Here is a 55,055-nt window from a genome sequence, read left to right as displayed (position 1 = left end):
CATCAAATCGCCGGTGTTGTGACGGCGGTAAAAAGCAAGCGACAGGAGCTGGTAGTGATTATAAATTTCGTTCTTCAGATCATACTCAATATGGCGCGACATGAGGATAATGGTTTGTCGCATAAAAAAAAGAAACAGCCCCCGCAGCAGCGCCAGCACTAATACCAGCGCGCCAAAAAGCATCAGGCTACTGCCAAAAATATCATAGATCATGCTTTGACGGTTAAAGCCGGCAAAAAGCTGGTAAGCGCCAATATTTTCGGTAACCAAATCAAAAGCTACGCGAATAACCTGCGCGGGCAACACACCAAAAATATTGGATATAATTACAAACATTACACCCGGGATTAATCGCCAGCGGTATTTGTAAAAAAACTTATTGAGGTACGCGAGGTCTTTCATGTTTTAGTCCGAAAGTCGAAAATCCGGCAAGTCCGAAAATCCGTCAGATCAAAAGTATTAAAATTTGGGAGGATTGTTTCAGGCGAAAGGTCTGACGGATGTAAATAATTTAACGCTCATTTTTTGCATGAGTGTTATACCTCGCTGTCGGCTACGGCAAAAGCAGCATGTTAAAGTTTAACAGGCCGCGCCATCCCCATCAATGCCCAACACTTACTACGCGTGTCACTTTCCATTGGCCATCCTTATATTGCCAGATGTGTACAAATTTCATGACTCCTATCACCGGCTGGCCGTTTTCGGTATGGGTAAAACGATGGGTTCCCATTTCAATAGCGCCAAAACCGGGCATAGGGTAAACTTCCAGGCTTTCGGGCAATAGGTCACGCCGCAGATCGGCGGCTTGTTTATTTTCAAAAATCCCTTTAAAACCGGCCATGGTAGCATCGTAACCGGTAACGCCTTTGCCATCATTATAAAACTCCACATCTGCTGTAAATAAGATTTTAAGCACATCCATATTACGGTTGTTAAAAGCATTAAACATTACGCTATCCATATGGGCAATGGTTTTAAACAGTGCGGGGTCCTTCGGTTTAAAAGCTGTGGTTTGGGCCTTAACGGTAAAACCAACAGCAATAAACATTACAAAAAAACAGATGCGGAAAAACAAATGAGGTGCTTTCATGATCAAACTATTAAATATACCGCAAAGACGCCCGCGGGCCCCTGGTAGTTACAGTTAAGCTACAATATTTGCCTCTACCGTTTTTTTCGCCAAAAAGCGTTTCGCAAGCCATTTTCTAACGGGTTCATCATATAATTTTAGCGAGGCATAAGCAATGACAATGCTAACCACAAACAAAAGCAGGCCAAACCAAATACCATACTCCATGGGTACCTTATTTTTTGAAACCCAGCCTGTATACAGGTATATCAGCGGGTAATGCGTAATATAAATAGGGTATGATATATCGCCAAAAAACCGGCACACTTTGGCCGAAAACTTACCGTTTATGTGGCCTCCGGCACCAATGGCAACAATCAGCGGAAACATCAGAATAATAGCAAACGACTCATATAACCCGTTCATCCACAAATGTTCGGGGCCGCCAATCCTGGGTATAAATAAAACAAGGGCTATCAACAGGCTACATACGGTAAAAGCGCCTTTGATACGAATCAGCTTGCCCATACGCGAAAGCAGGATCCCCGCAAAAAACGGGTAAAGCATACGTAAAAAACCAATATTAAGCTGGGTTTTATCAATACTCCAGCCGCCGATAACATCCCCCTGCGGGCCCATTACCAAATAGCGCACAAGTAAACCGGCAAATATAACCACCAATACCGCAAGCACCTTTTGCGAAACTTTGCGAAAAAACAGCGCGTACATGATATTAGCAATGTATTCAAAAAACAACGACCAGGCGGGACCATCCAGCGGGTGCATTTCCTGCCAGCCCCGTATATCCATCGATATAGGCAAGGGAATCGTTGTAAAACCAACCACCATCACCAACAACAACTTCCAAACTGGCGTACCGGCTATCAGCGGAAACACCGGGCTTGCCTGGAAATAAAAAAGCAAGGCGCCAATAATAGTCCCCACAATAACCATGGGTTGCAGCCTGATCAGCCGTCGTTTGTAAAAATCCCACTGGCTCATTTTTCCCCAGCGATCATCATAAGCATAAGCCACCACAAAACCCGACAGCAGGAAAAAGAAATCGACCGCCAGGTAGCCATGATTAATGATCTGGTTAAAGCGGTTACCCGAATAGGTTTCTAAAACGTGGAAAGCCACCACCAGCAGCGCGGCAACCCCACGCAAGCCATCTAAAATTGGATAATGTTTTTTTGAATCAGGATAAGCAGGCGAAGCATTCATTTAATTTGTGATAATTATAAATGGTAAAATTGGGTTTAATCAGGTTAATGATGCCGTTTTGGTTAAGCGGCAGTATTTAACGCTAAATGTGCTTAAATAAAATGGAAATACATAAATGAATTTTACGCATTGGCAATTTCATACAAAAAAAGCGCTTTAACCCCATTTACAATGCTGCGCTATATGCGTATTAATTCGCTACAGATAACCTAATTCTTTTCTACCCAAAATACTCCTCTGTTGATGCCACCAACGTTAACAACTCCAATACCGGTTCCACTTCGAGCTGGCTTGCCCAAAGTTCCTCGTCAAATTTTTTGAATGATTGCAGGGAAGTAAGTACCTGGTGGGCTTCTTCGTTTTCCAGCTGATCAAAGTGCATAAAGGTTTTCCCATCGGGCAGTAACCAGGCACCATATTTTATACCGGGATGGTTAAGCTGTTTTAACTCTGCAACAATGCCGGCAATGTTTTGCTGGTTTGTTGCGGCAAATTGCGCTGTGGTGGTGTATTGTACTCTTACTATTTTCATGGCGAATAAATTTTAATAGTTATCCATTATTATGTTGAATATTTGATTGCGGTGCGCAGACGACTCACCCCGACATCGCTGCGCTTGTCACCCCTCTCTCCCCTTCGCGCATAGAGGGGATTTAAAAATTCTGATCAAAAAACTGTTTTGCCCTCTTTCCAACGAAGTTGAAGAGAGGGCCGACCGGCGAAGCCTGGTCGGGGTGAGTCGTCCGATATGCTTGGCCGTTGATTATTTGTCAACCACCACCCGCTCCACCCTATAATTTAAGCCCGCAGTTGTGCCGCTGGTTACATCAATAGTAACTCCTGTTATTTTGCCGGCCATAGTTGATGCCAGGAATACGGCGGTGTTGGCTATATCTTCCATCAATGGCAGTTCTTTCAGCATGGTGTCGGCTTTCATCTGGCGAAGAACCTGCGCCATTACTTCAGGTTGGGCGGCAATCGCATCCGCAAATACTTTCGAATCGGGCGAACCTCCAGACCGGATATTTACCACCCTCACCCCGTAAACGCCCAACTCTGCGGCCAGGTTCCGCGAAAAACTTTCTACAGCGCAACATGCCGCCGCAAACCCGCCTGTATATGGGTAACCTATTCCTCCGGGCGTTGCGGTAAGCGACAGAATAACGCCCGAGTGTTGGGGCATCATTACCCGGCCAGCCGCCGTAGCGGTCAAAAACCGGGTTTGCAGCATATTGGTTACCGGGCTCATGAAGTCATCTGCCGGCATATCAACCAGGGGGATGCCCTGCACAACATCAACCCCAACAGCATTAAAAGAGATATCTACCGTACCAACTTGCTGCACAACGCTATTTATATGATCGTTGATCGCTTTTTCATCCAGGGCATCCACTTCATCTACTTCGGCAAGCCCGCCATGGGCAATAATCTCATCTGCTACTTTTTGTACCGGGCCAGCATTGCGACCGGTTAAAAATACCCTGGCACCTGCGGCGGCCAATGCTTTGGCAACTGCACTGCCCAAAGAGCCGCCTGCGCCATATATAATTGCATTTTTGTTTTGGAGTAACATACAGCTTGGTTTATGTGGTGAAGGATTTTGCTATACAAACCTAAAATTAAATATTTTTATTGCAGGGGGCCATTACAGACAATTTAAGGGTGATATTGCGACGATTACTACCCTCCCCCCTTGCAAAAAACAAGGGCTGTATGGTTTTGCGCCGCGCACCGCGTTTGGTATATCGGCCAATCTGATACAGCCTTCTAAACCGGGCTGTTACCCCGGTCTGCAAAAGGATCGTGCAGACAAAGCCTTTTGCCCGGATGCCTCCGGCAGATTCAATATGACGGGCCTTTTTAAAGGTCGATTTTTACCATTAAATAGCTGCCTTACTAACGTTCCTTATCTAAGTTATGACTTTGAACTAACTACTTTCAGTCTTATTAACTTTGTCAGTCAAAAAAAAACAGCTACTTTTGTACCGCCTTAAAAACATTTACTGCCATATCCAATGTCCGTCCAACTACCATCACAATCCATATTCGGCCAGCTCGAAACATTCGGTCATACAAAGGTTGTTTTTTGCAGCGATCAGGATACAGGCTTAAAAGCCATCATAGCCATTCATGATACTACACTCGGTCCTGCTTTTGGCAGTACACGCATGTGGAATTATAAATCAGAGGCTGATGCCTTGAATGATGTGTTGCGCCTGTCAAAAAGCATGACCTATAAATGTGCTATTGCCGGGCTTAACATGGGCGGTGGCTATTCGGTTATCCTCGGCGATTCGCGCAAGGATAAAACGGAGGCGTTGATGCGCAAGTTTGGCCGCTTTATTAAAAACCTTAACGGCGAGTTCATCACATCAGAAGATGTAGGCACCAGTCCGCGCGATATGGAATACATCCGTATGGAAACGGAGTTTGTTACCGGCATCCCCGAAAGTATTGGCGGTAGCGGCGATCCATCCCCTGTTGCGGCACAAGGGGTTTTGATGGGTATTAAAGCCTGTGTTAAAGAGCAATTTGGTACCGATACCCTTACCGGAAAATCGGTAATTGTACAGGGTGTAGGCCATGTGGGCGAGCACCTGGTGCGTCTGCTCAGAGATGAAAATGTTAAAGTTTACATCAGCGACATTCAGGAAGAACGCATTGGACAAATTGCAAAAAAATATGGAGCCGAAGCTATATCAAATAATAGTATATTTGATATAGATGCCGATATATACGCGCCCTGCGCGTTAGGTGGCACCGTAAATAGCGAAACTATTAACAAATTAAAATGCAGCATTATTGCAGGGTCGGCCAATAACCAGCTCCTGGATGAAAGCGTGCATGGCGAAATGCTGCTGGATAAAGGCATTATGTTTGCGCCGGACTATGTGATCAACGCAGGTGGTATCATCAACTGCTATTCGGAATTAAAGGGTTTTAGTAAAAAACGGACCATGCAGCTTACCGAAAACATTTACGAGGTCACGCGTAACATTTTAAAGCTTTCGAAACTCGAAAATATTTCAACTATTGATGCGGCAAATAAAATAGCCGAAAGACGGATAGCTGATATTAAAAAAGTAAAATCATCATATTAATTATAATTTAAACTGTGAGCCAGCTGGCTCACCAAATCGTTCTTACACATGTTAAACAGAAGGCACCTAAGGGTAAAAGTATTACAGGCACTGTACGCGTTCCACTCGTCAGATACAAGGGAGATCAATCACCATGAAAAAAACATGTTGCACAGTATCGACCAGGTTTTTGAAATGTATATCTGGATGTTATCATTAATATCCGAAGTGGTTAATTATGCGGCAAACGACAAGGAAGAAAGAGCCAACAAATATTTACCCTCCGCCGAAGACTTGAATGCTGACGTTAAAATACTTGGCAACAGGTTTATCCTCTCCTTAAATGACAACCGGGACTACCTCATCGCTTTAAAAAAATATAAAGTAGAGTGGCAGTTTGAGCCAGAACTGGCTAAATCGTTGTTCACCATTCTTAAAAATTCGCCCGAGTATACTGCTTACCTGGCAAAAACCGACGATACCATCCAAACGGATAAGGACATCATCAAATTCATTTTCAAAAAAGTAATTTTAAAATCATCACTGGCCGAGCAGGTTTTTGAAGATAAATTTATTTTTTGGCCGGTTGATCGTGATGTATTACAAGCTTTGATAGCCAAAACATTCAAAAACTTTTCAAGCGACGATTACAAACAAAACCACCTGGCCGAAATTACAGGTAACTGGGTAGAAGACCGCGAATTTGTGGTTGATCTGTTTGAAAAAAGCATCCGTTTTGATAGCCCTTACCAGGAACTGATAGCTGCCAAAACTACTAACTGGGAGCCAGATCGTATTGCGATGATGGATACCCTGCTGATGAAGATGGCCATTACCGAGTTTATTAACTTTACTTCTATCCCGGTAAAAGTAACTATTAACGAGTACCTTGAAATTTCAAAGGAGTTTAGTACACCTAAGAGTAATTCATTTATAAACGGTATCTTAGACAAGATTTTGATAGACCTTAAGGCCGAAAATAAAGTACGTAAAATAGGCCGGGGATTAATAGAATAACCACATTGCAGAGCATCCAAATGAAGAAATTATTTTTAAGCTTAATAGCCGCAGGTTTGTTATTATCGGCCTGTAATCAATCAAAAAGCAGTGGCTTAACCGCAGCTGCAGACAGCGCGGCAACTACTACTGCCAATGCAGCCAACGCGCCAATCATGAAGTTTGAAAAAGACAGCCATGATTTTGGTAAAATTAAACAGGGTGATAAGGTTAATTACGATTTTAAATTCACCAACACCGGTAAATCGCCATTGATTATTTCAGAAGCGCATGCTACATGTGGATGTACTATACCTCAGTGGCCTAAAACACCCGTTAAACCAGGCGAAAGTGCTTTAATACAAGTAACTTTTAACAGCGCCGGTAAAAGCGGTTTACAAGACAAGCAAATTACAGTTACAGCCAATACAGTGCCGGCCCAAACTATGGTGCACCTTATAGGCGAAGTTTTAACTAAATAATTCAATTAATTTAAACAATGATAGCAACTATTTTATTACAGGCACCGGCAGGTGGTTCAAGTGGTTACGGTATGTTAATACCAATGGTATTAATTATAGTGGTATTTTACTTTTTCATGATCCGCCCACAGGTTAAAAAGCAAAAAGATCAAAAGAAATATGTGGATGAACTAAAAAAAGGCGACAAAGTAGTTACTACAGCCGGCATCCATGGTCGTATCATCGATCTTAATGATACCACATTTTTGGTTGAAGTTGAAAATGGTAAGATCCGTTTTGATAAATCAGCAATATCTTTAGATGCTTCAAAAGCATTAAATACACCTGCAGTAGTAAAAGCTTAAGCTTTTATGAGGAAGGATGTAAGGAGCAAGGAATAAGGACTGAAAGACAAAAGACTAAAACCTTAAAAGGCGAAAGATGAGCGGTAATTTTACCTTAAACTTTCGCCTTTATGCTTTTAAAAAGTCTTTGACTATTAATCCGTTATCCAAAATCCTTGATCCAAAAATCTTTGATCTTTGATCCAGAAATCCTTGATCCTTGATCCAAAAATCCTTGATCCAAAAACATGGCTATAGTAAAATTATCCACAACAGAACGGCGACGGCTTTCGGCATTTTTTACCTGCCTGGGGCTGGCTGTTATTGCATGGATATTTACTACGCTCTCCAGTCCTTTGCCCTATACTGTTGATGAAACTATAGCTTATAAAAACGCGCCTCAAAAACGCGCTTTTCATTCCTTACAGGCCGATACTATTAAAGCTACTATACAGGGTACAGGCTGGCAGATGCTATTTTCGAGAATGAAACCCGAAAGCAAGCCGATTACGGTGGATCTGGCTTCGTTAGAGACGCGAAATTATGTGGTGTTAAGCACACAGCTTAAACAGATCAACAACAAGCGGGAGGCTAACCAGCAGATCACTATTATTGATCCCGATACCCTATATTTTGATTTCAGCAACCGCTTAACCAGGAAAGTACCTGTACAGGCCATGATGAACATCAAGTACCAAAAACAGTTTGCAGTATCGGGCAATGTAACTATAAAACCGGCTTATATAACCGTAAGCGGCCCGGCAGACCGCCTGCAAAAAATCAGCGCATGGAAAACCGATTCTATACAGGCAGCTGATGTTAATGAAACCATAGCTACCCGTGTAAATTTACAGGCGGTTAATGAAGGCAATTTAAATATCTATCCCAAAACGGTACAGGTAATTATCCCGGTTGATGAGTTCACCGAAAAAACTCTGGATATTCCTGTTAAGCTGATCAATAACCATCATTTTGATAACGTTAAGGTTTTTCCGCAAAAGGTTAAGGTTACTTTTACAACCTCACTGAACCGATATAAGGATATGACCGAAGACCTGTTTGAAGCCACTGCCGATCTGGACCTTTGGCGCGATCATGGCTATTCAACCCTGCCTGTACAGCTAACCCGTTTCCCCCCGTTTTGTAAAATAGTGAAGGTGAACCCGGCTAATATTGATTTTATCATTAAAAAATAATGCTTAAAATAGGTTTAACAGGTAATATAGGCAGCGGCAAAACCACCGTAGCCAAAGTTTTTGAACTTTTAGGGATCCCGGTTTTTTATGCTGACGACGAAGCCAAAAACGTGATGGTTACCGATACCATCCTGGTTGATGCTATCAAACAATCCTTTGGCCCCGAATCTTATTTTGAGGATGGCTCGCTCAACCGCAAACATATTGCGGGCATTGTTTTTAATAACAACATCCAATTGCAAAAATTGAACGCGCTGGTACACCCCGCAGTTTTCAGGGCTTTTGATAACCTGGAAGCAAAGGCCAAAGGCGCACCGTATATCATTAGAGAAGCCGCCATACTATTTGAAAGCGGCTCCTATAAAACTTGCCAACGCACCATAGTAGTTACCGCCCCGCTTGATATACGTATTGCACGTGTAATGCAGCGCGATGGCATTTTATGTACCGAAGTTGAAAGCCGTGAGGCCCGCCAGATCTCCGAAGAAGAAAAGAAAAATATGGCCGATGATATCATTATAAATGATGATCATCAGCTGGTAATTCCGCAGGTGCTTGCTTTGCACAACAAATATTTAGCACTTGCTAAAAGTTTAAACCTGGTACATTAATAATTAAACCAACCGAAAGCTATCCCAATAAACAAATCTTAGCTTTTTGCTTTACGCATTCGGCTTTTAGCCTAAAATATATGATACTTGATGATTTTGTACTGATAGATGAAAAGGGCCTGTACTGCAAATACGGTGATTTTTATCTCGACCCCAAATTACCCGCAAAAACCGCGGTAATAACCCATGCACATGCAGACCATGCCATAAGCGGCAATAACGAAGTTTTTTGCACAAGGGCTACGGCATCTGTTATGCAGTTACGGTACGACCGCACAGCGGCCAAAGTTTTCAATATTATCCCTTTTAATGAACCGTTTAATGTTGGCAATGTAAAAATAACCCTGATACCGGCCGGCCACATGCTGGGTTCGGCCCAGGTGTTAATGGAATATGATGGTACCCGCTACCTGTACACCGGCGACTATAAACTGCAACCCGATGCCACCTGTGAACCTATAGAATGGGTAACTACAGATGTACTGATCACCGAAAGCACCTTTGCCGATCCGGCTGTAATTCATCCCGATCCGGTTGAAGAGATCAAAAAAATAAACGCTATTAAAAGCAATATCCTGCTGGGTGCCTATGGCCTGGGTAAAAGCCAAAGGCTCATCAATTTAATAACCGAGCACGCGCCGCAGAAAAAGATCCTGGTGCATCATAAAATCATGCCCATTAATGCCATTTACGAAAAGATGGGATTCCATCCGGGTAAATATCAGATGTATGGCCGTAAGCTGATGAAGGTACAGGACGAGTTTGTGTACATTGTACCGCCATTTACGTTTGATAGCTACATCAGGGCTACCGGTGTAAAACGCCTGTTTGCCTCGGGCTGGAAAAATCTGCAGGTAAACAACCAGGATACCCTGTTCATATCCGACCATGTGGATTGGAACGACATCCTGGAAACCATAGCCCGCACTCAACCCAAACAGGTATGGACCCTGCATGGCGATGGCAAGCATTTAAAAAATCATTTCAATAACCAGATATTTGTAAAAATTCTCAACTAATGTTGCAGGAAGAGGTTGATTACTATATAAACGAGGACGGCAACTTTGTTTTCACAAAGCAATACCACCTCACCCGGGGCTATTGCTGCAAAAACAAATGCCTGCACTGTCCCTGGGATTACGGCAAGCCTAAAACACCTGACAACAAGGCGGATACAAAGAATATAAACTAAGCGAATATCGATAGCTCATTTGAGGTAACAACAATTTAAAAATAAATAAAGATATTTGCACTTTAGTCATTAAAACTATTATGCGGATAGACGACGAAATACAAAGTACAAAGTTTGAGGATAACTATCATAAGGTAGCTATTAATATTGCCTATACTTCGGGTTGGCTAAACAACTTTTTCCGCTGTCATTTTGATAAGCATAACCTTACGCAGCAGCAATTTAACATCCTGCGGATATTAAGGGGTCAATACCCTAAGCCGGCAACAATCAATTTACTGAAGGAGAGGATGATTGATAAAATGTCTGACGCCAGCCGTATTGTTGATCGGTTGATGCAAAAAGAACTGGTTTCGCGCTGCACCAACAATAAAGACCGCCGCGCGGTGGATATCCGTATCAGCGAACTTGGTTTGGAAACTCTGGCCAAAATGGATGAAGAATTTAAGACCCGTGAAGTACTTAAAGATAATTTGAGCCCCGAAGAGGCTGGCCAACTCAGCGATCTGCTGGATAAGCTGAGGGGATAAGTTAAATTTTTTAACATCCTGCCTTTTAAAATCCTGGCGCGGGGACACTGAAAGGAAAATGACATTTAAAAAGGGCTGTCCTGCTGAGCCTGTCGAAGCATGTGGGCAAAGGCCTCTGCGCGCGCCCCTTCGACAAGCTCAGGGTGACAGGCTTTTTTTGAATGCAGTACGTTAACAAAAACATCATCCTTGAGCGTAGCGAAAGATCTGTTATTCGCCATGCATCTTCGCTCTGCAAAGTTTGTTAATAGATCCTTCGCTACGCTCAAGGATGACAAAAGTTTTTTTTAACTTATTTCGGGAAGACACAATGCCCTCCTAAAAATGTCCTCTTATTTTATCAAAGATCTCTGCTTCATACAATTCTCTTAACTGCTGATGTACTTCGGCAGTCAAAGGCGGCAAAGCAGATGATTCTACGTTACTATTAACCTGCGATACTTTTGACGCACCAGGTATCACCGTGGTCACTTCCGGATGATCCAAGATCCAGCGGATTGCCCATTGCGGCATACAATTATCAGGCAGCAAGCTTTTAATTTTTTGCGATAACTTCACCCCTTCTTGAAATTCAATTCCCGAGAATGTTTCGCCGGTGTTGAAGGCATCGCCATTGGCATTATAATTACGATGATCATTTGCTGCAAACTGTGTTTGCTCGTTAAACCTGCCCGATAATAAACCGCTGGCTAATGGCACCCGAACAATAATAGCAACACCTTTTTCTTTTGCCCTGGCAAATACCTCATCGGCTACGTGTTGCCTAAACAAGTTAAATATGATCTGTAAGGATGCTAATCCCTCCTGCTCCAGGCAAATTAAAGCCTCCTCTGATGTTTCTACACTGGCGCCAAAATGGGTTATCAGTCCCTCCTGCTGTAAGCTGCGCAAATGATCAAACACTTTACCAGCCTTCATTTCATCCGTTGGGATGCAATGCAGTTGTTCTAAAAACAATTGCGGCACATCTAAATGCTTTAGGGAATCTTCTACGTTCCGCTTCATCACATCATAGGTGAAATTTTGCGGCCAGCCATTTGGGGCATCACCCCTACGGCCAAGTTTTGTGGCAACAAAAACTTCTTTATCAATAGTTTTTAAAAACTTACCGATAACCGATTCGCTCACACCCATACCGTATACGTCGGCAGTATCAATAAAATTACCGCCGGCATCGGTGTAAGCTTTTAATATGTTAAAAGCGTCTTCTTCGTTAACATTCCCCCAATCAGCACTACCTAATTGCCAGGTGCCCAGGCCTACTTCGGCTATTGGAGTGTTTTTAAAATTTCTGTAGTTCATTTGAATTTAATTATTCCCATTATCGCGAAGTAACTTACTGCTACTGTATATTCATCATCTGCACATTTGCAATCTGAAATCTGCACATCTACCCCTTCGTTTCCTCGTGCAGGATATCTAAAATAGACGGTGTTACCCTGCCGAAAAATGAGATCCCGGCAGCACCGTTTTTCAACGCGTATTGTATGCCGGCCCGCACCTCTTCATCATTTTTAAAATCAGAAATATACAACCCTGCATATAGCGGAAACTTTCCATCCAGGAAATGAACACCCTCGGCTACGGCATCACTTATCCAGCTTACGCCTTCTTTATAAAAACCGTGGTATATCATTGGGCATACACCATCCAGGTGAAAGTTTGTCCAATCTTGCCGCACGTTGCGGCGGGCAACCTCGGGAGTTGGGAAAACCGCCGCCGTGATTGCTTTTTTATGTTGTTTGGCTATTGCCGAAATACTGTTAACCACCCTGATGATATTACCATACCTGAACAACCGCCAGGAAAGACTGGCATCAGGGTATTGGATGGCTTTTACATCCTGACCGTACTGCTCTTTAAATTTAGCCTGGCACACCTCGCAATAGCAATAATCATATTCGGGCAGCTCTTTGGTCTGCTCAATTTTATATTTATCCCAAAGGTTTACCGGTAGCACTACATCGCAATAACGCACATAATCCAGGTGAATACCATCTACATAATCCAGCGCCAATATCTTGTCAACCGTACTGGTTAGGTAATCCTGCACCTCGGGGCGCGATGGGCATAGCCAGCGGTAGTATGTTACGTAGGGTGGTTTATCGGCACATGAATCGCCGTTACGGTTCTTGCTATACCATTCCGGATGCGTGGTAAGCAACTCGGCGCGGTTAAAGGTCCATATCCAACGGTGAGCTTCTATTCCGGCCGCCTTAGCCGCCCGAAAGTGCCTTTCACTATCGTTTTCAAAAAATATCCCGGTTATCCCTTTTGCCTTATAAGCCGCATAGTTGACCTTCAAATCCTCGTCTGTATCTTTCAGGTTCGGGTTTATCCAGATCCAGTTTTTCTTTACTTTTTTCTTTGCAACCGGAGTACTTACCGTAGCTGCATTGCTTAATAAAGGTAATTGGGAAGCAACGCCGGCCAACAAACCGGCTTTTAAAAATTGGCGCTTATTCATGGGTGTATCGGTTTTAATTGTTCTATGAAACCTTCCTGGTTTATGGTATAGGTTATGTTAGTTTTTTTATCCGTTACAGAAGCATCAAACTGGCTTTTGGTAGCTTCTAAACTCAGATTATTACTAATCCCCGCAATGTCATATTTGCCCTTTATACCCAATTTACCAAGCGAGGATGCATACTCATGATGTTGCTTGTACCATAGTTTTTCGCGATAATATACCAACCACAGGTATTTCTTCTGTTCCTCGGCATAAGGCATGGTAAACACAACATCATCAGCCTCATGTTTGCTAAACAGCAGGTATCCCCAATGCTCGGGACTGTGCATATTGATCTCGCCCTGTGATGACCATACCCAATTATGCTCAGGAAGATCATGACCGGTAGAATCTTTAAGTTTTACGTTGCGGCCATCTACAATTTTGGTATCATACTCCACCCTCGAAAAATTAACGCGCCATATAGTTCCATGCTGGGGTGGGGCAGACTTAAACCCCATGGTGACAGCACGAAACGGAATAGCCATTTCAACCGTCCAGCCCTTATCGGTATCGCTTGTATTATTTAATGTACCCTGCACTTTTACTGCCGATAGCAGACCATTTGCATCCCATCCTATAAGTCCGCCGCCGTTGTTACGATAAGGTTTATTTAAAAACAGATCGAAAATAGTGTTCAGTGCATTCACTTCAATTTCATAATAATTATGAGTGGTAGCGGCGGGATCAATAAACAACTCAAAATCGTTATCGTGATATACGATATCATCATGATTTTTTAATGTGGCCCAAACCTGCGGATCATTAATACGGGCGGCTATATAAAGATATTGATCGTCCCAAAGCATTTTTACATTGGTTTGCAACGGGGGCCCGGCTTTCAAATCACCTTCAATATCCACAAAGTCGCTGGTCCATTTTGCCTGTTGCCATATTGCATCGTCAATATCCCCATCAATAACCGGCGGCTTAGCAATATGCTTTACCACATAATTTTGCGGAACGGCAAACAAGTTTTCGAGTCCCGCAAAAGGTGATTGAGCCATTGCCAGCTGCGGTGCAAGCAATACGGCAGTTATTAAAACTGCTTTTATATAACTCTTTATTTTAAATATGGTGGTCATTAACTGCCCAATTCCAATATACGGTCAAACTCCTCGCGTTTAAGCGCCATCACAGATAGGCGGCCCTGACGTACCAGGCCAACATCTTTTAGCTGCTCATCAGCTTTTATTACCTCAAGAGTTACCGGTTTTTTAAGCGTTTCAACCGGCGAAAGATCAACTACCACCCAGTTTGGGTCTTCGGTAGTAGGATCCTGGTAAAACTCTTTTACTACTTTGGCTATCCCTACCACTTCTTTACCATCATTACTATGGTAAAACAGTACCAGATCACCTTCCTGCATCAGTTTTAAGTTATTGCGGGCCTGGTAGTTACGTACACCATCCCAAAAGGTACGTCCATCTTTATTAAATTTTTCCCAGCTATATTTTACGGGCTCACTTTTTACTAACCAAAATAGTGTGTTTTTCATATCGCTAAGGCACTTTTTAAGGTTGTAGGGAACAAAACAGGGAACGAAATATTATTAATTATCATAAATTTACAAAAAATGAAAGAGAAAAAAAGCCAGACTATATTAGTCTCAACGTGGGAAGAAATTGAGTTCAATTTATACATACCATTCATCCGGGATAAAGATAATAAGCCCTTTGTATTTTTCAATTATTTAAATCCAGATACCAACAAAAAGAAAAAAATTGTAAAATCTGCCAAACTTGATAGAAATGGAGATGTGAAGATTTTAAAAAAACAAGCTAAATTTTTAGCTGATGCTTTGATAGACTTATTGAAGGGCGGTTGGAATCCAATAACCAATTCATATAATGATTTACCAATAACACCATTATCAAATATTTCTGAATGTATGGAATATTGGTTGAAAACCCGTATTGAGGCTGCTAAACTTGAAGCTATTGGTGCTAAGGCTTTAAAGAGTAATGAATACTTAATGGAGTTTTTCAATACGTGGCTGAAATCAAAAAGCTTTGCTTTCAGAAAACCCAACACCTTCACATATTTGGACATTGATAACTTTTTACAAACTACTGCAAAAGATCGTAAATGGGGTAAAGTATCATACAATTGTTACCGTGGAGATTTAAGCCTATTTTTTAAATTATTGGTTACACAAAAAATAATTACTGATAATCCAGTTACATTATCCGAAAAGAAAAATATCAAAAATGATTCATCAAGATTTGTAATTTTTGAAGAAGATGAACTTAAAAACGTTGTTGGCTTATTAGCTAATGATGAAGCTTTCAAAGAATTATATATTGCTGCAAAGCTTTTATTTTTCCTCAATGTAAGACCAATTGAAATTACCCGGATACAGGTTTACAATTTAGATTTTGAAAAAAAGATTCTGTGGTTAGAGCCAGTAAAAACTAAAAACCATAATGAAGCCAAATGGGAATTAACTGATGAATTATTTACCCTTTTAGAAGATTACGTTGGGAATAATCCAAAAAATTATTTTGTATTTGCAAATCACAATACACCCAAAGCTGTACAGGCACATAAGGATTTTTTAGGTCAACGTTGGAGAGCATTTAGGATAAAATATAATATATCATCACATCTTAAATTCTACGCCCTAAAACATTCTTCGGATTGGCACGATCTTGAATCAGGTGTAGGTATACAGGCTATAAGCGAACGTAACAGACACGCCAACCCAAATGTTACAGTTGCATACATTGAACAGCGATTAAATAAAAAGATAATCAAACCATCACAAAGCAAAATGTTTTAAAATATAAACTAAAAGGGGTTCTTTTGAATCCCTTTTTTTATTGAAAATTAGCCAATTCAGGATAATCACATACATCAATAGCCCACGTTTGATTTGATGGTTCTGTTTTGCTGAGTATATTTTTTGATACGGTATGTGCAGCCAACATATCATCCTCTAAAGCTACAATGAGATTATTTATTTCGTCTTTAAGCATTATTGGTTGTAACCATTGCCTTTCCATTTCGGGGCGAAGTATTACGGGCATACGCTCTTTAACATTGTGAATTTTCTTCATCAAAGAATTAGTAGTAGCAGGAGTAGTTAAAATAGTGTAGGTTCTCAAAACTTCATTAGTCGTTGGATTCTTCCAATGTGAGTATATCCCGGCAAATGCAAATGGTTCTTTATCCTTCATATAAATGTAATGTGGGTACTTTTCTTTGCCTACGTGCATCCATTCAAAAAAGCCATCAGCTAAAACCAAACATCTTTTTTTTGTAATGTACATTCTGAATGATGGTAAATCAAATACAGTTTCACCTTTACTGTTAAGGGTGTTTATCCTCAATTTATTTGCTTCTGCTTCGGTTTTCATAAAATGCGGTATTAGCCCCCAATTGTACATATTTATTGCATCAGGTTCATCTGCTGTAATTATAGGCATCTGAGGATGTGCAAACCCGTTGCTATGATAAATGGGTTGATGTGAAGTTTCAGGTTTAAACTTTACGTGAAAACGGTCTTCTAACTTTTTTTGGTTTGAGGTAACAGCATAATGATAACACATCGTTTTTCAATTTAAGTTTATTCGAAATATGATTCAATTCTTATACCAATTTCATCAATTATGGATTGTGGGATTATTGCACCAGAACATAACATCCATCTGAAATAAATATTGAGTGTTATTGATGCTACTGGTTTACTATCAAAGAATAATTCATAGCTATCTTCTGTAGCCTGAACTTCACAATAAAATAATTCATCGGCATAATCCAGACCAAAGCCCAAAGAATCATCCATTATTAATTTTGTTTTTGAAATGCTAATTTAGTTAGTATATTTGATTATAAAAATAAAGTTATGAAAAATCGACCAAACGTTAAAACCCCTGATTTTACTGATGATTTTGATTTGGATGAATCAACCTGTACCCCCGAAGCATTAGCTTATTTGAATAGACCAGATGAAGAAGAAAAAATGACCGATGAAGACTGGAAAGAATTATATGCTAAACGTGTTAAAGAAGGTTACTATGAAAAGAATAAACGTGAAATACCTGATAGTGAACTACCTTTTTAATTTTTCATCAATCCGTTCGCCGAGGGCTTGAACATCATCAACGGTTAGTTCACGCTTATTTACGTGCAATATTTTCCATTTTCCGTTCTGGTTAATGATTGAACCGTGGAGATAGTCATTAATGAAAATCATATAGTAATCACCATCCATACCATTTGGGGCTAAGATAAAAACGTTAACAGTTTCATCACCTATTGGGGCGGTAAATCTCAAATTAAACATAATATCAAAGTTATGCTAATTTTATTAGTAATAATAATGATATTGAAAAGTTGTTTTGTTAGGACTTGAACCTAAAATATAACTGCCAAAAAGTTATGTGTTGCCAATTACACTACAAAACAGTAAAAGCCGGGTAAAAAAGATTTAAAGTTTGATCTAAACTTTTTTTAGTAGCGTAAATAGGATTTGAACCTATACAACCGTATTTCCAAAATACGAAATCTGCCAATTAAAATACTACGCTGTGTTCAGTTTAAGGTGAAAAATGAACCTGACCTTAAAACCTGTTCAATTTGAGGCCAAAAAGGTCTAAAAAGTAAAACCAATATTTTCTTAACCTTTTTGAGGTAAAAGCGATATTTCTTAACCCTTTTGGAGTAAAACTGATATTAAACCTTATTTATGCAGTAAAAAGAACGCTGCTGCACCAATAGCAACTACCCCGCCAATCTTGATAGCTGTATGCCTGTTCTTAGGCTGAATTTCAAATGATTTTACATCTTTGATAGTCACATATGGGTTACTATTTTCGACCGTTATAACGTAGCTTTTCGGTTTAAATAATCCATTACTTTTATCGTGGCTGATGATTTGGTAACTATCTTTCATTTGAAGTTTTAAACCTACTGAATCATTATGTACTTCAATTTTTGCGCTGTACCAATCTTTAGGTTCTTGAATATCTTTTACCAAAGAATAACTAAGTTTCCCGGTACTATCTTTGGTCATATAAACTGTGTCCGCTTTAACAATCGTGTCTATATGGGTAACAGTTTTCATAGCTACATAAGAATGTAAACCACTGGTATTTTTAACTACATCATAAGCTTTTGTATCACTCATTTTAAGGGCTTCTAAGGCATCTTCCCTGCTTCCAACAAAGATTCTACGTTCTGCTCCTGATGCTCCCGCTCTGGTCTTGTATAAGCGTACAGTATCGGTTATAGCTGCTAATTGTTTTGTACGTGTTTCAATTACTTGATACTGATGGAATGAATACCAACCTAAAGCCCCTGCTGCCAATAAAATTATTACAAATAAGAAATAGAACTTATTTTTAAAATTACTTTCCATCATTATCATCCTTATCTTCTTTGTCTTCCGGTTTAACCGCTGCTTTACTTAACTCTTTAATTTTTGATGAAAAGATATTTGTTACCGAATCCTTTACAGCACTCCAAATATCTATCCCGGTAATAACTGACAGGTTTTGAATACAACCCTGAAATTCAACACTTGTAATATAAATCCCTATTACTTTAGTGATATATAAACTAACAACTGAGAAATAAGTAAAGTCAAATTGAAAACCTATATATAAGGCTGCCGGGTAGCAAACAAAAAGAATCACTAACATTCTGAATCTTTCAAGTGTAATAGGTTCTTTCAGTTTATAGGACTTCCATAAACCAGTTAAGAATTCAAGTAACAAGAATATCCAAACAGTGAAAATAAACTGATGTATAGGTGTTAAGAACAACACAAAAAACATAAAATACTTTGTGCAAAATGACCAAAGCCAAGAAAAAAAATTCATTATAGGGTGCATTATGCTATTAGTGATTAGTTGCTTCATTACTTATTGATTTTATGAATAAATCTGCTTCAAGTGTTCTGCGTTTTTTTAGGTCTGGAACAACCTTGCCCCCGGCTTTCACCCATAAAAGGAATGCATCCCGGATTGAATCACCAGATGCTTTGGCATTAATCCGTTTAAGCAGTGTAGAACCCAAAAAACCTTTGGTTGCGTTACCAATACCTACATTATAGGTGAAGCTTACCAGTGCATTAAATTGTGGTTGTGTAAGTGGTACTTTAACCGCTTTAGTAACTGCATCTTCAAAGGTTTTTACCATTGCGGTAAACATTGAATCACACTGTTCTAAACTGATCGTATCACCAATTTTAACATTTTTACCAGTTGCCGGGTAATAAGTCATACCTACCCCAATTGTTGCAACTTCGGCAACATCATAATAGGCTTTAAGCCTTATCCCTTCCTGTTTATATATAAAGTCCCTTCCGGTTGAATCAATTCTCATTCCTTGTATTTTGTAAGGAAATAGGCTAAAAGGTTAAAAAAGATTTAAGTACTTTTTATAACCGGGATTTAAGCCTTTTTTAGCCTTTTTTAGAAAAACTCATTACCAAACGGTGGTGAATAAGGACGTTCATCATAACTGATATTATCCTTTGTCGGTATGGTGCAAGGGTTGATTTCTCTTGTTTGCCTAACTGATGCTGTAAACACTATCCCGGCTGTTCTATCTGTTCCTGATTCTGAAAACTGTTGAAAGGTAGTATCTGTATCCATTAAAAAATCAGGATAATCATCATCCCCAAAAAACACTAAGAAGTCATCCGCCAATAAAGCACAATCTGACCATATATCCTGTTCGGAATTTTCGTTTTGGGGGTCTTCAATATCTGCAATCATTATTTTAAAACGATTGATAATTTCTTTACCCTTTATCTGGCTATCAACTGACTGAATATGTACTACCCGGTAAACAATATCCGGGTAGGCTGAAAAATCAAAATCATCAGCATAGATAACAGTATTGATCTGTGAATGACCGTTGAAAAAATTGATAAACTTTTGGCTTATTTGATTTAGTGTAATCATTAATATCTACCTCTGTAATACCCGGAGTAATACCCGGTTTTATTGGCTAAACTTTCAAAGTAATCTGAAAGGTTAACTTCATTATCTGGTAAATACCAACCAGTAACTTCACCTGTTGAATCTGTATTTTGTGTATCACAATTTTCAGGTTCTTTTAAATCAATTTCTAAGTGTTTTACCAACCTTAATTTATAGGTGGCAAACTTAGTATCATAGTTATCTTTAACTGCTTCCAGTTCCTTTAAATCAAGTGTAGTAGCCTTTTCATCATTCTTCCTGTTTACACCTTTATTGGTAACCTTATAATGCAAAGGAATGAACCCATAACTAAGCGTACCATAAATCAAAAACGGTTTGATATAATCTTCTAACAACTCCTGATTCACTTCTGTAATGGTATAACCGGAAATGGTAGATGCTGATATAATTTCATTAGTAATAGCTTCATATAAAACTTTACCTAATACTGGCTGTAACTCCAAAGACTGAACTTCCAAAATTGTATTTGAAATTATCTTTGAATCCACTGCACTTTCTATTACAGAATTTTCTTTAATTGTACTTTCAGATATAAATAATACTTTCTTCATTATTCTGTTTCTCCTTCCGGGTTAATCCTTACTACTGATACAGCGTTGAATCTGTGTCTGCAATAAGGTGTAGTTTGATTACTTACAGGATTATGATAGAAACCACCACGATAAGCAAAAATATCATACCCAAATAGTAAACTCATTTGCTGAATATCTTCCCGGCTGTAATATTTATCATTAGCCATTAGCTTTGCACAAAACGGACGATTCTTATCATCCTGCGGGCCTTCATAGCTGTATCTAACTTCAACCCTACGGATATTTTCCAAAGCAGGTTGCATAGATTTCTCTGTTGGTTTGATAGTTATACTTTTATCTAAATCTGATTTATTGATAACCCCGGAATCCTCTAAACCCTGAATAACTTTCTTCAAATCAGAAGTAGTTAAATTAATACCTAAATCTTTTCTGATCGCTGCTTTGATCTGAACCAAAGTCATATTCTTAACTCCGTTCTTAACTATCCAATCAGCAATATCTTTTTCATCATCAAACTGTAGTTCAATAGCTTTTAAATCTGAAAACTTATCTATATGGTAATCTAATCTTTTAAATACCCTAAATTCTGCTTTACCTGAACCTAAGTGTTTCACCTTATCAAAATCTTCATCAGTTAAATGACCGAAGTTCATTGTAGCATCAGAATTGAAACCAGTAGGTTTAGTAGTAGTTGAAACAGGTGCAGGAATAGGTTTAACCGGGGTAGCCTGTACTGGTGAACCCGAAATATCATTATCAGGAATTTGACCTACTGTTGTAGGCTCTTGTGTTGGTACTGGCTTAACTTCATCAATTAATCTATCACCGTTCAATAAAGGTTTCAAACCTGATTTTTCACGAATTTCATTGATAGTGAGGGTTTTCATTTGCATAGCATCAGATAAGGTTGCTTCAAATAATGAACCTTTATCTTTAAATTCTAATTCTCCCAAACCTGCATCAGCAAATAATTTATTTAAACCTGATTCCAGTTCATTCCTACGGTTCTTAACATATAAAACTTTAGTTATTTCATAAGCAATTTCCAAATCACCAGTTCCCAATTTACCGGGTACAGGTATAGCGAATAATTCAGGACTAACTACACTATGTGCAGTTAAAATATCCTGTGTAACATCTGCTTTAACTTCTATATAAGCTTTTTCCCATTCAGAAGGTGCTATATTTTTAACATCTGGTGCAGTTCCATCTTTACCTTCAAACCCTATAATCATTTTACCACCGTTTGCACCGGAGTAAGCATTTGTTATTTTCCTTACCGTTTCACGTTTAGCTTCATCAGTAACAGCACCACCAAAAAAGGTAATTATTGAAGATACACTGAACTGATTATTGATATTGTTAATCTGGAAATCTCTTATAGCAATATCAGTTTCTAAACTTTTTATTGCACCTGAATATTCTGGAACAGGATAAACATTATTTACTGATGGTGAATAAGACGAAAAGAAAAATAGCTTATTAAATCCATCTGTATTAGAACCGGGCTTCCAATACTCATAACTGGTATTAATATTACGTTCTCTAAACCAATCATTACAATACCAAAATTTTGACTTATCTCTATTAGCACGTATTTTGTGTACAGGTACGTGGTTATACTGAATTGGCGAACCCAATTTGTTGTAAACTACCTCAACCGCATAAGAAGCGAAAATTAGATAATCTGAAATAATTTTATTAACAAACTCAGAAAATGAATCTTTTGGATTAGGTTTAAATGTAACAGGTGTATCACTACCTTTTATAGTTACACCATCACCTGTTATTAAATCATTTTTTTTATTGATAATACCTTTGTGTAGTGGCGAATCATTATATAGGTGAAGTAAGAAGTTAGGATAATCATTAAACTTACCATAAGGAACGAATCTTTCACTACTGGTAGATGTTATATCTTCAATAGGTAATGGTGTAACGTGCGTGCTGAAATTTATTAAATCCCTCTCACTTATCTGTTCTGTTTTTTTAGTCATTTATTGATTTGTATGTGTAGTAATCAGAATTATCATCCGATTTGTAAATTATTGGTTGTACCAAAGCTTCCGGGGCTATTACTTTAGCTTTACCTGATTCAATGGATTTACCCAAAACAGTTTCATCAAAAGATTCAATAGCAGATTGATAAATAGCATACGTGTATAAACCAGAATCTAAATCAGTAAAAATTGAATTATTAACTTTGAAATGATCGTATCTAAAAAGATTAGAACTGATATTTTGAGGTAGAATAAATCTGTACTTATTTCTATTGAAATCACTGGTAAGTACCAACAAGTAAACCGGGTTAACTATAGTAGTTAATTCAGTTAGCGTGAAGATTAAATCTGTTTGAAGATTGCTTTTATTTATTAATAACATTATTCCTGTTTGTACAGGAAATAGGTATCACCAGAAATAAAAAAGCCTCTACCCCAAAAAGGATAAAGGCTGCCTAACTAATTAGGTTAATACTTTTTAAAGTTTGTCTACAATTGAAGCAATCAAAGTAGGGTCTACTGTTGATGTTAAACCTTCTGATACACCTGTAAATTTCAGGATATAACCGTTAGCATCACCATTTTTAGTACCTGTTGATTCTTCTGCATCAGTTAATTCAGTAAAGCCATTAAGACCAGTTACAATAAAGTTTTTTGATCTTAATTTAATTAAGATAGCTACCGGGGCCTGAAATAATGAATCAACAAAAGTTTTTGCAACCTCTGATATATTTGAGATTGTTAAAGTAGTTTCTGTTTGATTCTCAAATGCACCAGTTGAACTATCACGTTTTGCTGAACCTTTAAATGATACAGATTCTTTCAGTAAACCTACTGAACTAAATGTTTTACCAGATGCTAAAGCAATGGTTGAAACTACAGTTGAACCAGATGCATAAGCATAAGTATCTGTAGAACCAGAAGAAATAGTAGCTAAATCATTATAACTTATAATCCACATTTTTTCAACACCACCTGCAATACCTCTACCGCACTGTTTTGTATAAGCTGCTACGCTTCCGCATAAATTTGCCATATATATTTTTTGTATATTTTGTGATTAACTAAAGGGTTACACCATTTTGTGCAACCCCGTTATCAATCATTCTTTTATTTTTATCTGTAATTAAACAGTAGCTACACCAATTTCATTTACATACACTGGCAATACACCAAGTGCATAATGGAAGTCCATATAGATATTCTGAGTTTCAATTGAATAGTCCAAAGTAGCTTTATCTTCTTCACCCATTAAATCGGTAGCCAATTGGAAGCTTCTTAAACGACCTACATAAACACCTCTTGTACCGTTCAAACCATCTACAGGAACTAACTTAATAGTAGTACCGAAAAGGGTTTTATCAGCCGAAGGATGAAATAGGTTTTTAAGGGCTAAAGCAACGTTGTATTCATTATATACATCAGTACCAATCCACATAACCGCATCAGATTGTTCAGTGATTTTGGAAGGAGTTGCTAAAAACGCACCTTGTAATTTTTCAACTACAGTTGCACCAGAAGAAATAGTACCACCTGTTAAAGGAATGTAAGCACCTGCTTTAATCTGTTTTGCAAAACCATCGAACTTACTTAAAGTAGTAGAACCTGATTGTGCTACAGTATCACCTTGCCAAATCAGCTTTTCGTTTTCCTGAGCAATTTTAGCTGCACGGGCTTGCATCATTTCGTTTGCAAATAATGCTTCTGTGTAAGTTTGACCTTTGGTTAAGTACTGAACCATCCAAGTATTTTCTAATGGTTTAGGGCAAAAATTTTGTTCATCCTTTAATGGAAAAGCAGTTATGATTGCTTTATTGAAGTTGGCGTTTCCTGTTGGGGTACGACCGCAACCTGTTGAATTTTGCAATGATACATCTACTGAAAGTAATTGTAATTGACGTTGCCCTTTTACACCTAATGTTACTGAACCTGCATCTTTAAGAACGGTTGCAGTTTGGTTACCAAAAACAGTATCAATCAATAATTGCTTTGAAGTCTGATCTACGTACTGTGGTAATGCTGAAATGTTAAAACTCATTTTCTTTTTCTCTTTATCTCGTTGTTTTTATATCCCTGCCGGGATAGCTAAAAGGCTTTTTTATCTTACCTCTTATAGTTATTTTTTATTCCAGATTGATGCTAATGCTTTCAATCTATTATCTTTATCTTCTTTGGCTTCTAATGACTTATCAACCTTAGAAAATTCTGCCGGGGTATCACTTAGCACTTCAAAAGCACCTTTGATTGCATTAAACTGTTCGCCTAATGCTGACATAGCTTGCGCTGATGCTTTCCCTTCTAATGCAGTTTTGATTGTGTTAATCATTGAATCTAATTCAGTGATCTTCTGAACCAGTGTAGCTATAGCTGCTGTGTTATCTGTAGCAGGTGCTACCGGGGCTACTGGTGCATCTGGTGCTACTGGTACTTCACCTTCTGTAGGTTCTGTTGCTTCCTTTTCAGGGGTTTCAGTAGCTTCTTCTTCTGGTGAACCTTCTACAGGTTTAACCGCATCGGCAACTGGTGTAGGTGCTTTGATTACTTTACTTACTTTACCACCTACAGTTGCAAATTCAACTCCGTTAGCTAAAACATAAGTGTCATCTGGTGCAGATTGAGAACCCATTGAACTTGATACATTAACTGCTGTTCCTGTAACTAATTCGCCTTGTACATCTACTAATTCATCAGAATCTACACGCTTAACCGCTTCAAATTCTGCTTCGGCTTCTTTATCAGAAGTAAAAAGCATACCTATTGCTTTGGTTGCGTTCTTGATTGCTAATATTGCTTCGTTTTTATTCATTTGTGTGTTATTATATTGGTAATAGGTATCTCTAAGGAATAATTCTATTAACCTTTCATTTTATTCACTTTTTCAAGTGCAGTATTAAATTCTTTGATCGCTTTTTGAAGTTCTATATCTTCAATATTGGCTTTACCATCACTTACTTGATTTGTAGGAAAAAGAGAAAAAACACCTTCAATACTGAAACCTGCTAATTCATTCTTTTTGATTTTCTGCCATATTTCAGGACTGCAAACTTTTACCCCTACTATCCACCCACCGTCAAGATTTGGTAATCCTTTGGGTGCATTAATTCCTTTTTCTATATCTACTATGTAGGATTGAAAAACAAAGCTTTCAGCCGGGGTTGCTGAATGTTCAATATTGGTTGAATTGAATAAACCTTTTTGGGCAAATACTTGTGCTATCTGTCTTATAGTTGCTTTGGAAAATACTGCATAATAATCACCGGAAGGACTTGTCCTAAAAATGGGTTTATCAGCTTGCATAGCGTAACCCAATAGTTCAAACTTTTCATCATTTACAGCAAAGTTTTGAACCTGATTAAATGATAGAAAATCTGATTCAATGGCAGGAGAATTAACAATAGAAATTGCAGATACATAAGAATCTTCAAGTTCATTTATTTTAAGTTCGATAATTGGCAATTTCATATACCCCGGTAATAGGGTTTTACCGAATAAAAATTTATTCAATAAAAAACCCGGTAGGTTTTGATGCTACCGGGCTAAATCCACTTAATATTAAATTGTAGACTGACTGTCTAAGTAATCAGACCTTTGCTGTTTTGATGTAATATCTTTTTCAACTACATAGGCACGAACAGGTTCTTGTTTACTGGCATCCGGGGTATTAACTACATTAACATTCTGAACACCGTTATTAACTCCGTTTTTAGCCTGAGTTAATAATGTACTGTTAATTTGAGGTGCATTATAAATTGGTGTACCACCTCCTGATGCTCCGGGAACCTTTACAGCTAATATTGATTTAACTGAAAGTAAACCGGAAGCTGCTGCTGTTGCTGCTGCTATAGGGGCTAAAACTGGCCCTACATACGGTATACCGATCAAAGATTCATAAGCCTTTTGTGCAGATAAATAAGTTGAGATAGTTGCAGAAGCTACCGCTAAAGTTTTACCTGCTACTGTTGATTTCCCTGCAATATCAGAAGCCACACCTAAAGCATCAGATATAGTTTGAAACGTAGCAATTTTAGCATCTTTTTCTTTATTAGCTAATTCAATTTTAGCTTTTGTTGCTTCGTCTTCTAAATCGTGGGTGTTCTTTTGATAGTCAGCATCCAGTTGGGCCAATTTATCATAGTTATAAGCTGCTAAATCTCTTTCTTTCTGGTATTGAGCCGTTAGAGTTGCTAATTTAGCGTTTCGGATAGCCTGTTCTTTCTGGAATTGTGCTTCCGGGGTATCCTTTATTTTACCAACTTTAGCCCTGTTTCTATCTTCTACCTGAGTTTCATTTAATTTAGCTGCTTCTTCTGCATCACTATATTTTTCTGCACTATCAACCCTACCTAATTGAAAGGTTTGAGATTGAATTATTTTATTCTTTTCTTGCGGTGTAGCATTCTTAGAAGCATCTTCCGCTGCTTTAGTAATCTCTAATCTCTTTTTATCAAATTCATTTAAAGTTTCAGTATCAGATTTTAATAAATAATCTTTAATCTGGTCTGCATATTTTTTATTAATTCTGGCTTCTTCAATACCTTGTGCTTCTTTAAGCTTACTGGTATCTTTACCGTATTTGGTAGCAATAGCTATTAAAGCTTTATACTTATAATCTGAATCACTTATGGCTATTTCTCTTTCTGATTTTAAACCACCCAAAATAATTTTGGAGGCAGCATCATTACCTGATTTAAGTTTATCAAGTTCAGATTTCTTTAAAGCATCAGCTTTATCTTTTGCAGCTTTCTTTAACTTATTAGCTTCATCCTGTCTTTTCTTTATAGCAGTATTTTGAATAACTGTAATTTCCGATTCACCGTCCAAAAGTTTCTTCTTATAATCATCAGCATCTTTATCAAGTAAAGAATTTTTTAACTGTTGGTTTTTTACCTCTAAATCAGTGGTATCTTTATTTAAAGCTTTTAATTCTTTGATTAATCTTTCATTATGTTCTACGGTTTTTTGTAGTTCAACCTTCCGGGCTGCTTCTGCTATCTTTTGCGCTTCATAAGCTGCTCCTGCTAAATAATTTGTTGGGGCTCTAAATCCATTTTTTACATCATCCCAAGCATCCTTGAAATCACCTTTGATAAGATCAATAAGTGCTTTAATAGGCATTATTACAAACTGCAATATGACATTACCCAAACCAAAGGCGACTTCTTTAATTTCGTTGAAAATTCCTTTTACACCTCCCAAGGAAGGGAATAATTTATCTAATGATTTCTTTAATGAATCCCAATTGGAAACCAGATAAGCTATAGCTGAAATGATTAATCCAATACCTATAAATTTTAAAGCTGTACCAAAACCGATTGCTGCAACTGTTGAAGCTTCTTCGGCTACAGTTACTAAACCTTGTGAACCTGCTTGTGCTACATTAGCTTCACTGGCTGCTGCTGTTTCTACTGTACCAATACCTTTAGCTGCATTAAGGGCTAATTGTGCTGCTGTTTGTTCTCTTAATGCTTCCCCTAATGCTTTAGAAATATCAATAGCTACAACTTCTGATTCAATTAAACCTTCTGATTCAGTTAAACCTTCTGCCCGAACTATTGCAACTGCTTCTTCACTATCAATCCTTAACTGATTAACCTTTAATGTAGCTGCTGCTAAAGCTTCTTCTGCTGCCTGTTCTGATATTACAGAGGCAACTACGGCTTCTTTTGCAACAATTTTTTCTGTAGCACCTTCAACGGCTACAACTGTACCTGCTTTACTTGCTAATGCTGCTGCTTTTTCGGCATCTGTTAATGTTTCAATATTTTTGGATGTAAAACCTAAAACAGATTTAAAAGCGTTCCACCCGGAAGTAACTTCGTGAATTGAACCTACAGCGTGACTAAGAGCCAAAAGACCTTGTAGCTTCAACATTGCCTCATTTGCCTTTTCACCGTGAATATTGAAAAGTGCCATAGCACCTGCGGCACCTGTCATACCTACTGCTGCACCCTTTGCTATGTTGGCTATCCCTGCTAATTTGTTAGTTGGGTCTGCACTTTCTAATAAATCTTTGTAATCTTTTGCTGCTGCCTTTAGTTTTGTAAGTTGGTCACGCATATCACGAAAGGCTTGCGAATTTCGCCCTTGTGTACGTTCCATAATCTGTAATTCTGCATTTAAATCCCTAATTGCAGTTTTGTAACTCTTTACACTTGTTGAACCTAAATCTTTTTTACCTACAGCGTCTATTTTCTGGCCTAAAGCCTGAATACCTGCTTGTGCTTCTTCTGAATTTAAGCCGACATTAATTAATATCCTATCTTCTCCGTTATCTGGCATTTCCTATTTCTTTATGAAGGAAATGGGCTAAAACGGTTAAAACCCAAAAAGCTTTAAAAGTTAAAACCTAAAAGGCTAAAACCGGAAAGAGGTTAAAAAAGATCTTAAATAGAAAAGATGTAAAAAGGGTAAAAAACATCTTAAATAGAAAAGATGTGGCCCAGGGGCCACACCTTTTCATGTTAAACCGGATTTAAGCCGGGGTTTAAGCTTTTTATAAGCCAGATTTTAAGCTTTTTTATAAGCCGGGGTTTAAGCTTTTTAGGAAATACCCGGAGGTAAACCGCTACAACTTTGAATATCCGTTATTGAACCACTTGTTACTTGATAACCATAAGAACCGTCCGAATACCACGCATCAGCAACTAAATTAGTTCCTGTAGTATCTTTAACTACTGTTCCTATACGTGGGTTTGGGTCGCTGATCTTGTAATTAACAAATACTGAATGTCCATCGTGCGGGGCTGAACAACTTAAATATTTTGTTGAACCAGTTAGATAATAGTCATCATAAGTCATTGCAGATAATGAACTGGTAGTACCTGATGCAATAATAGTTGAACGGGTATCGGTTTGATACCAGTAATTATTATCACCATAATATGCATTTACATTTCTGGTGGCAAATCCCCCGGCATAGTTAAAAATGGTTGAACCACTATTCAATGTACCATCATTAGTAACAAAATTGGTTCTACCTGTTATTGAAGTAGCATCTTTGGGGTTATCTGAAAAACCTAAATTGAAGGTTGCACCCGTATATACACAGATTCCATTTGCGTTAGCTATAGTTTGACCAGAAGTTGAAGCTTCTGTTGCAGCCATACCATCAGCATCAGCCTGACTAACGAAGGATTGATACTTGTTAGAAGGTACTAAGTAATAACTGGCTTCCCCGGTGTACCCTGATGTTGAGCAATCATTCTTTTTAACAAATGAAGCATAGGTACTATTCCAGTAACCACCAAAAGCTACACCTGTATCTTTGATGTAAGCAGTTTGTAATTTGATCGTTGAAGGCTGACTACTGTTAGAATATTCAACTGATAACAGTTTAAAATAGTTGTGACCTAATACAGAATTGAAGTAAACAGGTCTGCGAAGGTCTAACTGTTGAATATCATTTTCATTCAAGTAAGCAGTGGTTTCAATTATCCGGGTGTTGCTATCTTGTAGTTCGGATAACTGATCTGCATAATACCTATCAATTAAATTCTTTTTGCCTGAACCATAATTTGCTAAGATTCCACCATTTGAATAAAACACTTCGTTAGGCTGACCAAAAGTTAAATCAACAAATTCACCATTACTTGATAAAGTAAATTCGTTTGCCTCCGGGTACTGGCTAAATGTATATCCGCTAACGTGTGCAGCATCAATTGAAGTAAAGTAATAAGTTTGGGTTGAAGCACTCAAATTCATCCTACCAATTTCATATGATGCAGCACAAGTTTTTAAGCCATTATAAAATAATACACGTGGAACTAAGGATTTAGCTTTTTTAGTATTATCTGTATTCAGTTCCCACAAAGAAGGTACATTTCGACCGTTGTAATAGCTTACCGGGGTTGAACCGAATATAAGTTCAATACTTTGATTTGTACCGTTTGTAGAGCCTGTAAGGGTTATGTTACCATAGGTATCACCATATTTATCTTTGTAGTATTTTGAATAAAAATCAGTATCATCTTTAAACTTAAATGAGTAAAGATTGAATATTTCAGATACAGGAGTTTGTGTAAAACTGGAATTATCTATTTTCTTAGTCCAATCCAAAGCACTATCAATTATCTTATCAGCGGTGAACATTGAATAATAATCATTGTACGGTGTGAAGATGATATTATGTGAATCTTCCGGGTCTGGATAAACATATAAATTGAACATCTGGATTATGCTTTTTAGATAATCAATCTGTTTTATCTTCTGGCTATTTTGACCAACTAAAACTGCACTATCACCAAAATTAAGTGTAACCTGTGAAGCTGTTATTGGACTACCAATTTGCATATCACCAGAATAAACAGTTACGGCAAATTCTGTATCAGTATCCATATCAGTTAAAAATGCAACCATAGCAATTTGCCCACCTGCATTAAATTGGTGTGATAATGTTTGAGTTAAAGTAAAAGGTGGATTTTGAACAGTTCCAAAACCTACTGTGAAATCCCTTGCATATTGTTTACTTACATCACCTATTGAAGTAAATTCAGCATTTGGGTTATCTCTATAGAGAACTTTAAAGGTTACTGTACCTTTTGCGCCTCCAAGCTGTGAAGCAATAAAACTTACTGTAGCCGTAATAGAACCATTAACCCCATTAATAAAACTTATCTTATTATCATTGGCTAAGATAGGGTTGATAATAGTTTGGTCATTTGCCCCGGTAACAATAGTATCAAAGTTTACTAAATGGTTATACTCAGTTCTTTTATTAGTATTATCATAAAAAGTTTGTCCTTTACCATTATAGGAAAAGGGATTTACAGTTTTTGATGTTTCAAATATTACACCGGGGGATTTTGAATAACTAAAAACAGAATCATTATTCGGGGTAATGGCTTTATTAAATTCATCCATAAACTCAGTTGAACCAGTAATGGTATAACGGTAGCTTCCGGTTAAACCTGTTTGGTTGAATATAGCATTGAAGTACTCATTAACATATAATGCAGGTCTAAGGTTAGAATAATCATATTTATTATCAAAAAGGGTATCATTGGTAACATTAGCGCCATAATCAATTAATGGATATACATATCCGTTACCACCAGTTGAACCAGTAACAGTAACATTATTTTTCTGATATACATTTGACCAACTATTTCTGATCGTGGACATATCATAAGTATGATTGAATTGGGTAAAAGTTAAATCTGATAACAATTTATCCTGTATCTTATTGAAAAAATCCAACATATAACCCTTAATAAGACATTTATAAGTTATGTTACCTATTGCATCACGATCAACTGAACTAAAATGAAGTTTCCCCACAAAAATTAACGTGGAATTTTCATATACCTGACAATCTATATCTTTTGTGATATTGAAATTGTATAGGAAGGGTAAATTAACAGAATCATCAACTACCCTGTTCAGGTTTGACAGGTTGCCAAATACCAAAGCATTGTTTTTACTATTCTTGAAAGTTATGTCTTTTGTAATTGAATCTTTTCTCTTTTCAATTGACCTAATATCAGCCACCTGAAAAATATTATTTAAGTCTATTCCTTCACAATCAAGAATAGCATAATTCCCGGTTGAACCAGTAGTAGAATCCAATAAATATATTTGAAAATTGTTATTTTGGGTCATTCTTTTTTTAAAGGAAATAGGAATCTTCATATATATTCCTATGTTTGTATAAAATATTAAGAAACTAAAAAACTAAACTTATATATTATGGCAAACAAAACAGAAGAAACAGCAATTGGTACAGTTGAAAGAGAATTAGCTGAATACACCAAACAAAAAGGCGAAGCTGAAACAGCATTGAAAGAAGAATTAGCTAAAGCTAAAACAGAATATGATGCATTAGTAAAAGAAATTACTGCAAAACATAATGTAGATGAATTAGCAGAAAAGATAAAAAGACATACCTATTTTGCTAAACTTTTGAAAGGTGAAATTGCTATACCTGATGATCTGAATGCAAAAAAAGGTAAAGCAGGTACATCAAGTTCAGCCCCGGCATCAGGAAAAGTTAGGGTTGATTGGTCTGGTAAGTGGGAAGCTGCTTTTTCAAAAGCCGGTAAAACTATTGCTGATGGTGTTACATTAGGTCAAATTAAACCTACATTATTTGAATTATTTCCATCATTTTCTACATTAAACCCCGGTACATTGAATGCTGCATTCAATGATTACAAAAAGAAACATAAAGCTTAATCTTACCCTTTTGATAAAACATAAAAGGCTACCCGGTTAAGGTAGCCTTTGTTATTTAGTGTGAATTCTGATTAACTTCTATAAACCTTATTCAGGGAGTTAAATACAATATCTGTTATGTTACTGTGTTTTGCTGCTATTGGGTGCACACCATCAGGAACACCAGATGGAGAGTTACAAAAAGCAACTGTATTCATATTGTAAGGAGTAAATCCGGTATCATTACGGGTATTGATTACACCAACACCGTATAATTCAGAGATAGTTTTGATAGCTGTAATATAATCTGCAAAGGCTAAACCAGTTGAAACGCTTACTTCCGGAATGCTGCTATCACCTCTGTGAAGTGGTAACATATGAAATATTTTTGCGTTCGGGTAACGGGTAATCATACTCTTATACAGATATTTTAACGCTCCATAGAAAGTAGTTTTTAAAGTATCGGCATCTGTTACAGCCCCTAATGGTACGTGTAAATAACCAAAGTCATTAGTACCTCCGAAAATCAAAATAATATCAGGGGTAAAACCACTGTTTAATGATTGCCACCTGCTATCTGTTACAAAAGGCAGTTGTGGGTCTGCTGCCGGGGATAATGAACCTATACCACTACCTGATATACCATTAACCAAAACGTTTACAGCGTAGGTATCTCTCAAACGTCCCCACCAGATAGTATTGCTATCAACACCTGTAATAACACCTGCTGTACTTATACTATCACCTATAATAGCTATATTCTTTCCTTTGATGTTATTTTCAAAGGTAATCCCGGAAACTGTTGCTGCTAAACTTTGAAATGAAGTAACAATATTAGAAGATTGCGGAATACTTAAACCACTTACCAAAACAGAACCATTTGCTACTGATGTTCCTGCACTGTTAAAAGGTGCTACACCATATTTCAAATTTTGTAAAGATGCACCAGAAGTTATTAAAGAAGCAGTAGTAGCCGAATAAGTTAAAACACCATCTGCATAAAGATTCAATACACCTCCGACAATCTGAACATTCACTCTTTTAGAAGATGCTACTGTTGGCTGTATACTACCGTTTATAGTAGTAAATGTATTTGCAGAAAGATTAACATTGACAACACGTCCAAAACAAGTTGGCGTATAAATACCCAATGCACATATATTGTTAGAATTTTGATAACCTAACACCAACCACATATTAGCGTGACCGCCCAAAAAGGTTAGATTAGCTGTTGGGTCAATATCCAAAGTTACTGCATCCCAATTCTTAGAAGTAACACCTGATACACTAATATTTCCAGTACTTGCAATTGAATAACTAAACGTAGGTGTTACCGCTGTTAAGTTTAAAGCATTAGTTGGAATAGGGCTATTACTGAAAACTAAAGTTCTGGTATCAAGTGTAGATGTTAATGAAGTAATTTGTGCGGTATGTCCAGAAGTTAAACCTGAAAGTGAATTAATATTAAATGTATTACCTGTAGTGACACCTGATAAAATATTAAAATTACTTGTTGTGATACCTGATAAACTATTTATTTGTGTGGTATGACCTGTCACCACCGCATTTATCGCTTCAACGTTAGTTTTTGTTAAAGTAGCTAAATCGGTAAAAGCCTGACCAACTACCGTTGCAGGGATTGATTTAGGGCTAACTGCTGATGTTATATTTTGAGTGATTCCACTATTAAATGTTGTAATATCCATTCTTATTTTTTATTAGGAAATAGGTATCACCAGAAATAAAACCTTTGTTAGAAACTTATACCAGTATCGTTTATAGTAAATGTTAATTCCAATCTTATTAAAGAAGTTGAATACCTTTTCTGTTGAACAGGATAGTTTAGATTAGTTACTGTTATTGGATAAAACATACCGTTTCTTAACTTGATAAATACCTTAGGACTTTTGATAAGTTCTTTTAACCATATAGATTCATTATCCCTTAGCGCATCACTAATTACTTTATAGGTTGATACAGATTTTACATTTATAATATCAGATTCGGAATTGAATACACCATTAACATTATCAGAATATACCCCGGAACTAAATGCAAAAGGATTTTTACTTATACTGGTTTTTGTAACATCAATAGCTTCACGTGGATTAAACATCATTAAAGAATCATAGCCCCCGGCCTGATTAGCAAACATTATCTGTACAGGTACATTTGCACATCCTGTATCCTTTAGAATATAAGTTCTTAAAATGCTTTTGGTATTGCCTGAAACATCAGTTAAGCCTACAGTGAAGTAATTGGTTGTATTGATCGAATAATTTGAGCCAAAAGGCACGTCGAACATATCACCAAATTCATTATCAGCTAAGTTAACCCCGTAATATGCATCAATAACCGAAGGGCTTATATCCGCTCTGGTTGCTCCTGATGTATGTCCTGATAAACTGTAGTTATGGCTACCTATAAGCACATTATTATTCCTGTAAAACTTAAAATTCAAATTACCGGCTATCCCATCATTTAAAAAGCTTAAATACTCCGTTGAAGTCCGGTATACGTTACTGATCTGCGGTTTATTGGTTAAAAAGTTGGCAGTTGAACCAGTAGTAGTAACCACAAAGTTTTTATAATCATACTGGCTAAAGCTGATCTTATCAACCAGAGCATTAAAACAGTAAAATAAGCCAGTTGTAGTAGTAACACCATCAACAATACCAGATGTGGTATAAAGCTTTTCAGTTACTTTAACTTTATAAGCCTGTAAAGTTTTGGGTGTAGCCTCTAAAATGTTAGCGGAAGGTAATAGTTGATAATCCACCACGTTTGTAAGTATCCCGGAAAGGTCGGTAAATGAACTGGTACGGTTTGCCGGGGTAGTGTACAGCCTTAAATTAGCTATTACGCTGTTGTCATCAGCTTGTACCTGTACCTGAAAAAACTGTATAGCGGTATTATCAGATGATACCTGAAATATAATCGGATTATTTACCGGGGTGTACTTTTGTGGGGTCTTGTTGAATGTAATCATCTATCCTTTTAGGATAGGAAATAGGCAGATGAAGCTTTAAATAAGTAAAAAGATGTAGATAAAGCTTCTATTTGTTTTTTTCAACATCATATCAACCAAGGATAATTAGTGGTAAATTTGTTTTTCAATTAATCCTTATCAATTTTCCAATTTAATGATGAAAAAATTCTTTAATAATATTTATGTATCTGGACTTATCATTGGTCTTGCAGTAGTTGTATTAACATCAACCAAAGACGCTTTAAATCATATACCTCTCTTTACAACTTTAAAAGGAATTATCACCACTACCTATAATATAATCATTACAATACTATTTTTTAAACTTACTGTATGGATGCTTCTAATTTTTATAATACTCATTCCTATAGGTATTTATATAATCAGTTTGAAAAAACATAAAAAGGTAGAAGTAATTATAAAGCCAGATTACTTAAATGATAAGGAAGTTGTTATAAAGGGATGGTTATGCAGTTGGAATTATAAAAATAACGGAAGAGGTTACCAATTTACTGATTTCAAATTTCGGTGTCCAAAAGACAGGTCTACGTTATTTTACAATCTAATCGGGTACGCTTGTCCTTTATGTAACAAACAATATGGAAAACCAATAAATGATTTATTACTTAGCCATACAGATGAAGTTAATATTATGATAGATTTAGCTAAAGATTATATAGCAAAGAAATACAATCTCGATGATTAATTACTTCTTATCATCTACCCTATCACCATACTTATTATAAATTTCTGTCTTTAGCTTCTGGATAACAAACCCTTTAGCTTTAGCTATTAAATCTTTTTTAAGCTGTTCCTTTTCTTCATCCCACTTGATAGCCGGGTGTGGTTTGATACCTTTGTTGAATACAGAATTTACCATCATCCAAGCTAACTGTTCCTGCTTTTTGTCTTCTGTAACTTCTTTAAATGGTGAAGCTTTACCATAGTATTTAGGGTTATCGACCATTCTTATATTGCGCTCTTGAATCCAAAGTAAGAACACTTGCATTGGCGGTTTTAGCGTACCATAAGAATAAGGGGTTTCATATAATTTTTCTTTAGCCCCGGAAATTCCTCTATACATATACAATAAATGCTGCGAACCTTTTATATGAATTTCATTTCCAGAAGATTCTAATGTTAGATTAGCAATCTTACCTGAGTTAACAAAGTTTGGTATTGAACTAATATTCTCTTTTACCCGTTCAATAAAAGCACCGCATACCGATTCTACAACACTTAGTTCTGTAGTAAATTCTGATTTTGCAACACCTAAGTTATCTAATGCTTTTGCGTTCGCCTGTGATAGATTCTGAGCCATCTAATGAGTTATTATTAATGTTTGATATACTTATATCGTTTATTATCTGAGTGCCTTAAAATGCTTTAAAATAGGTTTAATTCTTATAGATAGTTTTAAGTCTTTATGAACTGATCTTACCGTTACGGTTTTCTTCAACCTTCACCTGTTCTTTTAACAGAGTTGCTATATTGAATACAGCCATAACATTATCTTTCATTACATCCCAAAATGGTTGAAGGGTAAATTCTGATACAGATTTGGCTAACATAAAGTAGTTCCATCTATCGTTAAAGTCTGCTTCAATACTTTGCGATTCTTGAAGTATTGGGTCACTACTGGCTTTATCGCTTTCAGGAACATCTGAAACTTCTTTAAGTGTGAAGAACGCACCAAATGTTGTATATACTTTTCTGTGTTCTTCTTGACAGTAAAAAAACCTGCTATTACCTCCGGGATAGAAAGATTTAACATATAGTCTTCATTATGTTCTGCTTTTTGGGCAAATAAAGCTAACATAGTTGGTAAGTTATCTACTGCACTTGATAGGATACCATCTTCTGAGAAATCTAATTGTAGCTTCTGGAAGTGTACGAAGTTATCATAACTAAGTTCATCAAAGGTCTTAAACTGGATAGAAGATTTAACCGATTTAGGTACACTACCCAAAAAGCTTAGTTTCTCTATTAACAGATTAACTTCTTTCATTGACAGGGCTTCTATATCATCTATAGGTGTATCAGTTAACAGACTAATGATATTAACGTTCATATCCAAATCAGATAAATGTTTGATCGTGTATATATCAACATCAATATCTTCTTCATTATCGGCTTTATTTAGTACCGGGCTTAACTTGATATAATCCTTCAATTTAAGCTGTTCCCAACTTGAAGGGAGTTTACTTAATAGTTCTTTATAGTTCATTGTGTTGTTATTGTTATTGTTATTGTTATTGTTATTGTTGGGTTTAAGCTTTTTTAAGCGGTGTATAGTTTCCAATTGCTTAAACCTATAGCTTCATTCTTAAATTTATTGGCAAGGGCAATAGCCATTATCTGGTCATCTTTGAAGTTTTTTGAAGCCTGATAAGATATGTGATTTGTAGCATTATTATATCTATATTCAAACGTGTGCATCTCCCCGGCAACTGATAACGGGTATTTAATATTTCCCTGTTCAACATCCTTTATCAACTGAATAAGTAATAAGGGTTTACTGGAAGTAGTAAATTTGAATCCTTGCAAATTTTGAACAGACATCAAGAACAGTTCTTCTTCTAAAACTTCACCTACTCCGGTGTTATCCATTACCTTTAATATGTTGGCAGGTAGATTAGCAATCTTTTCTTTGATCTGCCAATACGGGGCCTGAAACCTATCCAGATAACAAACGTGGTTATCCTTATCAACCCCGATAATAACAGTCCAATCACCGTTTTCACCTTTACCACGTGCTATATCAATACCGTAGCAGATAGCAGGGTTATTAGATAGTTCAGCTATGTTAGCATTGATGTTATCTGTTCCAAATGGGTTATCAGCATTAGCCATTTCTTCGGCTAAAAACTCTTGTGCAAATACAGCCTTTGGCATTTCTCTGCGCTTCTGTTCAATGTATTCTGCTGATAGATGTGGGTTATCGTAACAGGTAAAATGCCAACTTTGATAACCCGGCTCACCTTCAACACCCTTAGTATACAGGCTATGAAAATAACCTTTACCACGTGGTGAACTAAGAAATATAATATCACCATTGTACCGGGCTAATGTTGGTGATATATGTTCGTTATAACTTTCTTCCAAATCCGGGTAAAACGCTGCTTCATCCACTAATACCAGATGTAAAGTATTACCCCTGATAGTATCTGTTGCTATACCTGAATAGAACTGTATTTTACCCCCGTTAAATAATTCAATTGATAGGGATGAACTGTTTTGCCTTTTAATTAGTTGAGGCGGTATAAGGGCTAATAATTCGTTATAGAAGGTTTTACTTAGATCAAACTTATGGCAGAAGTAAGCAACTTTTTTACCTTCAATCATATAACGCAAAGCAATACACTTAGCCAGATAGGACTTCCCGCTCTGACGGCCACAACTGAGCACCTTTATCTTTGCTTTGCTGTTCCAAATTGCTTGTTGCTTCTTGTGAAGTTTGGGTAGGTTTAATTCAATATTTAAGTCCAAAAACTGTTTTTGTCCCTAATTTTTGTCCCTTTCTTTGTTTTCAGTTAATTAAGGCATAAACCGTATAAATAACCTATTTAAAAGGTGCAGGTATTAGGATTAACCTGTCTTGTAATTATCCCTTTTCAGGGTTTCGGTATAGTTAATTTACTTGCCGATATATCATTTCGTTACCTAAATTGTTACCTACGATCTATAAACCACCTTCAATATAGTTTAAAGGGGCTTTACAGGTTAGTAACGTAGTAGCTAAACAGGTTTAATCTTCTGAATCCGGGTCTGAATCCGGGTCTGAATCATTACCAGTATCAACAAAGTTTATGTTAACGTTGTATTTAACCTCACCAGATAGTGTAGTATCATTTTCGTTCTTAGCCAATGTTGGCATAACATACTTAGCTACCCCGGTTAATATCTGCCATTGTTTAAATTCTGGCATCAATAACAAGTCATCAGCCAATTCATCAACCTTATCTGCTAATACCTTCTGGATAGCTTCCCTGATTTCCTGTGTAGTCTTATTCTTTACCCCCGGCTTTCTTCCTGAATTAACTGGTTTGGGGTCGCCTATCTTAAATTTTGCCATTCGCTATTCTATCACTATTTATAAATAGGTAATAAGATATATGTGCGATAAAAAAGAAAGAGGTTGATTAGTTTTTCGTGGAATTTCAGTCAGACTTAATTGATTTCAATTCGGTTTTCACTACCTTTTTATTGGAATTGTATTAATTAATTATTCTCATATATTTACTGTAACATTTTGAAGGCTTTACCGACCGCTTGATTTAGGATTCTTTTTACCTAACGTTATTAAAATGACAATAATTCCAATTAAGATAAAATCATATAAACATTTAATCTCTATAATTGGCCTTTCAGGTTTAACTACTTTAAAAATTGAATGTGAAGAAATAAATAAAGAACATAATCTCAATTTAAATACTCCATCACCGGAAAAATTCAATTTTAAAATAAAGGTCTATCAACTTCCAGAATACTTTTCTATACAAGTAGAAAACGCAAATAACATCTGGTATTTTATTAAAAAATAAACTTCAACTTTTAGGGCATTCTATAAAGTAAGGGACTATTTATCTATAAACGATAAATGGCAAAACTTACAAAACAAGAAATTAAAGAACACAATATTGCAGTTGAACTTCTACAAAAAGATAAATTAACATTTGAAGAAAAGCTTATAGTCTTTGAAAAATGGAATGAAGGTGCTACATCAGTTAATAGTGAAGCAGGTGCATTCTTTACACCCCACGATTTAGCCAGAGATTTTAGCCTGAACATATATGATAAAGCAAAAACTATTGATCTATGTGCAGGTATAGGTATGTTAGCTTTTGTTGCTTATCACTACCGGGACTGTACAGATATAACCTGTGTAGAACTAAATCCTACCTATTATGAAATAGGTAAAAAGCTGTTACCGGAAGCTAAGTGGGTATTAGGTAGCATCTTTGATTACAAAGATTTTGGTCATTTCGATCAAGTAATATCAAACCCACCTTTCGGTAAAATCAAAACGGGATTAGATAAAGAGGTTCAAAAGGACTTAAATTACAAGGGGGCAGAATTTGATCTTATCACAATTGAAATTGGTTCAAAGATTGCTGATTATGGATGTTTTATCTTACCCCAACAATCAACACCTTTTAAATACTCCGGGGCTGAACACTTTATGGATTTAAGAGAACAGTCAAAAGGATATAACCCCTACGGTTTATCTGTACCATCAAAGGTTCAGAAATTTATAAAAGAAACAGGATTTGATTATCAGTTCAATATCGGAATTGATACAAGTGTTTACCGTGACCAGTGGCGGGGTGTTTCACCTATTTGTGAGATAGTGGATTTTTATTTCAATGATAAGGGATAATGTAAACATCCCCTCCCGGAGGCAGCGTTCCGGGGTGTGGATTAGGGAAAATAAGTATAAATATCCAAAGGATAGCCAACAAAGAACCCATTAGGGAAATGGCAAACCAAAATATTTTATCCTCTTCGTTCAATTGCATAACCTAAAGTTAAATAATAATTGATAAATAAAAAAGGCTAACCAATAACGGTTAACCTCTTCTAATGCATATATAAAAACCCCGGCTTTACTGCTGACCGGGAAACAGCTTATTTTGTTTTAATACCCGGAATCTTTACAGCTAATAATGCTTTAACCGATAATAACCCGGAAGCTGCTGCTGATGCTTCTGATATAGGGATTAATACTGTTCCTACATAGGGAACATAGATCAAAGATTCAGGTATAGATTTAATCATAGAGCATTCAACCTTATAAGAAAATTCATTTCCGTTACCACTTCTTGTAACAGTTAGATTTGCTCTTACTTTATCTAAGTATTTATTTATTACAGAATATACTACTGTTGTATCATCATAACCATCTTCACGTTTTGATATTTTAGAATTAACAAAGTCTATAATTTCTTTTGTTACATCACCCGGAACTGAAAAAAAATCACTATCACCAGTATATTCTTTATATGTTACTATATAATCAGTTACGTTATCTTTTTTTGTTTGCAGATATGAAATCATTAAACCTATACCTGTTGCCTGTAATACAGCCTCTATCAATTTATTTATCATAATTTAAATTCTTTTGAAGTCTGGAAATTTCCGTTTAGAAGTAATATCTTTTTCTGTAATATAAACCTTTAACGGTTCATCATTAACCTGAACTAAATCATCTGATTCTAACAAATCTTGAATAGCTTCAACGTGTTTATTTATTAAATCAATGTGACCTTTGTTTAAAGTAACATTCAAAACAATATTTTCTTTTTCAACCGGGGCTGAACTAATATCTTCTTCTTTAACTGTAGATTCCAATTCCTGATTCTTAGTTTCCAGTTGTTTAACCTGTTTGCTAAGGTTTAGAATTATATCATAAAGAATATCTATTGATAAACTTACATCAGAACCTTTTTTAGTTTCCTGTTTAGCCATATTGTAAATATCATCAATGGCCCGATCACAATAGATTTTTATATTATCAGTATTAGATTCTTTTTCAACTTCTTCTTTTGTTGATTTACCTTTATTTACTTTTCCCATCTTATTTATTTGTTTTTACTACCTTCCGAAAAGTAATTGACTGCTCATCATTTGTAAATTCATTAATTTTTAGTTCAATTTCACCTGCACTAAATTGTTTATTTAAAATCTCTAAGTATGCTTTAGTTACTAAGAATCTTGTTTCATCTTCTAACTGTTTTGCTTTATAATTTAAAGAATTTAAGTATGCTTCATTTTCCCTTATTTGATCTTTATACATTTTATTGAAATTTTCTTTCTCAATTTTTTTCAACTCATATTGTTCGTAATAAGTTAAATTTACCTTTTGTTCTTTGTTCATAATCTTTATTTTTTAAATGCTTCTTCCGGTAATGTTATTTTATAGTTTACCTTATCATTATCAGTAATTATTTCTACAGTTAATGCAGATTTAATTTTTTCTATGTATGCTATAACATCCATATAAACCTTCGGGTTATCAGTTTTATAATCTTTTTCCAACTTAGACATCACAAAGAAAATATCTTCTAATGTGATATTCTTTTGTGTACCGGGTACAGCACAACCTTCTAAACAATACCAAGGGTTCTCCCACCCAACAAATTGTACTGATTTTGAAGTTAAGTATTTAAGACCTCCAAAACTTACTTCTTCGTTAGTTTCTAAAATTTCTTTATTCTCTCTTTTAGATATTAAATTAGCCTGTTGGTTAACAAAATAGTCTTTGATAAATTCATCATTAGCAAAGCCATTAGTGACAACCCTTCCACAGTAATATTTAGCAGGATTAGTTTTCATATAAGCATCTATCATATTCAATAATTCTGTTTTATCCTTGTTGAATATTGATGAATAAACATCTAAAGAAAATTCACCCAATATAGGCAAACGTTCATCAGCTATATTTAATGAAATTCTATAATCTTCACCAACAAAAATATCTAAATATGTTTTTTTGACTTCAAGACTATACTGAAATCTAATTTTTATTTCTTCTTCGTTATACATAATTTTGTTTCTTTCTTATAAATAGTCTCTACATTTAGAAAGTGCCCATTTATTTTAATATTTTTATTAATTATTTTTATTGAACTTAAATCTATTCTGTATGTGAATGATTTAATTCTGTTATCATACCCCGCCAGACCTATAAACTTAACTTCTGGTAGCTGCAAATCATTACTCCATACTATATTAAAAGATATTAAATCAACATAGYGTGCTTTAAGAATAAATGAATTTTCACCTACTCTTTTGAAATTATACATATTGCTTAAATGGTTCTGCATTATTTTTTTTGTGATTCTCTTTGGTAGTAACTATAAATAATGGTTAACAACTCCCCGCAAGGGCAAGACCAACACCACGTTCTTTCAGGGGTTACAATTTTGGCTAATTCTTTAATTATATTCATATCTGCACCAGAAGCATTAGCTTCTTTATACTGCATCCACTGCTTTAGCATTGGCAATATTTCTTCAATTTTTGATAGTATTTCTGCTTTAGTCATTTTGATAATCCTTTATTTTATTCTTTAGCTTTAGTAGTTGAAAACATTTTTCATAATCTTCTTTTTGTTCTAAGAAGCTAATCAACTGTGTTAAGTAATTGATAAATATTTGATAATCCCCCGCTTCCCCTATTTGTTCCAAAAACCCTGCATAAACGTTGTTTATGGCATTCTCATCATTACTATACTTAGTTATAATTAAAGCAGTTTCTACATTTAATTTATTAAATAAGAAGGTATATACTTTATCTGTCATTACTTTATATTCAGTGCCTTAATTCTTTTGAGTAAAATCCTGCGCTGCGCTGTATACTGCTGCTCAGAAAATTTTAACTTTTTCATTTTATCCTTCCGGGTTAATTCTTCATTCCACATAACATCAAAGATTTCATTCTCTGACTTTGTTAGTTTAGCCTTTATCTGCTCCAAGGGGGTTAAGCCTTTATTTAAATCCATATTCTTTATTTTGTTAAGGATGTAATCCCGGTATTCTTTATAAGCCTTTGTTGGCTTCGTTTTATAGAAAGTTTTAGTTCCATCTTCCCAAAGTGTTTTAACAAATTCAGTTTCATCTTCGGTTAACCTTTGAAAGATCGCTTCTACCCTATTAACTGAGTAATCCCTATCAGTAAAGTATTCACCATCTGATATAGGTATGCCCCGGTAATCTTCATCACTCCCTGATTCATTATATGTATCTGTAGGAGAAATATAATCATCAGAAAAATAATTACTCCCGAAAATCAATTTAGAACCAAATGAATTGTTAGGACTTTTCGGTGCTTTATACCTTGATCCTTCATCAATCTTAAATTTAGATTTTGAAGCCTTTTTTATTTTTTTTGGTTCTGTTACTGTAGAACCAGAAGTAATTTTAGGTTGTTTCTTATCACCATATTGCCGTTTAAGAATAGTAACAGCTAACGCTTCAATTGATTTGGGATTTTCATCATAAGCTTTTACCAATTTTTCAGCATCGAATTTTGATAATTGATATAACGTATTTAAATACATTTCTTCTGCTACCTTAGTACTTCTACTAACCCTTAACTTTCCTTTATAATGCCCATCTGTTTTAACTTTAAGTACACCGCTATTGAAGAAGTTTGTTAAGATTTCATCTTTTCTTTTTTCGTAATCCACTCCGGTTATTTAAAACTTACAGGCAGGCTATTAAACCACCTATTAAACGCTACAGCAAAGAAAGATGAAGCTAATGGTACTAAGACCAGTTGAAAGGTTAAAGTGCCTGTAATGGCTACTATTACCATATAGATAACTCCAAACCACCACCCTAAACATAAAGCACAGTTAAAGGGTTTTCTTTCCAGATTCAACTTTTGCAGAATCCAGAGATAAGCCGGGTTAATTAATAAACCATTAACCGCCAAGGCTATTATTAAAGCTGTTGCTATCATTTTTTAGAATATCTCTTTTTTTGTGCTAAACTCATTTTTAGTTTTGTTTCTTCTGAAACAATCTTTCCCTTGTTACCTAAGCTTATTTTCAGTTTTGTTTCTTCTGAAACAATCTTTAAACTCAATTTAAGTTTTGTTTCTTCGCTACGCCTCCTGCCTAATTTAGCCAAGCGCATTTTCAGTTTTGTTTCTTCTGAAATAATCTTTCCCTTATTACCTAAGCAAATTTTCAGTTTTGTTTCTTCGCTACACCGCTTGCCTAATTTAGCCAAGCGCATTTTCAGTTTTGTTTCTTCGCCAACTTTAAACCCTTTTATACGTCCCATTATCGATGTAATCCCTTCAATTTTTTGTTACTATTTCTTTTTATCATTCTATAGTAATTGTTATATTTTTTACCTGTCATATTATACTACTCTTTTTAATCTTTGGAAGCCTACTTTTTCAATTGGACTTGCTTCTTTTATTGGAATCAGAATCATAGCTTTCCACTTACCACCCAAGTCTTCTGTTGAAGATTTTGGACACCACACGTTTTTAATTTCATAAGTACTTATAGGTAGCTTAGACAAATTATAAACCTTAGTCTGATCTATATAAACGTTAAAATAAAATATTGGTAGATCACCGTTATTCTTAGAAATTTCTTTTAGATTTTCATACTTCATTACCTCTAAGTATGCTGTATCGTGGGTATCGTGATAATCTCCCCGGATTTTAATTTCTCCCAAGAACGGCCCGGAAGAAGTTTGCCCGGATACGTCCCAAACTGCTTTATCTTTAAGTGGTGAATAATCCCAATTTTGTTTTGGATAAAGTTGTTGAATATATCCCCGGCCTCTAATCTCTGTTCTATCGTAATCTGATAATATAGCTTCCATTATACCAACTCCTTTACTTCTTCGCTCAATAGGCTTATTCCTGCTATCAGGCTGTACATATCATCTTCAATGGGTTGTACTGTCATTTCACGTGTATTTACCTTATAAGCCCCGGTTGTGGTTTGAATTAAAAGGTGGTTATTAATTTCTATAATATTCATTTTGTTTCTTGTATAATTATAAATACACAGTCATTTGAAAGAAGACCATTTTTTTGAAAATAAATTTTTTGTTAAAGCAAACAGAAATTAGGATTATATATATACAGTTATCAAAGGAGTGGTAATTAATTACTATTAAACCCTGAGAACATTAATAATGGATTACGAAATAATTCTCAAAACAATCGTATCACTTACTCCGGTTCTAACTATCATATATAATGTGTGGGAGAAAAAATCAACTAAAAAATCCCGTAGTGTAGCTACAGGCCGAAAGGTTAAGAAAGGTATTAAGAAAGGTGTTTACATGCCCCGGAGGGGCTTAAAGGGTTAAGTTAATATCTTAACCCGGAGTAAGGATAAATTTAGCTTTTACGGTTTATACCCTGTTGAAACATTAGGGCTTCAATATCTGCCTTTAGCCGATACTTTGCGGTAATTGAATAGTAGTTACCATAAGTGATTACATTGCTAACCACCGGGACGTAATGAACCAGTAACAGGGCTTTAAGCCTCTTTTCAGATATTTGAAAATTTTTCAAAATATCGGTTTGTGAGTAATAAGAATCCCTGTCAAACATTATCAATAATTGATATAAGTAAATTTACTTATTGGTGCATACTCCGGGGTATAATCATTGGTTTGGGGCTGATCTATTTTCGGTTTATCCATCATAGCAATAATCAAAAGGATTGCAGCTACAATAAGGAGGTTGATAATTTGTTTCATCTGGTCATTATATTTAAAAACATCCATCGATCTATTTGGTTAATAAAGTGGTATCTGGCTTTGAAAACGGGCTTATAAGCGGTAACTTCTGTTTAGGCGAAATTTCACCGCCTTTGCTGCAAGAGGTTATAATTATTGTTACCAGTGCAATCAGGGTAAGGTTCATTAGGTTTTTCATATCTTTTTATTTTTTAGTTTTTCTTATTTTGTCAATGAGGTAAAACTGATATAGAACATATATCATTACAGCTATCAGGGCTATAAATTCAGTACTATCCTTCCAGTTATCAAACCAAATCTTACCAGACATACATTTTAAAGTTTATCAAAGTTAGGCATATATGCCTAAATAAACAAGTAGGTTAATATCAATTTTTGTTCAATGGCAAATCCACGTGAAACAAAAGGTATAAAAACAGTTGGTGCTAACATCAGGAAGTACCGGAAGCTGCAACACCTAAGTCAACAAGATTTAGCTAATCTTCTTGATACCGACCTATCACAGGTTAACCGAATTGAATTAGGTAAGATCAATACTACAGTATCAATGCTTTATGCTATAGCCGAAATCCTAAAAGTAGAACCGTATAAATTCTTTAATGAAGATTAAACCCCACACCGGGTTACAGATGCAGGGCTTTAAATTTCTTTAGGTAGTTCTTTTAGCTTTGGTAACATAACCTGTTTCCGGGTCTTTGATGTAAATTTCTTCTACCGTTTCAGATGTTAGTCTATGCAGATAAACGTGTGTTACCTTGTTTTGATCGTGAATAGTATTTTCATATTTTAAACTTTTTGTTGTACCATCTTTCCGAGGTTCTGGAAATTCTGTTAATACTATTTTACGTGCATTAGGTGTTTCACCTATTTTTATATTTTGTAAATGTAATTTTACAGCTTGTTTTAATTCGTCCGGGGATAGTGCTTTTACTTTATCTGAAATTATCATATAGTTTTAATTTAAAGGTTAAGAGAACCCCGGATACCTACACCGGGGGTTTTAAAAGTAGTTTGTAGGGGTTTAAAACTGTCTTAGAATATCGTTTCCAATCCCGGTAATTGCCTTAGTATTAAATGTGCCTAATTCAATTGCTTCTTTAACCAAAGCAATATAAAAACCTTGCGCTTCTTCCAAATCCTTGAAGTTGAAATCATACTGATAGTTTCCTTCAACTCTGATGAACTGACTAAATTTTACTTTTGGGTCAATACCTAATACCTCAAAATGTACTTTACCAATTGGTGTTCCCAATTCTCTTTCCAAATTATTAGTTTGCTACCAGATTTAAATTATCAATGTTACTTTGATAACTATTAAGTTCTTTTTGTAGGAAATCCAAATTGAAAGATATAGGATTCTTCGTTTGTAGATTATATCCTATTAATAGATGTGCAAGTTTTAACTTACTTCTATTCAATCCAACACCTGCTAATGATGAAATAATAAACTTTATTTGTTTTGGTGCTTGTATTAACACAAAATACCCTCCTGTTTCAAGTATAATATATACTTTATAGCCATTTGCTAACGTATCAGGGGAGATTGTGAAAGATTCAATATCGACTACACATTGATTAGCTTCCAGATAAATCTGTAACGCTTTAATTGATTGTTCCTTCAATTGGTTATCATTTGTAATAACTTCAAGCTGATTAATAATTTCTTTTTCTGTTGGGAAACCAGTAGTACCTTGTACTATAGTTTCATTGTTTGTTGGTTTTTGCATTATTTTATATTTTGTTTCTTTATTATAAATACTCTGTTACTTTTTTAAATGCCCTAAAAACTAAATTTATTTTTTTAGGAAATTTTTCTTTCTAATAAGAAATGGGAAACTTCCGCTTCCCATTCCTAACGTCAACCGCTGACATTCTTCTTTATATATCACCCTCACCAATCCATCAATCTATAACCAGTTATACCACTTGTAGATTATGATGCAAATATAGAATAAATTTTTGGTTCTGCAACAATTTATTGAAAATATATTGAATATAGATATTTATAGATCAATTAGTTACAGGTAAAGTTTATTATACCTATCTATAATTTTTCTTATCCTTTTTAGGCTGCAATTTCGGTATCCAAAACACCTGTAAGTGTTACCTTCTTTTGATTTGAATCTATTTCAAAATTTAGTATCCAAACGTCAGTAACAAATGTTTCTTCACCTTGATACCCTTCTGCAATTAATGTTTTTAGTTTTCTTTCAATTTGGAACCTCTCCAAGTGATCTACCAATTGGGTAGCACGTTGAAATCTGGTGTAATTGAACATTACATAATCATCCATACTTTTCATATCAGTATTAATTTTTAAAGGTTCTGGTTTAACCTCCGGTTTAGGCTCCGGGCTTAAATTCAATCTTTCATGGCCTCCGGCCATTGTCGCCACTTCTTTAACTTCTTTTTCCATTTTATTAGTTTTTATCATTTTATTATTTTCATTTAATTCTGCAACATAATTTTTAAACTCTCCCCAATATTTTTCTACAGTTTTTTTAGATATTGGAAAATTCTTATGTATTACAGTTTGACCAATTTTACCAAACCGTTCAAAATCCCACTCTTCAATTATATTGTATAGTTTAGTTTTACTTTCATCTGTCTTTTTTGCATTCATTAGTTCCCGGCACTTTGCTAATTTCTGTTCACGTGTTAATTCAGAAAAAGGTGCAAATACGATCTTCCGGGGTTTCCAATTATATATTGGCTTTAAAGTTCCGTCCTGTTTTTGCTTGAACACACTTTTTACAATACGTTTGATTTGTGCCTTATCTACAGGCTCTTCACACATCTTGATATTTATCTTAATAAGTATATTTTCAGCCCCCGCTGCATTCAATAAAGGATTCAACCAGACTAAATTATTGGTATACCCTAACAAGTGTGCATTACGATTAGCTTTGATCTTTTTAAACGGCACCCAACATTTAATTAATGCAAATCCATTCCAATCAACTGTGTAATCACCATCGATATACATTTCATTCAGGTTATTGAATCTGATAGTTCTGTTTCCTTCACTTAATAATTCCACCCCGTCTATGGTATATGCTTCTTCTCTTTCTTCTATTACCATAGAGAGGGGGGAAAAATCAAAAGAAGGAAAAGAATCATTATCAACTATGGAATCAAAAACAAAAGAATCATAATTGATAAAAATATTAGGGTCAAAAGATAAAACATTGAACTGTGTTATCTTCTTTGCACCAGAATCATAATAATTGATTAATCCTAATTCATTAAGAATAGCAGAATAGGTAGAATCATAGTTTGATATTGATAAACCATTAACCTGAACTAAAATTGAATATCCCTTACCACCAAAAGATTTGTAGTAAGCAAAGATTTTTGATTTATCTAAAAGATCAATATTGAAAGTTAAATCATCAATATCAATATATAGTAAACCAGTAGCCCCGGAAATATTGGAATTTGATTTTTTTGTTTGAAACGTGAAATTATAGGTAATAGCAGGTACAGTAGCTTTTAAGCTATCATAAATTTTTGAACCTTTACCAAAATTTCGTGCTTGTAAAATTATTTGTGTGAACTCTGATTTCTTAATCAGGTTAAACCATTCTTTGATGGTGGTGTAGTTTTGTACTGTTGGAGTATATATATTATCATATACATTTAACTGTTGTGTCATTGTTAATCATACTTGCTTTGCTCATTGTTTAATCTTCCTGTGAAAGAAGCAAAGGGGTAGGTTAAGCTTTAACAATGCAAAACAGCTTAACCTATCACATCCCCAGTATATTTATAAATACATTCATAATTTAAAAAGTTACCTTTTATTTGAAAATATATTTTGTTATTTTTTTATTAGCTAAAAGATTAAGAAGAATAATGTTTAAACTATATATCTTAAACCCTTTAAAGCAAATATAGTGCAGCTTTTTCCGTTGTCAAGTGTTGGAGGTAACTATATTTTCAGCACTAATATTTTTGAAAATTTTTCAAATTCCCTGCGTATGTACTGCTATATGTACTTCAACACCCCGGAAGGGTATTTTATCTATAATTTACCCAAAACTGGAAGGTTATGATTGTTCAACCCTTTGCCGGGGACGGCATTCTATTATGAAATAAGGGTTTTGAAGCATTGAAAAGAAAGAAAATTATTCAATTTTTGATTTTAACCTATTTTAAAGCCTTTTAAGCTTATTTTGATCTTCAATGATATAGTTATCATAAAAGTTATAATTCTTTATCTGGTAAGAGATATTAAAGCCTGAAAGGTGTCATAATACCTTCTGATAAAAACTAAATTTATTTTTTCTCTGAACATTTTCTTCATTAAAGAAATAATCTTCAATCTGGTTTAACCATGCACGAAGTGCATTTTAAATAGATTAACCACGCTTTTGAAAAATTTTCAATTCTGCCAAAAGATTAAATATATAGGTCTTCAATCTATAAAGTAAAATAAACTTTACCAATATTGAATCTACAAGTAAATTAAACTTTACCAGTTGAAATAATTATCAATTCTATATTGCAGATTCCAGAAATATTTATTATAGCATTTTTCAATTTCAGTGGTTTTTCTGTTAAATTTTCTTTATTTTTGCTTTTAATATGAAAAGTGAAAACGATGTAAAAGTATTAGATTCTACAGGTGTTGAAATTGAATCAATCCGAAATTTATTTAAGCAAAGAACCCAAATCAGAAATAATGATTATGCAAGGAATAATATAAGCATAGGTTATCAACAAAAGCAAAAATCATTTATTCAAAATGATAAAATTGTTAATCAGAAAAGTTCTGATACCCACATTATAGTTTCCAAAGATCAATTGGAGTTAATTAAAAATATTCAGGCTTTATCAGGGATGATAAACACCCTTCAAGAGGTCAAAGAAGACGTACAATTCATTAAATCCATTTACACCACTGATTCTACCAGTAACAAGAAAAAAGCTGTTATATCAAAGGAAGAACAGAAATTAAATCTTAAATCCATATTGTTAAAGATTCCTAAAGCTAAAGCTAAGGTTTAAGAATCCTTTCAATTACCTTTTTTATAAGCCTGAGAAATCAGGCTTTTTTTATACCCTATTTTTTCAAAATTAAATTTCCTTACAGGTTAGGGTAAACAGAACCAGTAAAAAACCTTGTTTTTGATATAATCAGGGCTGTTTTCAATCTTTTTCAGGGGTTATTTAAGGGAACAAAATAGGGAACAAAATGGGTAAAAAAGGGCTATTTTTTGGTACTTTAAAAAAATAAAAAGTGCTTTTTTGATATTGTTAGGGCACTTTTCAATTTTTTTACTTACCATTACGCTCACTTTTTACTAACCAATGCTGCATCTTACTTTAAATATGTATACCGTAAAGATGTTAAAAAGCTGCGATAAGTTAAGGGGACTTTTGTAAAAAGATGGCGATGTAGAAGATTTGAAGTACAGTCTATTTCACGAATTTGAGAACACCAATACCCGTTCTGCCATTTTTAAATTCTACGTAACAAAGAAAGGCTAACAACCAGTAATTACCAATATTACTGCTTGATTTTCGCGTGCCGGGGAGCTATTTATATTTACATATATTTCGGCTGTTATATATTTGTATTCATTATTTACGTAATTTTCAGGCAATCTTGTCTTAAGATTAAGGTCGAATTTAAAAAACGAGTAATTAACCCTCTTGATATTAAATATTTAAATCAAACCCCACCTTATATTATGATCTATAAAGTTCTGTCAAAAGTCGAACGGATTTGTGCTAAATATCAGGGGAAAGGCTGGGGTGCATCTACAATTACCCAGGAAATTAACAGTGTATCAAAGTTTTTAAACAAGCCAAAACTTGCCATTGATATTGGCGGTAATGTTGGAGAGTACGCGGATCAATTAAGACAAAAGTTCGCCAATCTTGAAATCCATCTGTTTGAACCATCATTAACCAATTACGATAAACTGGCAGACAGGTTTAATAAACACGAAAATGTCATCATTAACAGAATGGCCGTATCTGATCATAGCGGATCATCGGAGCTTTTTTCGAACGAGGCAGGCTCGGGGTTAGCCAGTTTAACCAAAAGACGGCTCGACCACTTTGGCCTCGATTTCAATATTTCGGAAACGGTTGAAACAATCAAATTTGAAGATTACTGGAAATCAAATCTTGCTATGCGGGAAATTGATTTAATTAAAATTGACGTAGAAGGACAGGAACTTAAGGTATTAAATGGTTTAGGAGAATCAATATCCAAAACTAAATTAATTCAGTTTGAGTTTGGAGGCTGCAATATCGACTCCAAAACTTATTTCCAGGATTTTTGGTACTTTTTCAAGGAGCATTCATTTAAAATTTACCGCATCACTCCCATCGGGCTTGAGCATATTCGGCAATACAATGAATATGATGAATATTTTATGACCACCAATTTCCTTTGTACAAATAATCAGCAGTAATGTGGCCCTTTACTGGAAAGAGTACCTATTTTTAGATTATTGCATACTTTGCGTTTTTGAAGCGCCGGGAAACTAAGGATACAGAACTTAAAACTGTTTTTACTACTATTCCAATAACCTATATCGCATATCATGAAAAAGATTATTGCTATACTACTTTTTGTTTTTACCGTAACAACCATAAAAGCTCAACATCATTTTGAAAAGGTGGATGACTGGTTGACAGCTAATGCAGAAAAAATGGGAGGCCGGTGTATCCTGATGGTTTATAAGGATGGAAAAGTAATTTACACCAGGGCGAAGGAAGACATGAGCATGAAGCAAAGGTTTGCCACCAAAATGATAGCCCGCAAAATGGGCAAAACACCAAACCTGGACGGTTTTGTCCCCGCCACCAAAATACCGGTAGCCAGCTGCAGCAAATGGCTTAGCGCCGCTTTAGTAATGACCTTTGTAGATGAAGGTAAATTAAAGCTTACCGACACCGTTGGCAAATACCTGCCCGTACTTTCAAAAAGCGGCAAGGGTAGTATTACCATCAGTGAATGCCTGTCGCACCTCACTGGGGTAAAGGCCCCGCCCATAAAGGAAAGTTTGCAGGAAATGAAGAACATCCACAGCATGGATGAGGCCATTCAAAACATAGCCGATATGCCTGTGGAAGGTAAACCCGGAGCCATGTTCAGGTACAGCAATGTAGGTTTGCAGATTGCCGCAGCTGTTATTGAAAAAATAAGTGGTAAGAATTTTGAGACTCTGTTTGCCGACCGCATTGCCGGCCCATGTGGTATGGTCAATACCGATTTCGGGAAAGGCCCGGTAGCATTTCCGGCAGGAGGAGCATTAAGTACCACTGCCGATTACCTTAACTTTTTGGTGATGATACTTAATAAAGGATCATTTAATGGAAAACGCATACTGAGTGAAAAAAGCGTAAACGAAATGCAGGTTGACAGGATAACCCCATCGGTAAAAGTCGCCTACGCTCCGGAAGAAGCGGGCAATGCCGGATATGGTTTTGGCGAATGGGTTTTAAAAGCATCAGGTCCGCAAAACCCAACCCCTGCTATCAGCAGTCCCGGTTTATTCGGCAGCTTCCCCTGGATAAATAACGACAAGCATTATGCCGCTTTTTTAATGTGTTTTTACATTAAAAATGAGGGCAGGCATGAACGATATTACGCGTTAAAGCAGCTGGTGGATGAGGCGTTATGAAAAATCAACCAAAGCCTCAATTATTCCATATTTATCGACATAAACAAAAGTATCGTCATTGCTGTAAAGGTCAACTAATTCGGTAACAGAATTAGCTTTAAGGAATAAAGCTAAATGTTATGCGAAACATTAACAATGACCTTACATTAAAGCGGAACTACCTGAATAAGTATCGTTTTCTAATTACAGAATATGAGCAGGTAAAACGCGGAGAGCACTCCATTTTTAGGTTTGCCAAGGATTTCTATTCAGCACATGATACTGATCCCCGAAGTTTCTTAAAGTATTACAATTTATTTGATCCCCGAAGTTTCTTAAAGTATTACAATTTATTTAAAC

General features: G+C 35.8%; 69 protein-coding genes and 1 tRNA gene (1 of these 70 running past the window's edge). 19 read left to right on the top strand and 51 right to left on the bottom strand.

What is annotated here, in order from left to right; translation table 11 throughout:
- From AC1D0K_RS28725 to AC1D0K_RS28705, 5 genes are all read right to left on the bottom strand, one after another.
- A protein-coding gene (locus AC1D0K_RS28725) for an ABC transporter ATP-binding protein (RefSeq protein ID WP_477391784.1) crosses the window boundary here: on the bottom strand, positions 1–402 show its 5' end (the start). Its footprint begins 1,386 nt before the window's first position; only the first 402 of its 1,788 coding nucleotides appear in the window; the start codon lies at positions 400–402; its stop codon lies off the left edge, out of view.
- 199 nt (positions 403–601) lie between these two features.
- Positions 602–1,090 carry a nuclear transport factor 2 family protein gene (locus tag AC1D0K_RS28720; protein WP_477391783.1) on the bottom strand — a complete coding sequence of 163 codons (489 nt, stop codon included), beginning with the start codon at positions 1,088–1,090 and terminating at the stop codon, positions 602–604.
- A 54-nt stretch (positions 1,091–1,144) separates the two neighbouring features.
- A complete protein-coding gene (locus AC1D0K_RS28715) occupies positions 1,145–2,293 on the bottom strand; it encodes an acyltransferase family protein (RefSeq protein WP_477391782.1) in 1,149 nt (382 codons plus the stop codon).
- A gap of 220 nt (positions 2,294–2,513) precedes the next feature.
- A complete protein-coding gene (locus AC1D0K_RS28710) occupies positions 2,514–2,825 on the bottom strand; it encodes a hypothetical protein (RefSeq protein WP_477391781.1) in 312 nt (103 codons plus the stop codon).
- A 231-nt stretch (positions 2,826–3,056) separates the two neighbouring features.
- Entirely contained in the window at positions 3,057–3,866 is an 810-nt protein-coding gene (locus AC1D0K_RS28705) for an SDR family NAD(P)-dependent oxidoreductase (protein ID WP_477391780.1), read from the bottom strand.
- Between the two features lie 442 nt (positions 3,867–4,308).
- On the opposite strand from AC1D0K_RS28705, the gene AC1D0K_RS28700 reads away from it, so the two are divergent.
- The 9 genes from AC1D0K_RS28700 to AC1D0K_RS28660 all read left to right on the top strand — a co-directional run bounded on the left by AC1D0K_RS28700 (position 4,309) and on the right by AC1D0K_RS28660 (position 10,703).
- Positions 4,309–5,394, top strand: a complete 1,086-nt coding sequence (locus AC1D0K_RS28700; protein WP_477391779.1) for a Glu/Leu/Phe/Val family dehydrogenase — start codon at positions 4,309–4,311, stop codon at positions 5,392–5,394.
- A gap of 48 nt (positions 5,395–5,442) precedes the next feature.
- Entirely contained in the window at positions 5,443–6,390 is a 948-nt protein-coding gene (locus AC1D0K_RS28695; protein ID WP_477391778.1) for a transcription antitermination protein NusB, read from the top strand.
- Between the two features lie 20 nt (positions 6,391–6,410).
- Entirely contained in the window at positions 6,411–6,851 is a 441-nt protein-coding gene (locus tag AC1D0K_RS28690) for a DUF1573 domain-containing protein (RefSeq protein ID WP_477391777.1), read from the top strand.
- Positions 6,852–6,868: 17 nt separating this feature from the next.
- Positions 6,869–7,195 carry a preprotein translocase subunit YajC gene (yajC, locus tag AC1D0K_RS28685; RefSeq protein ID WP_295712144.1) on the top strand — a complete coding sequence of 109 codons (327 nt, stop codon included), beginning with the start codon at positions 6,869–6,871 and terminating at the stop codon, positions 7,193–7,195.
- 227 nt (positions 7,196–7,422) lie between these two features.
- On the top strand, positions 7,423–8,370 hold the full coding sequence (locus AC1D0K_RS28680; RefSeq protein ID WP_295712141.1) for a CdaR family protein: 948 nt from the start codon (positions 7,423–7,425) through the stop codon (positions 8,368–8,370).
- The gene (coaE, locus tag AC1D0K_RS28675; RefSeq protein WP_477391776.1) at positions 8,370–8,981 is read left to right on the top strand and encodes a dephospho-CoA kinase; all 612 of its coding nucleotides are present in this window, start codon (positions 8,370–8,372) and stop codon (positions 8,979–8,981) included. The genes AC1D0K_RS28680 and coaE overlap by 1 nt, the downstream gene beginning before the upstream one ends.
- An 80-nt stretch (positions 8,982–9,061) precedes the next feature.
- A complete protein-coding gene (locus AC1D0K_RS28670) occupies positions 9,062–10,000 on the top strand; it encodes an MBL fold metallo-hydrolase (protein WP_477391775.1) in 939 nt (312 codons plus the stop codon).
- Positions 10,000–10,173, top strand: a complete 174-nt coding sequence (locus AC1D0K_RS28665; RefSeq protein WP_477391774.1) for a DUF5522 domain-containing protein — start codon at positions 10,000–10,002, stop codon at positions 10,171–10,173. The genes AC1D0K_RS28670 and AC1D0K_RS28665 overlap by 1 nt, the downstream gene beginning before the upstream one ends.
- An 80-nt stretch (positions 10,174–10,253) precedes the next feature.
- Positions 10,254–10,703, top strand: coding sequence for a MarR family winged helix-turn-helix transcriptional regulator (locus AC1D0K_RS28660; RefSeq protein WP_295712130.1), 450 nt, complete (start codon positions 10,254–10,256; stop codon positions 10,701–10,703).
- A 318-nt stretch (positions 10,704–11,021) separates the two neighbouring features.
- Here the strand turns inward: AC1D0K_RS28660 and AC1D0K_RS28655 are convergent, their stop codons facing one another.
- The 4 genes from AC1D0K_RS28655 to AC1D0K_RS28640 all read right to left on the bottom strand — a co-directional run bounded on the left by AC1D0K_RS28655 (position 11,022) and on the right by AC1D0K_RS28640 (position 14,710).
- Entirely contained in the window at positions 11,022–12,005 is a 984-nt protein-coding gene (locus AC1D0K_RS28655; protein ID WP_477391773.1) for an aldo/keto reductase, read from the bottom strand.
- An 88-nt stretch (positions 12,006–12,093) separates the two neighbouring features.
- Complete coding sequence (locus tag AC1D0K_RS28650) at positions 12,094–13,170, bottom strand: family 10 glycosylhydrolase (protein WP_477391772.1); 1,077 nt, start codon at positions 13,168–13,170, stop codon at positions 12,094–12,096.
- Positions 13,167–14,297, bottom strand: a complete 1,131-nt coding sequence (locus AC1D0K_RS28645) for a carbohydrate-binding family 9-like protein (protein WP_477442756.1) — start codon at positions 14,295–14,297, stop codon at positions 13,167–13,169. Before AC1D0K_RS28645 ends, AC1D0K_RS28650 begins: the two co-directional genes overlap by 4 nt.
- Complete coding sequence (locus AC1D0K_RS28640) at positions 14,297–14,710, bottom strand: EVE domain-containing protein (RefSeq protein ID WP_477391770.1); 414 nt, start codon at positions 14,708–14,710, stop codon at positions 14,297–14,299. Before AC1D0K_RS28640 ends, AC1D0K_RS28645 begins: the two co-directional genes overlap by 1 nt.
- A 78-nt stretch (positions 14,711–14,788) precedes the next feature.
- Between AC1D0K_RS28640 and AC1D0K_RS28635 the strand changes: the two genes are divergently transcribed.
- Positions 14,789–15,994: a site-specific integrase gene (locus tag AC1D0K_RS28635; protein WP_477391769.1), complete on the top strand. Its 1,206-nt coding sequence runs from the start codon at positions 14,789–14,791 to the stop codon at positions 15,992–15,994.
- Between the two features lie 37 nt (positions 15,995–16,031).
- Here AC1D0K_RS28635 and AC1D0K_RS28630 read toward each other — a convergent pair whose 3' ends face one another.
- Entirely contained in the window at positions 16,032–16,763 is a 732-nt protein-coding gene (locus AC1D0K_RS28630; protein WP_477391768.1) for an SOS response-associated peptidase, read from the bottom strand.
- Positions 16,764–16,780: 17 nt separating this feature from the next.
- Entirely contained in the window at positions 16,781–16,999 is a 219-nt protein-coding gene (locus AC1D0K_RS28625) for a hypothetical protein (protein WP_477391767.1), read from the bottom strand.
- Between the two features lie 60 nt (positions 17,000–17,059).
- Here AC1D0K_RS28625 and AC1D0K_RS28620 point away from each other — a divergent pair, with 60 nt between their 5' ends.
- Positions 17,060–17,278, top strand: coding sequence for a hypothetical protein (locus AC1D0K_RS28620; RefSeq protein WP_477391766.1), 219 nt, complete (start codon positions 17,060–17,062; stop codon positions 17,276–17,278).
- Here AC1D0K_RS28620 and AC1D0K_RS28615 read toward each other — a convergent pair.
- The 15 genes from AC1D0K_RS28615 to AC1D0K_RS28545 all read right to left on the bottom strand — a co-directional run bounded on the left by AC1D0K_RS28615 (position 17,267) and on the right by AC1D0K_RS28545 (position 32,325).
- The gene (locus AC1D0K_RS28615; protein ID WP_477391765.1) at positions 17,267–17,500 is read right to left on the bottom strand and encodes a hypothetical protein; all 234 of its coding nucleotides are present in this window, start codon (positions 17,498–17,500) and stop codon (positions 17,267–17,269) included. The two genes, AC1D0K_RS28620 and AC1D0K_RS28615, sit on opposite strands and share 12 nt — an antisense overlap.
- Positions 17,501–17,671: 171 nt before the next feature.
- A tRNA-Pro gene (locus AC1D0K_RS28610) sits at positions 17,672–17,744 on the bottom strand.
- A 152-nt stretch (positions 17,745–17,896) separates the two neighbouring features.
- Entirely contained in the window at positions 17,897–18,577 is a 681-nt protein-coding gene (locus tag AC1D0K_RS28605) for a hypothetical protein (protein WP_477391764.1), read from the bottom strand.
- A complete protein-coding gene (locus tag AC1D0K_RS28600; protein ID WP_477391763.1) occupies positions 18,564–19,076 on the bottom strand; it encodes a hypothetical protein in 513 nt (170 codons plus the stop codon). Before AC1D0K_RS28600 ends, AC1D0K_RS28605 begins: the two co-directional genes overlap by 14 nt.
- The gene (locus AC1D0K_RS28595; protein ID WP_477391762.1) at positions 19,057–19,542 is read right to left on the bottom strand and encodes a lysozyme; all 486 of its coding nucleotides are present in this window, start codon (positions 19,540–19,542) and stop codon (positions 19,057–19,059) included. The genes AC1D0K_RS28600 and AC1D0K_RS28595 overlap by 20 nt, the downstream gene beginning before the upstream one ends.
- Positions 19,543–19,631: 89 nt before the next feature.
- On the bottom strand, positions 19,632–20,126 hold the full coding sequence (locus AC1D0K_RS28590) for a hypothetical protein (RefSeq protein WP_477391761.1): 495 nt from the start codon (positions 20,124–20,126) through the stop codon (positions 19,632–19,634).
- Entirely contained in the window at positions 20,126–20,716 is a 591-nt protein-coding gene (locus AC1D0K_RS28585) for a DUF6712 family protein (RefSeq protein ID WP_477391760.1), read from the bottom strand. Before AC1D0K_RS28585 ends, AC1D0K_RS28590 begins: the two co-directional genes overlap by 1 nt.
- The gene (locus AC1D0K_RS28580) at positions 20,716–22,695 is read right to left on the bottom strand and encodes a hypothetical protein (protein ID WP_477391759.1); all 1,980 of its coding nucleotides are present in this window, start codon (positions 22,693–22,695) and stop codon (positions 20,716–20,718) included. The genes AC1D0K_RS28585 and AC1D0K_RS28580 overlap by 1 nt, the downstream gene beginning before the upstream one ends.
- Complete coding sequence (locus AC1D0K_RS28575) at positions 22,688–23,080, bottom strand: hypothetical protein (protein ID WP_477391758.1); 393 nt, start codon at positions 23,078–23,080, stop codon at positions 22,688–22,690. Before AC1D0K_RS28575 ends, AC1D0K_RS28580 begins: the two co-directional genes overlap by 8 nt.
- A gap of 96 nt (positions 23,081–23,176) precedes the next feature.
- Positions 23,177–23,734 carry a hypothetical protein gene (locus tag AC1D0K_RS28570; RefSeq protein ID WP_477391757.1) on the bottom strand — a complete coding sequence of 186 codons (558 nt, stop codon included), beginning with the start codon at positions 23,732–23,734 and terminating at the stop codon, positions 23,177–23,179.
- A gap of 90 nt (positions 23,735–23,824) precedes the next feature.
- Positions 23,825–24,736 carry a hypothetical protein gene (locus AC1D0K_RS28565; RefSeq protein WP_477391756.1) on the bottom strand — a complete coding sequence of 304 codons (912 nt, stop codon included), beginning with the start codon at positions 24,734–24,736 and terminating at the stop codon, positions 23,825–23,827.
- 78 nt (positions 24,737–24,814) lie between these two features.
- Positions 24,815–25,504 carry a hypothetical protein gene (locus tag AC1D0K_RS28560; protein WP_477391755.1) on the bottom strand — a complete coding sequence of 230 codons (690 nt, stop codon included), beginning with the start codon at positions 25,502–25,504 and terminating at the stop codon, positions 24,815–24,817.
- 47 nt (positions 25,505–25,551) lie between these two features.
- Positions 25,552–26,202 (bottom strand): XkdF-like putative serine protease domain-containing protein, encoded by a 651-nt coding sequence (locus AC1D0K_RS28555; protein ID WP_477443385.1) that lies wholly within the window; start codon positions 26,200–26,202, stop codon positions 25,552–25,554.
- A gap of 48 nt (positions 26,203–26,250) precedes the next feature.
- Positions 26,251–28,977 (bottom strand): hypothetical protein, encoded by a 2,727-nt coding sequence (locus AC1D0K_RS28550; RefSeq protein WP_477391753.1) that lies wholly within the window; start codon positions 28,975–28,977, stop codon positions 26,251–26,253.
- A gap of 261 nt (positions 28,978–29,238) precedes the next feature.
- On the bottom strand, positions 29,239–32,325 hold the full coding sequence (locus AC1D0K_RS28545) for a DUF5977 domain-containing protein (protein ID WP_477463140.1): 3,087 nt from the start codon (positions 32,323–32,325) through the stop codon (positions 29,239–29,241).
- 57 nt (positions 32,326–32,382) lie between these two features.
- Here AC1D0K_RS28545 and AC1D0K_RS28540 point away from each other — a divergent pair, with 57 nt between their 5' ends.
- Positions 32,383–32,868 carry a hypothetical protein gene (locus AC1D0K_RS28540; protein ID WP_477391751.1) on the top strand — a complete coding sequence of 162 codons (486 nt, stop codon included), beginning with the start codon at positions 32,383–32,385 and terminating at the stop codon, positions 32,866–32,868.
- Between the two features lie 71 nt (positions 32,869–32,939).
- On the opposite strand, the gene AC1D0K_RS28535 is transcribed toward AC1D0K_RS28540, so the two are convergent.
- Positions 32,940–34,553 carry an SGNH/GDSL hydrolase family protein gene (locus AC1D0K_RS28535; protein ID WP_477391750.1) on the bottom strand — a complete coding sequence of 538 codons (1,614 nt, stop codon included), beginning with the start codon at positions 34,551–34,553 and terminating at the stop codon, positions 32,940–32,942.
- Positions 34,554–34,600: 47 nt separating this feature from the next.
- A complete protein-coding gene (locus tag AC1D0K_RS28530; protein ID WP_477463139.1) occupies positions 34,601–35,836 on the bottom strand; it encodes a hypothetical protein in 1,236 nt (411 codons plus the stop codon).
- Between the two features lie 154 nt (positions 35,837–35,990).
- Here AC1D0K_RS28530 and AC1D0K_RS28525 point away from each other — a divergent pair, with 154 nt between their 5' ends.
- Positions 35,991–36,542, top strand: coding sequence for a hypothetical protein (locus tag AC1D0K_RS28525; RefSeq protein ID WP_477443629.1), 552 nt, complete (start codon positions 35,991–35,993; stop codon positions 36,540–36,542).
- Here the strand turns inward: AC1D0K_RS28525 and AC1D0K_RS28520 are convergent, their stop codons facing one another.
- The 5 genes from AC1D0K_RS28520 to AC1D0K_RS28500 form a co-directional block, all read right to left on the bottom strand.
- Positions 36,543–37,157 (bottom strand): hypothetical protein, encoded by a 615-nt coding sequence (locus AC1D0K_RS28520; RefSeq protein ID WP_477443631.1) that lies wholly within the window; start codon positions 37,155–37,157, stop codon positions 36,543–36,545.
- A 103-nt stretch (positions 37,158–37,260) separates the two neighbouring features.
- Entirely contained in the window at positions 37,261–37,407 is a 147-nt protein-coding gene (locus AC1D0K_RS28515) for a hypothetical protein (RefSeq protein WP_477463138.1), read from the bottom strand.
- Positions 37,401–38,138: a hypothetical protein gene (locus tag AC1D0K_RS28510; protein WP_477463137.1), complete on the bottom strand. Its 738-nt coding sequence runs from the start codon at positions 38,136–38,138 to the stop codon at positions 37,401–37,403. The genes AC1D0K_RS28515 and AC1D0K_RS28510 overlap by 7 nt, the downstream gene beginning before the upstream one ends.
- The gene (locus tag AC1D0K_RS28505) at positions 38,117–39,244 is read right to left on the bottom strand and encodes a terminase large subunit domain-containing protein (RefSeq protein WP_477463143.1); all 1,128 of its coding nucleotides are present in this window, start codon (positions 39,242–39,244) and stop codon (positions 38,117–38,119) included. The genes AC1D0K_RS28510 and AC1D0K_RS28505 overlap by 22 nt, the downstream gene beginning before the upstream one ends.
- Before the next feature lie 340 nt (positions 39,245–39,584).
- Complete coding sequence (locus AC1D0K_RS28500) at positions 39,585–39,911, bottom strand: hypothetical protein (RefSeq protein ID WP_477443633.1); 327 nt, start codon at positions 39,909–39,911, stop codon at positions 39,585–39,587.
- Positions 39,912–40,436: 525 nt separating this feature from the next.
- Between AC1D0K_RS28500 and AC1D0K_RS28495 the strand changes: the two genes are divergently transcribed.
- The gene (locus AC1D0K_RS28495; RefSeq protein WP_477399106.1) at positions 40,437–41,216 is read left to right on the top strand and encodes a methyltransferase; all 780 of its coding nucleotides are present in this window, start codon (positions 40,437–40,439) and stop codon (positions 41,214–41,216) included.
- On the opposite strand, the gene AC1D0K_RS28490 is transcribed toward AC1D0K_RS28495, so the two are convergent.
- From AC1D0K_RS28490 to AC1D0K_RS28425, 14 genes are all read right to left on the bottom strand, one after another.
- Positions 41,200–41,355, bottom strand: coding sequence for a hypothetical protein (locus AC1D0K_RS28490; protein ID WP_477399104.1), 156 nt, complete (start codon positions 41,353–41,355; stop codon positions 41,200–41,202). The genes AC1D0K_RS28495 and AC1D0K_RS28490 overlap by 17 nt on opposite strands.
- 109 nt (positions 41,356–41,464) lie before the next feature.
- Positions 41,465–41,944, bottom strand: a complete 480-nt coding sequence (locus tag AC1D0K_RS28485) for a hypothetical protein (protein ID WP_477399102.1) — start codon at positions 41,942–41,944, stop codon at positions 41,465–41,467.
- 3 nt (positions 41,945–41,947) lie between these two features.
- Positions 41,948–42,412, bottom strand: coding sequence for a hypothetical protein (locus tag AC1D0K_RS28480; protein WP_477399100.1), 465 nt, complete (start codon positions 42,410–42,412; stop codon positions 41,948–41,950).
- 1 nt (position 42,413) lies between these two features.
- Complete coding sequence (locus AC1D0K_RS28475; protein WP_477399098.1) at positions 42,414–42,713, bottom strand: hypothetical protein; 300 nt, start codon at positions 42,711–42,713, stop codon at positions 42,414–42,416.
- A 5-nt stretch (positions 42,714–42,718) separates the two neighbouring features.
- Positions 42,719–43,381, bottom strand: coding sequence for a hypothetical protein (locus tag AC1D0K_RS28470; RefSeq protein WP_477399096.1), 663 nt, complete (start codon positions 43,379–43,381; stop codon positions 42,719–42,721).
- A gap of 280 nt (positions 43,382–43,661) precedes the next feature.
- Positions 43,662–43,883 carry a hypothetical protein gene (locus AC1D0K_RS28465; protein ID WP_477399094.1) on the bottom strand — a complete coding sequence of 74 codons (222 nt, stop codon included), beginning with the start codon at positions 43,881–43,883 and terminating at the stop codon, positions 43,662–43,664.
- Positions 43,876–44,139, bottom strand: a complete 264-nt coding sequence (locus AC1D0K_RS28460; protein ID WP_477399092.1) for a hypothetical protein — start codon at positions 44,137–44,139, stop codon at positions 43,876–43,878. The genes AC1D0K_RS28465 and AC1D0K_RS28460 overlap by 8 nt, the downstream gene beginning before the upstream one ends.
- Positions 44,139–45,026, bottom strand: coding sequence for a hypothetical protein (locus tag AC1D0K_RS28455; RefSeq protein WP_477399090.1), 888 nt, complete (start codon positions 45,024–45,026; stop codon positions 44,139–44,141). The genes AC1D0K_RS28460 and AC1D0K_RS28455 overlap by 1 nt, the downstream gene beginning before the upstream one ends.
- 5 nt (positions 45,027–45,031) lie before the next feature.
- Positions 45,032–45,301 (bottom strand): hypothetical protein, encoded by a 270-nt coding sequence (locus tag AC1D0K_RS28450; protein WP_477399088.1) that lies wholly within the window; start codon positions 45,299–45,301, stop codon positions 45,032–45,034.
- Positions 45,298–45,627: an NUMOD3 domain-containing DNA-binding protein gene (locus AC1D0K_RS28445; RefSeq protein ID WP_477399086.1), complete on the bottom strand. Its 330-nt coding sequence runs from the start codon at positions 45,625–45,627 to the stop codon at positions 45,298–45,300. Before AC1D0K_RS28445 ends, AC1D0K_RS28450 begins: the two co-directional genes overlap by 4 nt.
- Before the next feature lie 81 nt (positions 45,628–45,708).
- On the bottom strand, positions 45,709–46,182 hold the full coding sequence (locus tag AC1D0K_RS28440; protein ID WP_477399084.1) for a hypothetical protein: 474 nt from the start codon (positions 46,180–46,182) through the stop codon (positions 45,709–45,711).
- Complete coding sequence (locus tag AC1D0K_RS28435; RefSeq protein ID WP_477399082.1) at positions 46,182–46,343, bottom strand: hypothetical protein; 162 nt, start codon at positions 46,341–46,343, stop codon at positions 46,182–46,184. The genes AC1D0K_RS28440 and AC1D0K_RS28435 overlap by 1 nt, the downstream gene beginning before the upstream one ends.
- Positions 46,344–46,926: 583 nt before the next feature.
- Complete coding sequence (locus tag AC1D0K_RS28430) at positions 46,927–47,100, bottom strand: hypothetical protein (protein ID WP_477399078.1); 174 nt, start codon at positions 47,098–47,100, stop codon at positions 46,927–46,929.
- Between the two features lie 157 nt (positions 47,101–47,257).
- Positions 47,258–47,383, bottom strand: coding sequence for a hypothetical protein (locus AC1D0K_RS28425; protein WP_477443331.1), 126 nt, complete (start codon positions 47,381–47,383; stop codon positions 47,258–47,260).
- 72 nt (positions 47,384–47,455) lie between these two features.
- Here AC1D0K_RS28425 and AC1D0K_RS28420 point away from each other — a divergent pair, with 72 nt between their 5' ends.
- A complete protein-coding gene (locus tag AC1D0K_RS28420) occupies positions 47,456–47,683 on the top strand; it encodes a helix-turn-helix domain-containing protein (protein WP_477399076.1) in 228 nt (75 codons plus the stop codon).
- A gap of 39 nt (positions 47,684–47,722) precedes the next feature.
- On the opposite strand, the gene AC1D0K_RS28415 is transcribed toward AC1D0K_RS28420, so the two are convergent.
- The 4 genes from AC1D0K_RS28415 to AC1D0K_RS28400 form a co-directional block, all read right to left on the bottom strand.
- Entirely contained in the window at positions 47,723–48,022 is a 300-nt protein-coding gene (locus AC1D0K_RS28415) for a hypothetical protein (protein ID WP_477399074.1), read from the bottom strand.
- 72 nt (positions 48,023–48,094) lie between these two features.
- Entirely contained in the window at positions 48,095–48,337 is a 243-nt protein-coding gene (locus AC1D0K_RS28410) for a hypothetical protein (protein ID WP_477443329.1), read from the bottom strand.
- Positions 48,338–48,341: 4 nt separating this feature from the next.
- A complete protein-coding gene (locus tag AC1D0K_RS28405; protein ID WP_477399912.1) occupies positions 48,342–48,800 on the bottom strand; it encodes a hypothetical protein in 459 nt (152 codons plus the stop codon).
- A 338-nt stretch (positions 48,801–49,138) separates the two neighbouring features.
- Positions 49,139–50,728 (bottom strand): hypothetical protein, encoded by a 1,590-nt coding sequence (locus tag AC1D0K_RS28400; RefSeq protein ID WP_477443327.1) that lies wholly within the window; start codon positions 50,726–50,728, stop codon positions 49,139–49,141.
- 932 nt (positions 50,729–51,660) lie between these two features.
- On the opposite strand from AC1D0K_RS28400, the gene AC1D0K_RS28395 reads away from it, so the two are divergent.
- From AC1D0K_RS28395 to AC1D0K_RS28380, 4 genes are all read left to right on the top strand, one after another.
- On the top strand, positions 51,661–52,083 hold the full coding sequence (locus tag AC1D0K_RS28395) for a hypothetical protein (protein ID WP_477399738.1): 423 nt from the start codon (positions 51,661–51,663) through the stop codon (positions 52,081–52,083).
- Positions 52,084–52,769: 686 nt separating this feature from the next.
- Positions 52,770–53,501 carry an FkbM family methyltransferase gene (locus AC1D0K_RS28390; RefSeq protein ID WP_477399740.1) on the top strand — a complete coding sequence of 244 codons (732 nt, stop codon included), beginning with the start codon at positions 52,770–52,772 and terminating at the stop codon, positions 53,499–53,501.
- Between the two features lie 132 nt (positions 53,502–53,633).
- The gene (locus tag AC1D0K_RS28385; RefSeq protein WP_477399742.1) at positions 53,634–54,716 is read left to right on the top strand and encodes a serine hydrolase domain-containing protein; all 1,083 of its coding nucleotides are present in this window, start codon (positions 53,634–53,636) and stop codon (positions 54,714–54,716) included.
- Between the two features lie 119 nt (positions 54,717–54,835).
- Positions 54,836–55,055: hypothetical protein (locus AC1D0K_RS28380; RefSeq protein WP_477463136.1), on the top strand; the 220-nt coding region annotated here is incomplete at its 3' end.

The sequence above is a fragment of the Mucilaginibacter sp. P1_A3 genome (assembly GCF_056406855.1).
This window is presented reverse-complemented; position numbering and strand designations above follow the sequence as displayed.

What these genes read in the sequence shown, in the direction of transcription:
- AC1D0K_RS28405 (WP_477399912.1), bottom strand. Translation starts at nt 48,800, where the DNA reads ATGCAAAAACCAACAAACAATGAAACTATAGTACAAGGTACTACTGGT.
- AC1D0K_RS28665 (WP_477391774.1), top strand. Translation starts at nt 10,000, where the DNA reads ATGTTGCAGGAAGAGGTTGATTACTATATAAACGAGGACGGCAACTTT.
- AC1D0K_RS28630 (WP_477391768.1), bottom strand. Translation starts at nt 16,763, where the DNA reads ATGTGTTATCATTATGCTGTTACCTCAAACCAAAAAAAGTTAGAAGAC.
- AC1D0K_RS28690 (WP_477391777.1), top strand. Translation starts at nt 6,411, where the DNA reads ATGAAGAAATTATTTTTAAGCTTAATAGCCGCAGGTTTGTTATTATCG.
- AC1D0K_RS28580 (WP_477391759.1), bottom strand. Translation starts at nt 22,695, where the DNA reads ATGACTAAAAAAACAGAACAGATAAGTGAGAGGGATTTAATAAATTTC.
- AC1D0K_RS28445 (WP_477399086.1), bottom strand. Translation starts at nt 45,627, where the DNA reads ATGGGACGTATAAAAGGGTTTAAAGTTGGCGAAGAAACAAAACTGAAA.
- AC1D0K_RS28485 (WP_477399102.1), bottom strand. Translation starts at nt 41,944, where the DNA reads ATGATAAATAAATTGATAGAGGCTGTATTACAGGCAACAGGTATAGGT.
- AC1D0K_RS28570 (WP_477391757.1), bottom strand. Translation starts at nt 23,734, where the DNA reads ATGGCAAATTTATGCGGAAGCGTAGCAGCTTATACAAAACAGTGCGGT.
- AC1D0K_RS28550 (WP_477391753.1), bottom strand. Translation starts at nt 28,977, where the DNA reads ATGCCAGATAACGGAGAAGATAGGATATTAATTAATGTCGGCTTAAAT.
- AC1D0K_RS28600 (WP_477391763.1), bottom strand. Translation starts at nt 19,076, where the DNA reads ATGAAGCAACTAATCACTAATAGCATAATGCACCCTATAATGAATTTT.
- AC1D0K_RS28655 (WP_477391773.1), bottom strand. Translation starts at nt 12,005, where the DNA reads ATGAACTACAGAAATTTTAAAAACACTCCAATAGCCGAAGTAGGCCTG.
- AC1D0K_RS28640 (WP_477391770.1), bottom strand. Translation starts at nt 14,710, where the DNA reads ATGAAAAACACACTATTTTGGTTAGTAAAAAGTGAGCCCGTAAAATAT.
- AC1D0K_RS28545 (WP_477463140.1), bottom strand. Translation starts at nt 32,325, where the DNA reads ATGAAGATTCCTATTTCCTTTAAAAAAAGAATGACCCAAAATAACAAT.
- AC1D0K_RS28440 (WP_477399084.1), bottom strand. Translation starts at nt 46,182, where the DNA reads ATGGAAGCTATATTATCAGATTACGATAGAACAGAGATTAGAGGCCGG.
- AC1D0K_RS28695 (WP_477391778.1), top strand. Translation starts at nt 5,443, where the DNA reads ATGTTAAACAGAAGGCACCTAAGGGTAAAAGTATTACAGGCACTGTAC.
- AC1D0K_RS28540 (WP_477391751.1), top strand. Translation starts at nt 32,383, where the DNA reads ATGGCAAACAAAACAGAAGAAACAGCAATTGGTACAGTTGAAAGAGAA.
- AC1D0K_RS28625 (WP_477391767.1), bottom strand. Translation starts at nt 16,999, where the DNA reads ATGGATGATTCTTTGGGCTTTGGTCTGGATTATGCCGATGAATTATTT.
- AC1D0K_RS28395 (WP_477399738.1), top strand. Translation starts at nt 51,661, where the DNA reads ATGAAAAGTGAAAACGATGTAAAAGTATTAGATTCTACAGGTGTTGAA.
- AC1D0K_RS28560 (WP_477391755.1), bottom strand. Translation starts at nt 25,504, where the DNA reads ATGAATAAAAACGAAGCAATATTAGCAATCAAGAACGCAACCAAAGCA.
- AC1D0K_RS28425 (WP_477443331.1), bottom strand. Translation starts at nt 47,383, where the DNA reads ATGTCTGGTAAGATTTGGTTTGATAACTGGAAGGATAGTACTGAATTT.
- AC1D0K_RS28515 (WP_477463138.1), bottom strand. Translation starts at nt 37,407, where the DNA reads ATGTTAGCCAAATCTGTATCAGAATTTACCCTTCAACCATTTTGGGAT.
- AC1D0K_RS28585 (WP_477391760.1), bottom strand. Translation starts at nt 20,716, where the DNA reads ATGAAGAAAGTATTATTTATATCTGAAAGTACAATTAAAGAAAATTCT.
- AC1D0K_RS28465 (WP_477399094.1), bottom strand. Translation starts at nt 43,883, where the DNA reads ATGACTAAAGCAGAAATACTATCAAAAATTGAAGAAATATTGCCAATG.
- AC1D0K_RS28670 (WP_477391775.1), top strand. Translation starts at nt 9,062, where the DNA reads ATGATACTTGATGATTTTGTACTGATAGATGAAAAGGGCCTGTACTGC.
- AC1D0K_RS28430 (WP_477399078.1), bottom strand. Translation starts at nt 47,100, where the DNA reads ATGGATGTTTTTAAATATAATGACCAGATGAAACAAATTATCAACCTC.
- AC1D0K_RS28490 (WP_477399104.1), bottom strand. Translation starts at nt 41,355, where the DNA reads ATGCAATTGAACGAAGAGGATAAAATATTTTGGTTTGCCATTTCCCTA.
- AC1D0K_RS28615 (WP_477391765.1), bottom strand. Translation starts at nt 17,500, where the DNA reads ATGTTTAATTTGAGATTTACCGCCCCAATAGGTGATGAAACTGTTAAC.
- AC1D0K_RS28705 (WP_477391780.1), bottom strand. Translation starts at nt 3,866, where the DNA reads ATGTTACTCCAAAACAAAAATGCAATTATATATGGCGCAGGCGGCTCT.
- AC1D0K_RS28565 (WP_477391756.1), bottom strand. Translation starts at nt 24,736, where the DNA reads ATGAGTTTTAACATTTCAGCATTACCACAGTACGTAGATCAGACTTCA.
- AC1D0K_RS28650 (WP_477391772.1), bottom strand. Translation starts at nt 13,170, where the DNA reads ATGAATAAGCGCCAATTTTTAAAAGCCGGTTTGTTGGCCGGCGTTGCT.
- AC1D0K_RS28480 (WP_477399100.1), bottom strand. Translation starts at nt 42,412, where the DNA reads ATGGGAAAAGTAAATAAAGGTAAATCAACAAAAGAAGAAGTTGAAAAA.
- AC1D0K_RS28535 (WP_477391750.1), bottom strand. Translation starts at nt 34,553, where the DNA reads ATGGATATTACAACATTTAATAGTGGAATCACTCAAAATATAACATCA.
- AC1D0K_RS28645 (WP_477442756.1), bottom strand. Translation starts at nt 14,297, where the DNA reads ATGACCACCATATTTAAAATAAAGAGTTATATAAAAGCAGTTTTAATA.
- AC1D0K_RS28435 (WP_477399082.1), bottom strand. Translation starts at nt 46,343, where the DNA reads ATGAATATTATAGAAATTAATAACCACCTTTTAATTCAAACCACAACC.
- AC1D0K_RS28620 (WP_477391766.1), top strand. Translation starts at nt 17,060, where the DNA reads ATGAAAAATCGACCAAACGTTAAAACCCCTGATTTTACTGATGATTTT.
- AC1D0K_RS28715 (WP_477391782.1), bottom strand. Translation starts at nt 2,293, where the DNA reads ATGAATGCTTCGCCTGCTTATCCTGATTCAAAAAAACATTATCCAATT.
- AC1D0K_RS28520 (WP_477443631.1), bottom strand. Translation starts at nt 37,157, where the DNA reads ATGGCTCAGAATCTATCACAGGCGAACGCAAAAGCATTAGATAACTTA.
- AC1D0K_RS28500 (WP_477443633.1), bottom strand. Translation starts at nt 39,911, where the DNA reads ATGGCAAAATTTAAGATAGGCGACCCCAAACCAGTTAATTCAGGAAGA.
- AC1D0K_RS28385 (WP_477399742.1), top strand. Translation starts at nt 53,634, where the DNA reads ATGAAAAAGATTATTGCTATACTACTTTTTGTTTTTACCGTAACAACC.
- yajC (WP_295712144.1), top strand. Translation starts at nt 6,869, where the DNA reads ATGATAGCAACTATTTTATTACAGGCACCGGCAGGTGGTTCAAGTGGT.
- AC1D0K_RS28460 (WP_477399092.1), bottom strand. Translation starts at nt 44,139, where the DNA reads ATGACAGATAAAGTATATACCTTCTTATTTAATAAATTAAATGTAGAA.
- AC1D0K_RS28400 (WP_477443327.1), bottom strand. Translation starts at nt 50,728, where the DNA reads ATGACACAACAGTTAAATGTATATGATAATATATATACTCCAACAGTA.
- AC1D0K_RS28495 (WP_477399106.1), top strand. Translation starts at nt 40,437, where the DNA reads ATGGCAAAACTTACAAAACAAGAAATTAAAGAACACAATATTGCAGTT.
- AC1D0K_RS28710 (WP_477391781.1), bottom strand. Translation starts at nt 2,825, where the DNA reads ATGAAAATAGTAAGAGTACAATACACCACCACAGCGCAATTTGCCGCA.
- AC1D0K_RS28635 (WP_477391769.1), top strand. Translation starts at nt 14,789, where the DNA reads ATGAAAGAGAAAAAAAGCCAGACTATATTAGTCTCAACGTGGGAAGAA.
- AC1D0K_RS28530 (WP_477463139.1), bottom strand. Translation starts at nt 35,836, where the DNA reads ATGATTACATTCAACAAGACCCCACAAAAGTACACCCCGGTAAATAAT.
- AC1D0K_RS28525 (WP_477443629.1), top strand. Translation starts at nt 35,991, where the DNA reads ATGATGAAAAAATTCTTTAATAATATTTATGTATCTGGACTTATCATT.
- AC1D0K_RS28420 (WP_477399076.1), top strand. Translation starts at nt 47,456, where the DNA reads ATGGCAAATCCACGTGAAACAAAAGGTATAAAAACAGTTGGTGCTAAC.
- AC1D0K_RS28390 (WP_477399740.1), top strand. Translation starts at nt 52,770, where the DNA reads ATGATCTATAAAGTTCTGTCAAAAGTCGAACGGATTTGTGCTAAATAT.
- AC1D0K_RS28595 (WP_477391762.1), bottom strand. Translation starts at nt 19,542, where the DNA reads ATGAGAATTGATTCAACCGGAAGGGACTTTATATATAAACAGGAAGGG.
- AC1D0K_RS28475 (WP_477399098.1), bottom strand. Translation starts at nt 42,713, where the DNA reads ATGAACAAAGAACAAAAGGTAAATTTAACTTATTACGAACAATATGAG.
- AC1D0K_RS28575 (WP_477391758.1), bottom strand. Translation starts at nt 23,080, where the DNA reads ATGTTATTAATAAATAAAAGCAATCTTCAAACAGATTTAATCTTCACG.
- AC1D0K_RS28720 (WP_477391783.1), bottom strand. Translation starts at nt 1,090, where the DNA reads ATGAAAGCACCTCATTTGTTTTTCCGCATCTGTTTTTTTGTAATGTTT.
- AC1D0K_RS28700 (WP_477391779.1), top strand. Translation starts at nt 4,309, where the DNA reads ATGTCCGTCCAACTACCATCACAATCCATATTCGGCCAGCTCGAAACA.
- AC1D0K_RS28680 (WP_295712141.1), top strand. Translation starts at nt 7,423, where the DNA reads ATGGCTATAGTAAAATTATCCACAACAGAACGGCGACGGCTTTCGGCA.
- AC1D0K_RS28590 (WP_477391761.1), bottom strand. Translation starts at nt 20,126, where the DNA reads ATGATTACACTAAATCAAATAAGCCAAAAGTTTATCAATTTTTTCAAC.
- AC1D0K_RS28660 (WP_295712130.1), top strand. Translation starts at nt 10,254, where the DNA reads ATGCGGATAGACGACGAAATACAAAGTACAAAGTTTGAGGATAACTAT.
- AC1D0K_RS28415 (WP_477399074.1), bottom strand. Translation starts at nt 48,022, where the DNA reads ATGATAATTTCAGATAAAGTAAAAGCACTATCCCCGGACGAATTAAAA.
- AC1D0K_RS28605 (WP_477391764.1), bottom strand. Translation starts at nt 18,577, where the DNA reads ATGATGGAAAGTAATTTTAAAAATAAGTTCTATTTCTTATTTGTAATA.
- AC1D0K_RS28450 (WP_477399088.1), bottom strand. Translation starts at nt 45,301, where the DNA reads ATGATAGCAACAGCTTTAATAATAGCCTTGGCGGTTAATGGTTTATTA.
- coaE (WP_477391776.1), top strand. Translation starts at nt 8,370, where the DNA reads ATGCTTAAAATAGGTTTAACAGGTAATATAGGCAGCGGCAAAACCACC.
- AC1D0K_RS28470 (WP_477399096.1), bottom strand. Translation starts at nt 43,381, where the DNA reads ATGTATAACGAAGAAGAAATAAAAATTAGATTTCAGTATAGTCTTGAA.